The sequence below is a fragment of the Roseovarius halophilus (ex Wu et al. 2025) genome (assembly GCF_047086965.1).
Window position 1 is genome coordinate 1 of sequence record NZ_JBKOTX010000012.1, and the last position, 57,088, is coordinate 57,088.

The following is a 57,088-nucleotide window of genomic DNA, read 5'->3' on the forward strand; positions in this document are numbered from 1 at the left end:
TTGATTCAGTTCGCCTTCGGCGATCACAAACAAGATTACGAATTCTGGCTGCGTGTTCCTTATTTTGCCAAGAAGTACAGATCGCGCGACGTCACCGCGCCGACAGGCTCGCCGGATGCGGCGCGCTGGCGCTGGTCGGGATCGGCGGCGGCGCGATCGAGCTGGAGCCGATCAAGCTGGTGGAAAAGGAAATGTCGCTGGTCGGCTGCCATGCCTTCGGCAGCGAACTGGCCGAGGTCGGCCGGCTGTTGCCCGGTCTGGGCGATCGTCTGGACTGGCTGATCGATGCGGAAATCCCGCTGGACGAGGTGCCGGCGGCCTATGAGGCGCATCTGGGCGGGCAGGTCGCCGGGCTGAAGACGATCATCCAGTGCCGGGAGGCGAGTGATGCCTGAGGCGCGATCCCGCACGGCCGAGATCCGCGCGCTTGCCCGGCACGACCTGCCGCGCGCCGAGGCGGCGCTGACCGCGCTTCTGGCCGAGCTATTCGGCATACCGGTGCAGGGGCTGGCGATCCGGCGGGATGCGCACGCGCTGAATTCGCTGTTCGGTGACTTCGAGTCGGACGGCGCGCCGTTCTTCTTCAAGTTCCACCAGGAAGAGGGCGAGGAGGAGATGGCGGGCGAATACTATCGCGCGGATATCCTTGCCCGGGCCGGATTGCCGGTGGATCAGCCCGTTCACATCTCGCGCGTGCCGGGAGAGCAGATCCTTGTCTATCACAGGCGCGACGACGCGCGCTTCGCCGATGTCCTGCGGGATCTCGAACGATCGCCGGACGAGGCCGGCATCTCGCGCGCCGTCACGGCGGAGGCCGAGCTGAATGACCGGCTGCTTGGCGTCGCCCGTGACACGCTGCACCCGATCACGCCTGCGCAATCCCGCGCGCAACCGATCCACCGGCTGTTCCATGCCCGGCTCGTCGACCCGGCAAGCGGCAGCTATCCCGGGGGACGGCTGGCGCAATTCTATGAGGGCAAAACCTTTGCCCTGCCGGGATGCGAGGTCAGCTGGGCCGAGCTTGCGACTGCGCGGCCGGTGCTGAACGGGGTCGCGCATGCCCGCAGCCTTGGGGAGATGTTCGATTTCGCCCATGCGCGCCTTGCCCCCGAGCGGCTGGCCGATGCCGGCGGGATCACGGCGCATGGCGATGCGCACAACGCCAATGTCTGGTACGAAAGACACGACGCGGGGGACAGGTTGGCGCTGTTCGATCCGGCCTTCGCGGGCCAAGACGTGCCCGCGCTGCTGGCCGAGGTGAAATCCACCTTTCACAACGTTTTCGCGCATCCCCAGTGGCTCTATCACCCGGTCGAGGCGGCGGCGCGTTTCCGCGCCTCGGCCCGGCTGGAAGACGGCCGGCTGTATCTTGATACGGACTGGACGCCGGGCGCGCCGCGCCTGCGCCTGCTCGAGGCGAAGGCGGACCGGTTCTGGCGGCCGTGGCTGGTGCATCTGAAGGGGCGGGGATATCTGCCGCCCGACTGGGAGGACGTTATCCGCGCCGCGCTGTTCCTGTCGCCCACGCTGGTCATGAACCTGCGTGCGGGCGGGGGCGGCGGGCACGATCCGGTCTCGTCGGCCATCGGGCTGTTCGTCGCGCTGCGCGTCGGTAGCGCGCCGGTGGATGACAGCGGCGACATCGTGACCGATTTCTTCCGTCGGGTCCGCCCCGACTGAACAGGGGCCGTCGCCGACCGGGCGGGTAATTTCGCGCGGTCGCTTTTCCTTGGCTGCGCCCGGGTGTAAGGCTGCGCGGGAGGCGAGACGGAGGTGCGCATGCCCGATACCATGCTGTTGTTGCAGATGCTGGTGCTTCTGCTGGTGATCGGCGGAGTTGCCGGGGTTCTGGCCGGTCTTCTGGGCGTGGGGGGCGGCATCGTGCTGGTGCCGGCGTTCTTTTACGCGTTCCAGACCCTTGGCTATGACGGCCCCCAGCTCATGCAGATCTGTCTGGCGACATCCCTTGCGACGATCATCGTGACCTCGGTCCGGTCGGTGCTGAGCCACAACCGGAAGGGCGCCGTCGACTGGTCGATCCTGCGGGCATGGGCGCCGGGCATCGCCATCGGCGCCGTGCTTGGCGTGCTGGTGGCGGCAAGCCTGCGTTCGACCACGCTGCAGGGGGTGTTCGGCGGTCTCGGCCTCGTGATCGGGGCGTATCTGGGGCTGGGCCGGGCCGAATGGCGATTGGGCGCGTCGATGCCCGGCGGGATCAAGCGCGCCGTGATGTCGCCCGTTCTCGGCTTTCTGTCGGTCTTGATGGGCATAGGCGGCGGCAGTTTCGGCGTCCCGTTGATGAGCCTTTACGGCGTGGCCATCCACCGGGCCGTGGCAACGGCCGCCGGTTTCGGCGTCACGATCGCCGTGCCGTCGGTGGCGGGGTTCCTGTTTCTGGAGATCGCGCCTGAAAACCGACCGCCGCTGACCTTCGGCGCGGTCAACCTCGTTGCCTTTCTCGTGGTGATCGCCATGACGCTGATCACGGCGCCGTGGGGGGTGAAGCTGGCCCATGCGATGGATCCCAAGCCGCTGAAACGGGTTTTCGCGATTTTCCTGACGCTGGTGGCGTTGAACATGCTGAGGAGGTCACTGGGATGGTAGCGGCCTTGCTTGAAAAGGGCTGGGCGCTGTTCCCGGCCGAGCCGGCGGTGCAAGCATGGGCGGTTGACGCGCGCCGCGCCGCGCTGCCGCGGGTGAATGACCCCGAGGAACGCGCCAAGTGGCTGCAATGCGAGGGAACATGGTTCGTGGGGGTGGACACGCTGGCCAATGACGCGGCGGGCGCCGTGCCGGGCGGCGCGGCCCTGACGGGGGCGGCGATGGACGCGGCGACGCGGCTTTACGGGCAGTTGCCGCTGCATCGCGGCCAAGTGTCGGTGACCTGGCCGGGCTATCCGCGACCCCGCAAGGGGGAATCCGAGGCGGCGTTCCGCTATCGCCTGAAACGCGACGCGGCGCATGTGGACGGGCTGTTGGCCGTGGGAGAGGCGCGCCGGCGGATGCTGCGCGAGCGGCACGCCTACATTCTCGGCCTGCCGCTGACGGAATGCGACGCGGGGGCCAGCCCGCTGGTGGTATGGGAAGGAAGCCACCACGTGATGCGCGAGGCTTTCGCGCAGGCGCTCGGCGGCAGGGACGACGCCGAGTGGCGCGAGATCGACCTGACGGACGCCTACCATGCCGCGCGGCGGACGGTGTTCGAGACCTGCCCGCGCATCGAGGTCAGCGCGCGCCCCGGCGAGGCCTATCTCGTGCATCGTCACGCCCTGCACGGCGTGGCGCCGTGGGCCAGCGGCGCCCGGGCCCCGGAGGCGGGGCGCATGATTGCCTATTTCCGGCCGGAATTCCGCGCGGGCACGCGCGAGTGGTTGGAACTGCCGTGATCGCCGTGATCGTTTTTCCCTTCTCTTGACGCAATCCGGCCGCAAAATGGCGCGCGGCATGGGCGAAAAACAGGGCACCTGTCACGGGGAGCTTCATGGAGCGCGTCGCCAACAGCCTTTACCTGATCATCGCCGCGGCCGTTTTCGGCTGGACATGGGCCAGCCCCGGCGTGACGGCCGCCCATTTCGCCCGGCCGCTGCTTGATTATACCCACATGGCTGTTGGGATGTGGGCTGTAGGGGGCCTGATCCTGGTCTGCTGCGCCTTGCTGCGCCAGGCGCTGACGGGCGGGAGCGGGCCACGCCTTGCCTTTCTGCGGCACTGGGTTGCGGACCATTGGCGGGAAAGCCGGTTCGCCCACGTGCTGGGCCCGGCTCTGGCCTTCGTGGTCACCATGGCCAGTTTCACGGTTCACAAGACGGTGGCGTTACCGGCCCAAGGCTTCGGTGCGGGGTGGGATGCGGCGTTCATCGCGCTGGATCGCTGGCTTTTCCTCGGGGCTGAGCCGTGGCGTGTGTCGCATGGGGTCCTCTCGTCCGCGGAGGCGACGTGGCTGATCGACCGCATCTATCACGCGTGGTTCTACCCGATGATCCTGGCCTATGTCTTTTGCGGGCTGATGATCAGGGGGGCCTTGGCGCGGGCCTGCTACATCGCGACCTATCTTGCGAGCTGGGGCCTGATCGGGTGCGTTCTGGCTGTCGTCTTCGCATCCGCCGGACCGGTCTACGAGGGGCTGCTTTTCGAGGCGGCCGGGGAGTACGACGCGCTGTCGGCGCGCCTTGCCGCGCAATCGCAGGCAATGGGCGGGCTGGATTCCCGGCTCTATCAACAGGTCCTGCTGGAAGGCCACGAGGCGGGACGGGTGGCATTCGGGTTCGGCATTTCGGCGATGCCGTCGATGCATGTCGCGCTCGCGGCGATGTGGGCGATGCTGTTCTTCAGCCTCAACCGCTGGCTCGGCCTGCTGGGCACGGCATATACCGTCGTGATCTGGGTCGGCTCTTTTCACCTCGGGTGGCATTACGCCGCCGACGGTCTGGTGTCGGGCGGTCTTGTCGTGGTGGTTTGGGCGGCGGCCTCGGCCCTTCTCCGCCGGTTCGCGCCGGCGCCCGGGCCGTGGTATGCCCGACCGTCGCGTGCCATGCAGCCGGCCGAATGAAGCCGGGCCCTGCCTGCCACGGCGATTTGCATGGCGTGGCGCCTGCCCTCGGCCGCGCCTTGTCGGGCGGCTGAAAATGCAGGTTACAGCCTGAAACGCCCAGATTGCGCGCCAAGCCTCGGGAGGGGTGGCGACCAACGCCTGCCGGCACATATTCCTAGCGTTTTTAACCGGGGTTAATTCTGGCGTGGACTCACATCTGTAATCGTGAATGTGACGACATCGGTTCATCGAGCGTCAATTGCGCACAGTCATGAAGGACAATTGTTATGGCTACTCCAATCGACCCCACCAATGTGCAGGATTTCGACCTGCCATTGAACGACACCCCCCAGTTCACATCGACGCATGTCTTCAGCACCAATGACATCACGGGCACGTTCGGCGGCCTGACCCAGGCCGATCTGGCCGGCACCGCGCTGCCAGTGATCGATTTCTCGGCCGATCCGGTGATTGCGCAGGACGGCACCGAACTCTTCCCGATCAACAGCGAGTTCGGGTTCAACGTGAGCGATTTCTTCGGGGCGGAGCAAAAGGATTTCAACGCCGACCCCGAATACGAGGAAGGCTTCGTCGGCGATATCTTCGGCGAGGAGGGCGAGCAGATCGGTGTTGCGGTCCAGACCGCCGAGACCGATCTGTTCAAGGCGCCGTCGGGCTTCGGCACCTGGCTGGCTGGCTTGGGCGGCAACACCGTCAAGGCGTCCACCGAGCATTACACCGTGATGCAGAACGTTCTGACCGACCAGCGCTATCCCGAGGACCCGGACGCGGTGCTGAACCTGGACGACGATCTGCGGATGCACGACCTGCGCCCCGATGGCACGGGTGGGCTGTCCGAGGGCCTGCTGCATGACGCCTACCTGCTGGAGCTGACGCAGTCGCTGCAGGCGGCGATCGACAACGCGGGCAACCCCGACCAGATCGGCGTGACCGACACCGATTTCGACCGCGACGGCACCAATGATCCCTACGACATCCTGACGGTGGCCGCGCCGGACAATCCCAACGAGATGGTGGGCGCGCTGGATCTTGACCAGGACGGCACCGCCGACGTGATCGACAGCCGTCTGAACGGCTTCGGCTCGGATGCTGATATTGTTGACATCCTGGAGCCCAACGAGAGCACCGTTCTCTTCGACATCGCCTATGGCGACGACTACTCGATCACGTTGAAGGATGACGGCAAGCTGCTCTACCGCTTCGGCAACGCGGTCAAGCGGCCGACCGACGTGCGCATGGAGGCCGAACTGGAGCTTCCCGAAGAGTGGAACGCGCCCGACGACGAAAAGCCGGACCTGATCCCGCTCTACCAGATCACGTCGGCCGAGCTGGTGACGCATCACACCATCTCCAACAGCCCGAACGACCAGATCCGTCCCGAGGATTACGAGAACGAGGCCGCGATCGGCCGGCTGCCCGACTACGAGGTGCAGACCAGCCCCGATGGCGACTACTGGATCTCGACGCAGGACTTCTACGCGGGTGACGGTACCTTCTACCCCGCCGGCACCGTTCTGAAGGATCCGACCCTTCCCGGCCAGTTGCCCGGCACTGTTCTGGATGAGATCGGCGCCACCGGCGAGGATCTGGAAGAGGGCTTCACCAACGCCTATTACACCACGATGGACCGTGAGCCCTTCGAGCCGGTTCTGACCCCGGACGGGACCGATTATGACGACGCCGGGTCCGGTCCGCGCTGGCGCCTGAAGGGGCCGAAATACGGTCAGGACCTTCCCGGCGTGGAAATTCCGGTGGATCCCACCATCGAACCGCCGGCCACGCGCGACGAGGTGAAATACGAGCGCGGTGCCGAGACGCAGACCGTGCTCAACCTGCTGGACTGGGAAGGCTTCTCGCCGCTCTCGCTGTCAGCCGGTTGGCAGAACGCGGCCGGCACCGTTACCGAGAACGGCCTGAACAGGACCATGAACTTCGACGTTGCCTATTACGTCAAGGGTGAAGGCAAGCCGTCCTCGCTCTATTCGACCGAGTTGGTGATGGATTACGAGGAACTGCCGATCGCCGACGAGGGTGAAGCGATCACCGGCGGCTTCCAGGACGATATCCTGGTGGGCGAGGGCAACAACACGATGACCGGTGGCGTGGGCGAGGACGTGTTCGTCGTCTCGTATGGCAAGAACGGGGCGTCGGATGTTCTCAATTCCGACATCACCGACTTCGAACTTGGGTCTGATATCCTGGCGCTCATCGGGCTTGGCGTGACGGAAGACAACTTCGACACGCTGATCAGCCAGACGGTTGTCGGCAGCGACCTCGTCATCGATCTTGATGGCAGTACCGTCGCAACCCTCGAAGGGGTCACTACGGAACTCGAATTCGGCGAGGAAGAGTCGGATTTCCTGCTGCTGAGCCAGAGCGCGCTGATCATCGGGACCAACGATGCCGACACGCTGGTCGGTGACGCGCTCGACAACGAGATCCGCGGGCTCGACGGTGACGACACGCTGAGCGGCGGTGACGGCGACGACACGATCGAAGGCGGCGCCGGCGCCGACAGCATGGATGGTGGTGCCGGTACCGACACCCTGAGCTATACCAGCGACGATACGGGCGTGACGGTAAGGCTGTACAACGGCATAGCCTATGGCGGTGACGCGACTGGTGACACCTTTTCGGGCTTCGAGAACCTCGTGGGCGGTAGCGCGGACGACTACCTCGTCGCTGACACGACCGACAACGTCATCCGTGGCAATGATGGCGACGACTACATCAATGTCGGACGCGGCGATGACACCGCCGAAGGCGGCGCCGGAGACGACTACGTTATCGGTGGTGAAGGTGCCGACATGCTCAGTGGCGGCGATGGCATCGACACGCTCAGTTATGTCAATGACGATACCGGCGTCACCGTCAAGCTCTACAACGGTGTCGCAACCCGCGGCGATGCAGCCGGCGACAGCTTCTCGGGCTTCGAGAACCTCGAGGGAGGCAGCGCGAACGATTTCCTCACCGGCGACACGACCGACAACTTTATTTTCGGCAACGGCGGCGACGACTACATCAATGTCGGCGGTGGCGACGACACTGCCGAAGGCGGCGCCGGGAATGATACGATCCACGCCGGCGACGGCACGGATGTCATTCTCTTCAGCGGAAACCGCGCCGATTATACCATCACCGGGGATACGAGCAGCGCGACGGTCGAGGCGCTGAGCGGTGATGACGGGATCGACACCCTGTTCGGTGCCGAGTCGCTGCAGTTCGCGGATGACCTGATTTTCCTCTGAGACTGCCCGAGCCCGTGCCGGGCGCGCCCAGATTTCGGGAGCGCCCGGCACGAACAGGGCAGCTATTCGCGACATGGCAGTCCGTCCCTGTCTTCAAGACGCGATGATCGAAACGGACGTCATTTCCCGCGGCGTCACGATCCTCGCGTCGCCGCAGGAAGTGAACTGCGGCCCGGCGCAATCCCCTGCGCCGGGCCGTTTCATGTCGTATGACCGTTCCGGCGGCGCCTTGGCTGTGCCGCGGGTTCATTTGTCCCGGCGGCATGCCCGCGAATGGCCAGGCTATTGTCGGCCGGCGCGAGCGGCCCGTCCGCCGCGGCGCTTGCGCAGCAGGCCGGCGCGATCGGGCAGAGCATCCATGATTTCGCGGCGCTCATCGGGCATCATCCGCGACCAGCGGGCGATCTCGTCCATGGTCCGAAAGCAGCCCGTGCAAATCCGTGCCTCGGGATGAACGACGCAGACACGCACACAGGGGCTTTCGATCTCGTCGCGTTTCCAGGGGTCGTTGTCCGTCACGTGTTCGCCCTCATATGCCTCAGCCGGTCCAGAAGTCCCTGCAGGATATAGGACGCGGCGACACTGTCGATAACCTCGGCACGACGTCTGCGTGTCGCATCCGCTTCAAGAAGGGCCCTTTCCGCGGCGACCGTCGACAGCCTTTCGTCCCAGAAGGTGATCGGCAGCCCCGTGAGCTTCTCGAGGTTCCGGGCGAAAGCGCGGGTGGACTGGCAGCGCGGCCCCTCGCTGCCGTCCATGTTGCGTGGCAGGCCGAGAACCAGCCCCGACACCTCGCGTTCGACGGCGATCTCGAGAAGCCGCGCGGCATCAACGCCGAACTTGCGGCGCTTTATCGTCTCCAATGGGCTGGCGACCGACAACAACGCATCGGAAACCGCCACCCCGATCGTCTTGGTGCCGAGGTCGAGCCCCATGACCGCCCGCATCGGGGCCAGTTCGGCCGCGAACGCCTCCACGGTTTCATGGATCATTCGACCAACCCCGCGTCCCGCGCGGCACGTCGGAGTGTCGTCAGCGCATCCGGGTCGTCGCCGTGGGCGTCCTGCGCCGCCTGCCACGCCTCTTTCGCGCTGTCCGTATCGCCCAGCACGCCATATGCCACGATCAGCCGCGACCACTCCGCGGCGGTGCCGCCGTCACGCGCGAGCCTGTCGGACAGCCGTTGAACCATGCCCCGGATCATCGCTTGCCGATCCTCGTCCGTCATGTCCTGCGCGGCCTCGATATCGGCGGCACCGGGCCCCGGGTCGGCGGGTGCCGTTTGCCCGGGCGCGGGCGGTTGATAATCCGTCACGCCGGCACGCCATGCGACATCCTCGATCCGGCTGCGGATCGGTGCGACCCACGGCGCGTCGGGCGGGCTCTCCTCCAGCAGGCGCGACCATGTTCTGAAAGCACCGTCGGGCCTGTCGACCTGCAGAAGGTAGAGACCCAGGTAGTACCGTGCGCGCGGGTTCGACGCATCGCGCTGCAGCGCCGTGCGCAACGCCTGTTCCGCCTCGCGGCTCACGTAGCCGCCCGCGGCACTGATCATGATGTCGGCCAGCGTCGCGTAATCGTCGGCCGTCGCCGCCGCGCCCTTTGCGGCGATGACCCTCTCTTGCGCCTCGCGTGCCGCGCCCATGTTGCCGAGACGGGCCTCGTTCTGCATCAGCAAGGTCAGCCCACGGATGTCGTCCGGGCGTTGGGCGACCGTTTCGCGCAGCCGGTCCATCAGTTGCAGGAACTGGTCGTTCACCTGCGGATCGGCCGGCAGGGGCGGCGCCTGCGCCTCGGCCTCGGCCTGCGTGAGGCGGTTCGCGCGCATCGTGTCCGAGGCGGCGATGCGTGCCGCGAGCGGCAGGTCCGACGCGCCCGGTGCGCCGAGCCGGTCGTAAAGCAGCAACGATCCGCCCGCCACGATCGCCGCAAGGAGGCTCGCCAGCAGGGTACCCGACCCGCGTGTCGGCTGCCCGCCGGTTTCGCCGCCGTCGCGCAGTTGCGCGTCGGCGGCCAGTACCCGGCGCGACACCTCGGCGCGCAGGCGCTCGGCGTCCTCCTCGCCGATCACGCCGCGGGCGAGGTCGCGGTCGACCTCCTTCAGCTGGTCGCGATACACCTGCAGGTCATAGGCCGCCGGCGGCGCGGCGCCCGTGCGCCCCCGGATGAGCGTGATGCCCAGTATCGCGCCCGCCAGAAGCGCCGTTGCCGCAATGATGATCCAGAAAGTCATGACGTCTCCCGCTTTGCATCCCGTTTAGCGGCGGCGGGAGCGATTCAAAAGAGGGCAGTTTCGCACAGGCCCGCGGGCCGACCGGGCCCGCATGTCGCGAATCGATCCTTTTGCGCCGCGCGGGGTGTCTACGCGGCGCCGGTTTTGTCGCATTACGCGGGTCAGGCAGCCCGTCTGCGACCCCTCAACCGTCCGGGAGCGTCCATGAAACGTTATTCCGCCTTTGCCATCGCCCGCGAAGCCCTGAGCAACCACTTCGGGTGGGAGCGCGCCTGGGCCTCGCCCGACCCCAGGAAAAAGTACGACGCGATCATCATCGGCGCCGGCGGTCACGGGCTGGCCACCGCTTACTATCTCGGCAAGAACCACGGGATCACCAATGTCGCCATCCTTGAAAAGGGCTGGCTCGGCGGCGGCAATACCGGGCGCAACACCACCATCATCCGCTCGAACTACCTGCAGGACCCTTCGGCGGCGATATACGAGAAATCCCGCAGCCTCTACGAGACGCTGAGCCAGGACCTGAATTACAACGTCATGTATTCGCCGCGCGGCGTGATCATGCTCGCCCAGACCGAGCACGAGGTGCGCGGCTACAAGCGCACCGCGCAGGCGAATGCCCTGCAGGGCGTCGACACCGAGTTCATCTCGCCCGCCCGCGTCAAGGAGATCGTGCCGATCATCGACCTCGAAGGCCCGCGCTACCCCGTTCTGGGCGGGCTGTGGCAGGCGCGGGCGGGCACCGCGCGCCATGATGCGGTGGCATGGGGATATGCGCGGGCCTGCAGCGCCATGGGCATGGACGTGATCCAGAAATGCGAGGTTACCGGCATCCGCCAGCAGGGCGGCAAGGTGACCGGCGTGACCACCAACCGCGGCGATATCGGCTGCGACAAGCTGGGGATCGTGGTGGCCGGGCATTCGGGGCAACTGGCCGACATGGCCGGGTTCCGCCTGCCCATCGACTCGGTCGCGCTTCAGGCACTGGTCTCGGAGCCCGTCAAGCCCTGCATGGACTGCGTGGTGATGGCTAATACAGTGCACGGCTACCTCAGCCAGTCCGACAAGGGCGAGATGGTCATCGGCGGCGGCGCGGACGGGTACAACAATTTCACCCAGCGCGGCAGCTTCCACCATGCCGAGGAAACGGTGCGCGCGCTGTGCGAGACCTTCCCGATCATCTCCCGGCTCAAGATGCTGCGGCAATGGGGCGGCATCGTGGACATGACCGGGGACCGGTCGCCCATCCTCTCGCGAACCCCCCTGCAGGGCTGTTTCATCAACTGCGGCTGGGGCACCGGCGGCTTCAAGGCGATCCCGGGATCCGGCTGGGGGTTCGCCGAGCTGATGGCAAAGGGCCAGTCGCCGCTTTGCGACGCCTTCTCGCTCGACAGGTTCCGCGAAGGCCGGTTCATCGACGAGAGCGTGGCGGCCGGGGTGGCGCATTGATGGTGTTTCTTCTCGGTCGAAATACCCCGGGGGAGCCGCCCGACGGGCGGCGGGGGCAGCGCCCCCTCCAGCAGACGAAAAGGACGCGCACATGCTGAAACTCACTTGTCCGAACTGCGGCGTCACGGCCGAGGAAACCGAGTTCGCCCCGGGCGGCGAGGCGCATCTCAGGCGCCGGGGCCCCGGCGCCTCGGAGGACGACTTCCACGCCTACCTCTTCGACAAGGTCAATCCGAAGGGCGTTCATTTCGAACGCTGGCGGCATGCCAATGGCTGCGGCAAGTGGTTCCATGCCGCGCGCTGCACGGCAACGCTCGAGGTATTCGGCACCTACGGTGCGCAGACCGTCGCGCCCCCGCGGGAAATCAAGGACAAGATCTCGGCCCGGCGGCCGGGCTGGAGCTGGAGAGAGTTCGCATGAGCACACGTCTGGCCACGGGTGGCCGTCTTCTGGACACCGGGCGCGCCCTCAACTTCACCTTCAACGGCAAGCGCCTGACGGGGCATCCGGGCGACACGCTCGCCTCGGCGCTGCTGGCCAACGACCAGATGCTGGTGGGACGCTCCTTCAAGTACCACCGCCCGCGCGGCATCGTCGCCAGCGGGGCGGAGGAACCCAACGCGCTGGTCGGGCTCGGCGAAGGTCCGCAATTCGAGCCCAACCAGCGCGTCACCACGACCGAGCTGTTCGACGGGCTGACCTGCGCCAGCCAGAACCACTGGCCGAGCCTCGACTTCGACATCGGCGTGCTGAACGACCGGCTGTTCGCGCGGTTCCTGACCGCGGGCTTCTATTACAAGATGTTCATCCATCCGCGGCCCTTCTGGAAACATGTCTACGAGCCGTTCATTCGCCGCTCCGCCGGTCTGGGCAAGGCGCCGGAACATCGCGACGAGGACCGGTACGAGCATTTCCACGCCTTCTATGACGTCGTCGTGATCGGCGGCGGAGTGGCCGGCCTGCAGGCCGCGCGCGCCGCGGCAGAGGCTGGCGCGACGATCCTTGTCATGGAACAGTCGCCGCATTGGGGCGGGCGCGCGCCGGTTGATGGCGGCACGGTTGCCGGGCAGGGCGTGGACGTGTTCGTGGACGAAACCGTGGCCGCCCTGTCGGGCATGCCCAACGTCACGCTGCGCACCCGCATGATGGGCGCGGGGGTGTACGATCATGGCTACCTGCTGGGCTACGAGCGCGTGCGCGACCATGAACCGGGGGCGCCGGGCCCGCGTCACCGCCTGTGGCGGATCCGGGCCGGGCAGATCGTGACCGCGACCGGGGCGATCGAGCGACCGCTGAGCTTTGCGGGCAATGACGTGCCGGGCGTTATGCTGGCCTCGGCCATCCGCGATTACGCGGTGAATTACGCCGTCTCGGCAGGCGATCGCACGGTCGTCGTGACCAACAACGACGATGCGTACCTTACCGCGATTGCCCTGAAAAAGTCGGGGCTGGAAGTGCCCATGATCCTTGACGCGCGGGCGTCGGGCGGCGGCAGGCTGGCCGCCGAGGCGCGTGCCATGGGCATTCGCGTCGAGACCGGCAAGGGCATTGCCAAGGTCAAGGGGACCAAGCGCGTCGAAGGCATCGCGATCTGCGCGCAGGCGGGCGAGGGCGCCGTTCTGGAAGAGATCAAGTGCGATGCCGTGGCCATGTCTGGCGGCTGGTCGCCCGTGGTGCACCTGTGGTCGCATTGCGGTGGCAAGCTGCTCTGGGACGAGGCGCAGGCGCATTTTCGCCCGGACGCGGACAAGGCCCCCACCGGCGACGACGGCGAGCCTTTCGTCATCGCGGCGGGCAGCGCGAACGGGCATCTCGATCTTGCGGGCGTGCTGGCGGATGCGCATGCGGCCGGGCGGGCGGCCGCCAGCGCCACCGGCCACGACGCCGCCGCGTCGCCGGCGCCGGATGCAGAAGTGCAGGAGGCCGCCGCGATCGAGCCTGTCTGGCTGATGCCGCAGGGGGCCAACATCAAGCTGCGCATGAAAAGCTGGTTGGACTACCAGAACGACGTGAAGGTGTCCGACGTGCAACTCGCCGCGCGCGAGGGGTTCGAGAGCGTCGAGCACGCCAAGCGGTACACCACGCTGGGCATGGCCACGGACCAGGGCAAGCTGAGCAATATCAACGGCCTTGCGATCCTGTCGGACAGCCTCAACCAGCCCATTCCGCAGACAGGCACCACCACGTTCCGCCCGCCTTACACGCCGATCACGCTTGCGGCGATCGCCGGTGAGGCCAAGGGCCGGACATTCCAGCCCGTCCGCCGGACCCCGATGCACGGATGGCACGAGGAGAACGGCGCGGATTTCGAACCCGTCGGCCACTGGCGCCGGCCGTATTGCTATCCGAGGGATGGCGAGAGCCGCCATGACGCCGTCAACCGCGAGATCACGCAGACGCGGCAAAGCCTTGCGCTGCTCGATGCCTCGACGCTGGGCAAGATCATCGTGAAAGGCCCCGATGCGGGCACGTTCATGGACATGCTCTACACGAACATGATGTCCACGCTGAAACCGGGGCGCTGCCGCTACGGGCTGATGTGCAACGAGAACGGGTTTCTCATGGATGACGGTGTCGTCGCGCGGCTCGATGACGAGACGTTCCTGTGCCACACGACGACGGGCGGGGCAGAGAGCGTCCATGCCCACATGGAGGAGTGGCTGCAGACCGAATGGTGGGACTGGAAGGTCTACACCGCCAACGTGACCGAGCAATACGCGCAGGTCGGCGTTGCCGGTCCGAATGCCCGCAAGGTTTTGCAGAAGCTGACCGACGATGACATCTCGGCCGACGGGCTGGCCTTCATGGGCTGGAAGGAGATCATGGTCGCGGGCATCCCGGCGCGGGCATTCCGCATCTCGTTCGCCGGGGAGCTTTCGTTCGAACTGGCGGTCCCGGCCGGCCGCGGGCGGGTGCTGTGGGACAGGCTGATGGACGCGGGTGCCGAGTTCGGCGTCATGCCCTACGGGACCGAGGCCATGCACGTGATGCGCGCCGAGAAGGGCTTCATCATGATCGGGGATGAGACAGACGGCACCGTGATCCCGCAGGATCTCAACATGCAGTGGGCCATCTCCAAGAAGAAAGACGACTACCTCGGCAAGCGTGCGCAGGAACGTACGCACATGGCGGACCCGGACCGCTGGAAACTGGTGGGGCTGGAGACCGAGGACGGCGCGGTGCTGCCCGACGGTGCCTACGCCACGGCCCCGGGCACCAACGCGAACGGGCAGCGCAACGTTCAGGGGCGCGTGACCTCGACCTACCATTCGCCGACGCTGGGCCGGGGCATCGCCATGGGTCTGGTGCATCATGGCCCGGACCGGATGGGCGAGGTTCTGGAATTTCCGAAGGTGGACGGCACGGTGATGCGGGCGCGGATCGTCGATCCGGTCTTCTTCGACAGGGATGGGGAGAAACAGAATGTCTGACGCGATAAGCGCCCTGCCGGGCGCGGTCCATGACGGATGGGTGAAGGTAACGGAAACCGGGCTCCAGGGCATGATCACGCTGCGCGCGGATCCGGGATCGGCCGCGGTCAAGCAGGCCGTGACGGGGGCCGCGGGCACGGACGTGCCGGGGCAGCGTGGGATCGTCGCGTCGGGCGACAGGGCCGTTGCATGGATGTCGTCCGACGAGCTGTTGATCATGGTGCCGTACCCCGAGGTGGCGGGCGTGCTCGCCGCGCTCGAAGAAGCGCTTCGGGGTGAGCATTTCCTTGCCGTCAACGTCTCGGACGCCCGGGCGGTTTTCGACCTGCACGGCGCGGGGCTTCGGGAAGTCGTCGCCAAGCTCTGCCCGGTGGACATGGCGCCGGGGGCGTTCGAGCCCGGCGAGATACGGCGGACACGTATGGCGCAGATCCCGGCAGCGATCTGGATGACGGGCGCCGAGTCCTTGCGTGTCGTGTGTTTCCGGTCGGTGGCGCAATACGCGTTCGACCTGCTTCGCGACGCGGCCGCGCCGGGGGGGGAGGTCGGAGTTTTCGCCTAGACCGGATCGGGGCCGTGGCCGAGTTTTTCGCTCGGAAATTCGGTGCAACGGCCTTGACCTCGGCCCGGCAACGCACCCATGTATCCCCATAGGATTTTGCAACAGACAGGGAGCCCGACAAATGGCTTTTGAACTTCCCGATCTACCCTATTCGCACGACGCGCTCGCCGATCACGGCATGAGCCGCGAGACGCTGGAATACCACCACGACATCCACCACAAGGCGTATGTCGACAATGGTACCAAGGCCATTGCCGGTACCGAGTGGGAAGGAAAACCGGTCGAGGAGATCATCAAGGGCACCTACGATCCGAAAGCCGTGGCGCAGAGCGGGATTTTCAACAACGCGTCGCAACACTGGAACCACACCCAGTTCTGGGAAATGATGGCGCCGGGCGGCAGCGGTATGCCGGGAGAGTTGGAAAAGGCGCTGCATGAGGCGTTTGGCTCGGTTGATGAATTCAAGTCGCAATTCGCGGCGGCCGGCGCCGGTCAGTTCGGGTCGGGGTGGGCCTGGCTTGTCAAGGACACCGATGGCAGCCTCAAGGTGACCAAGACCGAGAACGGCGTGAACCCGCTGTGCTTTGGCCAGACGGCGCTGCTGGGGTGTGATGTCTGGGAACACTCCTATTACATCGATTTCCGCAACAAACGCCCCGCGTATCTGGACAATTTCCTGAACAACCTCGTCAACTGGGAAAACGTCGCCTCGCGGATGTGAACCGCCCGGATCGAGACATGCACGCCCCCCGGTCCCTTTGCGGAGCGGGGGGCTTTCCTTTTCAGGCGCATGGCCCGGGCTTGACACCGGTCAAGGCGACCGTCCCGTCGCCCGGGCATGATCGCCGGCACACGGGCCGCCCGAGCCCGGCAGGATGACAAGGAGAGCTGCAAGATGGCTACACTCACCAACGGCACATGGGTTCTGATCGCGGACGGCGAAAAGGCGCTGTTCCTGCGCAATGAACTCGATGCACAGAACCCGAACCTCGAAGTCGTGCGCAAGCAGGCGCAGGACAACCCCGCGAGCCGTGAGCAGGGCGCGCACAAGCCCGGTCGGATGGACGATATCGGCGCGGGGCAACGCTCCGCGATGGAGGATACGGACTGGCATGAACTGGCCAAGGCAAGGTTTGCCGACGATCTTGCCGACAAGCTTTACGAGATGGGGCACCGGGGTCAGTTCGAGCGCATCGTGCTTGTCGCCCCGTCACGGGTTCTGGGCGAGTTACGCGACAAGCTGCACAAGGAAGTGCGGGAAAAGGTGGTGGCGGAACTGGCCAAGGACCTGACGAACCATCCCCTCGACAAGGTTGAGAAACTGCTGAAGTCGGAACTGGACCCGAGGCTTTGATCCGCCGCTTTTGGTCTTTCGCCTTGCCAATCGCGCCCGCTTGGGTGAGGTGAAGCAGGCAGGCAGGGCGAGGGAGCGGGAATGAACGAGGCGTCAAAGGGCGTGATGGCGATGGTGGCGGCCTGCACCATCTGGGGGCTGTCGTCGATCTATTACAAGGCGTTGGCACATGTCCCGCCGATCGAGGTGCTGGCGCACCGCACGATATGGTCGCTGGTGTTCTTCGCGCTCATCTTGACAGCGCAGGGCCGGCTGGGCGTGCTGCGGGCCGCGATCTCCGACCCCAAGTCGCGGTGGCGGATCGCGCTTGCCGCGCTCTTCATCTCCTTCAACTGGTTCCTGTTCATCTGGTCGATCCAGAGCGGCAAGGCGGTCGAGGCCTCGCTGGGGTATTACATATTTCCGCTCGTGGCTGTCTTGCTCGGGACCGTGGTGTTCGGCGAACGGTTGAGCGCGGCGCAATGCGTGGCTGTCGGTCTTGCGGTGGTCGCGGTGGCCCTGCTGACTGCCGGGCTGGGCGTGGCGCCGTGGGTCTCTCTCCTGCTGGCGGCAAGTTTCGGGCTTTACGGCGTCGTCAAGAAGGGGCTCGATATCGGGCCGGTCGTGTCGGTCACGGGGGAGGTGTTGCTCCTGGGGCCGATGGCGCTGACGGTGCTTGGCGCGATCCACCTGGGCGGTAGCGGGGCCTTTGGCCGCGACATGGCGGAATCGGGGATGCTGGCCTTTTCGGGGCTGCTCACCGCGACGCCGCTGATCCTGTTCAGCTATGCCGCGCGGCGGGTCGCCTTCGCGACGGTGGGCCTTGTGCAGTATCTCAACCCGACGCTGCAATTCCTTGTCGCGACGTTGCTGTTCATGGAACCCTTCACGCCGTGGCACGGTATCGCCTTCGCCATGATCTGGACGGCGCTGGCCGTATTCTCGGTCGCGACCCTGCGTCAGGACAGGGCGGCGCGCAGGGCCGCGGGCACCTGATCGGGCTGGTCCACGACCCGGAACATTTCGCGCAAACCGGCGCCGGCAAATCCCTCGTCGATCAGGTGGTCAAGAAGCGCGACCAGCTTGTCCCAGTATCCCCGCGTGTTCAGCAGCACGATGGGCTTGTCGTGCAGCCCGAGCTGCCGCCATGTCAGCACCTCGAAGAATTCATCGAGCGATCCGGCGCCGCCGGGCATCACCACGATGGCGTCCGAATTCATGAACATGACTTTCTTGCGCTCATGCATGGTTTCGGTGACGACATGGCGCGCAAGGTCCTGTTTTGCGGCCTCGCGCGTGACAAGGTGGGCGGGGATGACGCCAAGGGTGTCACCGCCCGCCGCCTGCGCGGCCCGGGCCGCTTCGCCCATCAGCCCGATGTCACCCGCGCCGTAGACCAGCCGCCAGCCTTCGGCGGCCAGCAACCCGCCGATTTGCGCCGCCGCGGTCATGTAGGCGGGGGAATTGCCCGACCGTGCGCCGCAGAAGACACAGACAGATCGTGCCGTCATCGGATCGCTCCTGTTTTTCAGAGGCTTGCTTTGACCCTTGATAGCCATGTTGGTATGGTCGAACAACCGTGCAGCATGCCTCGACACGCGGGGAAGGAAATCAATGAGCAAGTTGTCAGGATTGGCTGGGGGGCCGAGCCTGGCTCTTACGGCCGCGGCTGGCGCCGCGGTTGTGGGTGCCGGTCTTTATTTCGCGGGCGTTTTCACGCCCCTGCAGACCCGGTCGCCCGTGGACCCGGAAACGGCTGACGCGCCTGCTGATGATGCGCGGGGCGCGCCGCAAGACATGTCCACCGACCAGGCCGTGCCGGCTGTCGAGGCGGACAGCAAGCAGGACGCCGGGGCCGAGGCGACGCCCCCTGTCGAGCCGGCATCGACGCCCGCCGTGCCGACCCCGCCCAGTATCGACACCTTCCGCCTGGAGGCGGACGGGCAAATGCTCGTGGCTGGCCGTACCGAGCCGGGATGGCAGACGTCGATCCTCGTTGATGACGAAACGCGCGGTAAGGTCAGCCCCGATACCAGCGGGCAATTCGTGCAGTTCATGGACTTGACTGCTAGCACGCGGCCGCGCGTTCTGTCGCTGCGGATGCGGTCGGCGGAAACCGGCGAGGAAATCCTGTCGCGCGATGAAATCATCATCGCCCCGACACCGACCCCTGTGCCACGATCACGCGACGTGGCCGATGCCGACATGCCCGCGGAGAACACACAGACGCTGACAGGTGCGCCGCGCGGGGAACCCGCCATGCCGGCGCCGGCCGAGGCCGAGGATGCGCCGGAGGCGGTCGCCACGGTTGCCGAGCCTGCGCCGACGGACATGACGAAGCCGGGTGCTGAACCTCGGGACGCCGAAAGGACAGGGGACACGGCGCCGCCGGATGCCGATGAAACCGGCAGTGCCGCCTTGGAGGACGCGCCGCGGGACCTGGCACAAACGGCCGAGCGATCACCCGAACCCGGTTCGGACACGCATGCGGCAGCGCCGCGGGATGGTGCGTCGCTGGCGGATGACACGGAGGCGGGTGTTCCGGCCGTCACGGACGTGACGACGACAGAGGTCGAACCCGAGAAAGCGCCGCCCCAGGCGGAAACGACCGCGCCGGACTTGTCGCCATCGGCGGCGCCGGAAACCGCCGCCGCGCCCGTCACGCCGGATGCGTCGCAACCCGCGCAGCCGCGGACACAGGCGGTGCTCCTGTCCGATGAAAGCGGGGTGCGTGTTTTGCAGGCGCCCGACGGCGCGGGCCAAGCGCCCGACGTCATGTCGAGCGTTGCACTTGATGCGATCACCTACAATGCCGCGGGCGAGGTTCAGTTGTCGGGCCGCGCGGCGGGCGGCGGCTTCGTGCGGGTCTACCTTGACAACGCGCCTGTCACCATGGCGCGCATCGACGCGGACGGGAACTGGCGATCGGACCTGCCCGAGGTCGACACCGGTGTTTACACGCTGCGGATCGACGAGGTCGATGCGGCAGGGAACGTGACGTCCCGGGTCGAGACGCCTTTCAAGCGCGAGGACGCCGATACGCTGGCCCGTGCCGGGGCCGAGCTGGGCCAGCGCAAGGTGGCCGCGGTGACCGTGCAACCGGGCAATACCCTGTGGGGTATTTCCCGGCGGAATTACGGCGAGGGCATCCTGTACGTCCGTATCTTCGAGGCCAACCGTGAACGCATCCGTGATCCGGACCTGATTTATCCCGGACAGGTCTTCACGATCCCCGAATGATGGCCGGGCTGGTCTTCGCGGCCCCGGCAATCTAGGTGGGGTGGGAATGATTGTTCCACTTGCCAAGGCTCCCTGATGCGCCGCACCAACATGACGACGACCGATATGCCCGCCGATGGATGGCGGACCATCCGGCGCGTCGCGCCGTATCTCTGGCCCGAGGGACAGCGGTGGGTCAAATGGCGCGTTGTTCTGGCCTTGGCGGCGTTGTTCGTCGCCAAGCTGGTCGCGGTGGGCACGCCGTATTTCTACAAGGCGGCCGTCGATGCGCTGGCCGGCGAGGGCGAGGCGGCCGCGTGGATGCTGGCCTTCGGGGCCGTGGGCCTGACCGTGGCCTACGGCATGGCGCGGTTGATGAACGTTGGGTTCCAGCAACTGCGCGACGTGATCTTCGCCCGGGTGGCGCAGCGTGCCTTGCGTCAACTGGCGCTGCAGACCTTCCGCCACATCCACGCGATGTCGCTGAGCTATCACCTCTCGCGCAAGACCGGCGGGCTGAGCCGGATCATCGAGAGGGGCGTGAAGGGCGTGGAATTCCTGCTGCGCTTCCTGCTGTTCTCGATCGGGCCGCTGGTTCTGGAACTTCTGCTGATCGGGATCGTCCTGTGGACGCTGTTCGATATCTGGTATCTCGTCGTCGTGGCGGGCGTGATCGGGGCTTATATCGCCTTTACCTTCAAGGTGACGGAATGGCGGGTGAAGCTGCGCAAGCGGATGAACGATCAGGACACCGACGCGAACCAGAAGGCCATCGACAGCCTGCTGAATTTCGAGACGGTCAAGTATTTCGGCGCCGAGGACCGCGAGGCGGCCCGTTACGACGCCGCCATGCGCGGCTACGAGACGGCAGCGCTGCAAACATCCTATTCGCTGGCGTTCCTGAATTTCGGCCAGTCGCTGCTGATCACCGGCGGGCTGGTGATTGTCATGGTCATGGCCGCCATCGGCGTGCAGTCGGGCACGATGACGGTGGGCGATTTCGTGATGGTCAATGCTTACATGATCCAGATCACGATGCCGCTCAATTTCCTCGGAACGGTTTATCGTGAAATCCGGCAATCGCTGGTGGACATGGGCGAAATGTTCGGCCTGCTTGAACAGGCCCCCGACGTGAGCGACAAGCCCGGCGCGCGGGACCTCGACGTGAGGGGCGGCGCCGTGGAATTCGACGGCGTGTGTTTCGGGTATGATGCGCAGCGGCCGATCCTGACGGACCTGGACCTGCGCGTCGCCGCGGGCGAGACGGTTGCCGTGGTGGGGCCGTCCGGCTCGGGCAAATCGACGATCGGCCGCCTGCTGTTCCGGTTCTACGACGTGCAGCGCGGGGCGATCCGGATCGACGGGCAGGACCTGCGCGATGTGACGACGTCAAGCCTGCATGGCGCGATCGGCGTCGTGCCGCAGGATACGGTGCTGTTCAATGACACGATCGGCTACAATATCGGGTATGGTCGCGGCGACGCCACGCAGGCCGATATCGAGGCCGCTGCGCGCGCCGCGCAACTGCACGACTTCATCACCGACTTGCCGGAGGGGTACGAGACGCAGGTCGGTGAAAGGGGGCTCAAGCTGTCGGGGGGCGAGAAGCAGCGGGTCGGAATCGCCCGCACGCTGCTCAAGGATCCGCCGATCCTGTTGCTGGACGAGGCCACGAGCGCCCTTGATACCGAAACCGAGCAGGATATCCAGGGCGCCCTGAGGAATGCCGGGGCGGGGCGGACGGTCATCACCATCGCCCACAGGCTCAGCACTGTTGCCGATGCGGACCGTATTGTCGTCCTCGAAGATGGTCGCGTCGTCGAAACCGGCAGCCATGCCGACCTTCTGGCGCGGCGAGGCCGGTATGCCGCGCTCTGGCAGCGGCAGCAACACGAGAATGCCGCCTGATTCCGCTTGCCCACGCAACTCCCGCGTGGCGCCATTTTTTGACCACGCTTTCGGTTTTATGTGCGCCCGAGTGAATTGACGGGTTTACGCGGTATGCCGAACCGGGCTTTCCTGATTTGCGGGCTTTTCGCCCTTGAAATGATCCTGATCGTGGTCGCTTTCCAGGTCCTCGCATCGGTCGAGTGCCGGCAGACCTCGATCGAGCTTGCCTGCCGCGGGCTGCGGGGCGCGGTTGTCCGCACGCTCTGTCTCGGGGCCCTGCTGGGTGTCTATCTCTGGGCGCGGGCGCCCGCGCGCGCGGCCTTCGCGCAGATGGTGGACACGCGGGCCGGCGGCCGTGGCTGGGGAATACTGCATCTGCTGGCGGTTGTCGGTGTCTTCGTGCCGCTGCTCGTTGTCGACGATGCCCGGATGAACGCGGATTTCGGGGTGGTCTTCCCGGTGCTCGTGCTCGGGGCGGCGGTTGCAGTTCTTGCCGGGCTTTTCTGGCTGGCGGCGCCAGGTGATTGGCACGGCTGGCTCCGGGCGCGGCGCGGCCCGCTTCTGGGGCTTCTGGCATTGGCGCTGCTGCTGCCGGAACTGGCGCGGCTGATCGGTCCGATCTGGTATTGGCAATGGTTGACCATGGCCACGTTCGAAAGCGTCGCCGCGCTCATGGGCCTGTTCGTGGATGAATTGCTGATCGTGCCCGAAAGGCAGGCGATCGGCACGCGAAATTTTCTCATATCGGTGGCCGACACGTGCTCGGGCGTCGAAGGGTTCGCGCTCATCACCGCCTTTCTGGGCATCTACGCGCTGCTGTTCCGGGACCGGTTGCACATGGTGCGGTTCTGGGCCGTGGTGTGGCCGCTAGCCCTGATGGCGAGCTGGTCCTTCAACGTGCTGCGGATCACGGCGCTTATGCTGATCGGCACCTTCGCGTCGCCCGAGCTTGCCCAGAACGGGTTTCACAGTTTCGCCGGCTGGCTTTTCTTCATCCTTCTGGCGTTTGGCGTGCTGGTGGTCGTCAACCGCGTGACATGGCTTCAGAAAGGGCCGGGCATGGCCGCCCCTGACGGGTTCAGCTTGGCCGAGGATGCGGCCGCGGCGCGGATTCTGCCCTTTATCGTGTTCATGCTGTCCGGCGTGCTGGCGCAGGCCTTCTGGACCGAGCCGGCCCGTGCCTACCCGCTGCAGGCGGGGCTGATGTTCCTCGCGCTATGGTGGGTGCGCCGGCCATTGCGTGACGTTGTCAGGAAACCGGGTGCGATGGCAATCGTCGCGGGGGCGGCCATCGGTGCAGGCTGGATCTGGATGGCCCCGGGATCGGACGGCATGTCGCCGGCGCTTGCCGCGCTGACGCCCGCCATGTTCGGGCTGTGGGCCGCCGCGCGCATCGTCGGGACAGTGGTGTTTGTCCCGGTGATCGAGGAATTGTTTTTCCGCGGCTACCTGCAGGACAGGATTGATGGTGATGGCTGGCCGCGCAAGTTGATCGCCATCATCCTGCCGACCGCGCTTTTCGCGCTGTTGCACGGACGGTGGCTGGAGGCCGGCGTGGCAGGCGTGGTTTTCGGCCTGCTTTACATGCGCAGTGGGCGGCTGGCCGATGCCGTTGCCGCCCACGCGGTGGCCAATGCGATCATCGCGATCGTCGCGGCAATGCGCGGTGATTGGGCGCTGATCTGACGGCGTGACGTCAGGCGCGGCGGCGCTTGATTTCCCATGCCAGCAGCAGCATGCCCAGAACCGCCCCCATGGCCATAAGGCCGCTGGACGCGTCGATCTCGGGCACCGCGGTTTCGGTGTTGTCGCGCTGACAATACCATCCGTAAAAGCGGCAGTAGAAGTCGGTGATGCTTTGGGCCGACACGGATGCGGCACTGGCGGTGTAGGCTGCGGCCGATGCGACCGACGTTGCAAACAATTTTCTCATTATTGGACCCCCGGTGTTGAGTTGCCTCATGATTGCCACGTAGTTGCCATTTTTCCTAGGAAATTCTGCTACTTGGCATTATTTCACGAACAAACACACGATCACCGCGCCATTGTTTCCGAAAGCGGGTGCATTCGGCGTGACGCCAGCGGCGACGACCCGGCGAATCAAGTTGCGGGATCATTCGGCGGCGCGTAGCGGATTGCCGTCAGTGGGTGCGGCGTCGTCATCGCCAGAGTCCGGCGCCCCGGTATCGCGGGACCTGAGTACCCGCTTGAGGTCGGCCAGTTCGGGGCCATCGCCGGTGTCGTCCACGTAGCCCGTGTCGCGGGTGCGCTCGTCTTCCCAGATGAGTTCCGGGGCCCGCGTATGACGGGCGGCGCGGTTCAAGGCCCAGTCACGCGCCGCGCGGCTGCCGCGGCCCATCGACACCATGGCCATCAAGCGTGCGGCCCACTCGACATAGGTCGTGGCCCAGACACGCAACGCCAGCATGGACGGCGTGAACACCAGTGTCAGGATCGTCGCGATGCCGAGGCCGAAGACGACTGCCGTCGCCAGTTGTTTCCACCAGAGGGCCGTCGGGCTGTTGAAGGAGTAGCCGCCGGCGATGAAATCGAGGCTGAGCCCGAACATCATGGGCGCAAGGCCGGCCATGGTGGTGATCGTTGTCAGCAACACGGGGCGTATCCGTGCCTCGGCCGTTCTGATGATCGCCTCGATCCGCGGCATGTAGCGGGAAAATTCCTGGTAGGTGTCGATCAGCACGATGTTGTTGTTCACCACGATGCCCGCGAGGGCGACAATGCCCGTCCCGGTCATGATGATCGAGAAGGGCTGGTTCATGACCAGCATGCCGATCAGGACCCCGGTGGTGGACAAGACCACGGCCAGCAGAACGAGCACCGCGTTGTAGATGCTGTTGAACTGCGCCAGAAGGATGATGAACATCAAGGCAAGCGCGCCGGCGAATGCCTTCTGCAGGAAGGCGCCGGACTCCTCCTGGTCCTCCTGGTCGCCAGTCCATTCGTATTCCAGCCCGCTCGGCGCGACGCCGCTTTCCAGCCACTCCGTCAGGTGCGCGATCCGTTCGTTGGCGGTCAGCGGCACCGCGCCATCACCGGTCCCGCCGGTTGTCAGCCCCTCGATCACGCCGGCCTTGACGTCGAAATACCGGGTCTGGTCGACACGGTCGATCTGGGCGAGTTTCCGGACCGGTTCACGGCTGATGAAGTTCGACAGCGGAACAAGGCCCTGAGCGGTCCGGATCTTGAGCGTGTCGAGCGTTGACAGCACGCGGTCACGTTCGGGCAGGCGCACGCGGATCTCGATCTCCTCGTCGCTGGACGGCACACGCATCGTGTCGAGAAGGATGCCCCGTGTCACCAACTGGACCATCGCGCCGACCGTCGCCACGTCGGCGCCGAAACGGCCGGCCTTCTGGACGTCCACGTCGATCTGCCAGTCGATGCCGGGCACGGGCAGGGTATCCTCGATCAGCTTGAGGCCGCGGGTCTCGTCGAACTTTTCCCGCACGTCACGCGTGAAGGACAGAAGTTTTTCCCAGTCATCGCCCTTGATGCGCAGATGCACCGGCTTGGCCGAGGCCGGCCCCCGTTCGAGCGCGAGGATTTCCGTCTTGATGCCGGGGATTTCCGCCAACTCGGCCGTCAGTTCGTCAATGGTACGGTCGCCATCGTTTCTTGGCGCCGTGATGTCGCGTGTCACGTCGTAGTCCACGAAGGGCAGGGTGAACCACGTTTCGGTCGTGGTCGGGCGATCCTCCCAGGGGATCATCTCGAGCTGTACCTGCCCGATCGTGTCCAGCGGCGGTTGGGCGCCGCCCGTGTTGTTGTTCAGCCCGCCATCGCCGGCAAAGGCGAAGGCGTTGCGCACGTTGGGATGCTCCAGGACGATGTCCTCGACCTGCTCGACAAGCGCGTCCTTCTGATCGATCGAGAGGTTGCCGCGCGCGCGCACGTAGACGATCGCGTTCTCGGGCTCGGATTCAACGAAGAACTCGGTGCCGTTGTTATTGTTCATGTAATAGATCAGCACCGATCCCACGAGGACGAAGATGATGCAGAACGCCAGCAGCGGCGCAACGGGATTGCCCGTGATCGCCTGTATCGCCCAACCGAACGGCGACCGGCGGTGGCCCGCCGCGACCTTGTCACGGCGGCGCGGAAGCACTGTGCGACCCAACAGGCGGAACGCGTTGCCGAAACGCCGCCCGATCGCCATGAGGCCCAGAAGTATCGCGACGACACCCGTTATCGCGCCGGCCGCCAGCGCGACAACCCCCAGCAGCAAGCCGAAAACGGTCGCCAGTGTCGGGATTACCGATCCGACGATGCGGGCGCCGTCCATGGCAGCGAACCTGTCGGCCACCGTTTCCAGCAGCGGCGGCGCACCCGCCCCCGCAAGCGCCAGCGCCCCGCCCGCGAGCGGGAAAAGCAGGATGTGCCAAAGCCAGAACCCGCTGGCGATCTGGTCGATGCGCGTGGTGAACCAGCGTTCCAGCCGCCCGGTCACGCCGCCCATCACCGGCAGATAGACAAGCGCCACCAGGAGGGAGGCGGACAGAACGAAGATCAGCGTGACCGGAAGCATGCCCATGAATTCACCCGGCACGCCGGGCCAGAAAAGCATCGGCAGGAAAGCGCAAAGTGTTGTCGCTGTGGAACTGACCACGGGCCAGAACATCCGCTTGGCCGCGGCGACGTAGGCGTGCATCGGGCCTTCGCCGTCCGCGATGCGCTTGTCGGCGTACTCCACGACGACGATCGCGCCGTCCACCAGGATCCCGACGGCGAGGATGAGCCCGAACATCACGATGTTGGAAACGGCCACGCCCATCAGGGCCAGCAGCGCGAAACACAGAAGGAAGGAGGTGGGAATCGCAAACCCCACCAGCAGCGACGGCCGCAGCCCGAGCGCGGCCAGCGTGACGAGCATGACCAGCGCGATGGCCGTGAGCACCGAACCCTCCAGCTGCTTGACCATCGACTCCACCGTGCGGGACTGATCATTCGAGGTGCCCACCTGCACCGCCGCGCGCAATTGCTCGGGCCAGCCCCGCTCGGCATTGGCGACGGTTTCGCGGACAAGGGCGGCCGTGTCGATGATGTTGAAGCCCTTGCGCTTGACCACCTGCAGCGCGACCGTTTTCTCACCGTTGAAGCGTGCGGTGCCCAGCCTGTCCTCGAAGGTCAGGTTGATGCGGGCCAGATCGCCCAGCGTCACGACGCGATCGCCGTTGGTCTTGATCGGCAGGTCATAGATGTCGCGGGTTTCGTCAAAGGACGACGGGATCTTGACCGAGAACGCGCCTTGCGATGTCTCGACCTCTCCTGCCGCGATCAACTGGTTGTTGTTCTGCACGACGTTGATCAGTTCGGGCGCCGTGACGTTGTAGGCTTCCAGCCTCAGCGGGTCGATGACGACCTCGACCATTTCGTCGCGGTTGCCGGCCAGCCCTGCCTCCAGCACGGGCTCCAGCGCTTCCAGCCGGTCCTGCAGGTCCCGCGCCAGCCGCGCCATGGTGCGTTCCGGCACGGCGCCGGACAGGTTCACGATGATGATCGGGAACTCGCTGAAATTCACCTCGTTGAGTGTGTATTTCTCCGCGCCCTCGGGGAATTCGGCCTCGGCCGCGTCCATTGCGTCGCGCACGTCGGCAAGTATCTTGGTCTTGTCCCAGCCGAATTCGAATTCCATGGCGACGCCGGCATAATTCTCGGCGGCGGTGCCGGTCATTTCCTTCAACCCGTCCAGATCGGACAGTTCCGTCTCCATGGGCTTGACCAGCAATTTCTCGCTGTCCTCGGCCGAGATGCCGGGAAACTGTACCGACACGAACAACGCGGGGATCTCGATGTCGGGTTCCCCCTCCTTGGGCAATCCGACATAAGAGAAAGTCCCGGCCAGGATGGACACGACGATGAAGGCGATGACCATGCGTGCCCGGGCGGCGGCCCAGTCGACAAGACCCGTCATGTGTCAGGCTCCTCGTAGGACGCGAGGACACGAACGCCGTCGGTGACGAATTCCTGCCCGATGATGATCACGTCGGCGCGGTCGGGCAGGCCCGACAGCCATGCGCCATCCGGTGTGTCGCGCAGCACTGTCACGGGGCGAAAGGCCGCCTCGCCCGCCCCGGTGACGACACGCACGCCCAAGATACCTTCGTCGTTCAGCGTCAGCGCCGACTGGGGCAGCCGGTGCGCCTTTGTGCCGTCGGCACGGATCGTGATCTCGGCCGTTTCGCCGTCCCTCAGCGTCAGGTGCGGGTTGGGCACCTCGATTTCCACGCGGAATGTCCGCGTCGTCTCGTCCGCGGCGCGCGAGATGAAGGTGACCTCGCCTTCCACGTTTTCGCCGGAGGCCAGCCGGGCCGTGGCCCGCGCACCCATCTCGACCCTGCCGACAGCGGTCTCGGGGACGAACCCGACGAGGATGATCGGGTCAAGCTGGATGACCGTGGCACAGAGATTGCCGGGTTGAAGCAGGCTTCCCACCTCGGCGGAGTCGCTTTCCAGCAGACCGGCAAAGGGGGCGGTGATCTTCAGCCTGTCGATTTCCTCCTGAGCGGCGGCAACGGCGGTGCGGGCGCTCTCGACACCCGCCTTGGCGGCTTCGATCGCGGCGGCAACGCGTTCGCGGCCGGACTCGGCGGCGCGCAGCTGTGCGCGGGCGCTTTCGATGGCGGCTTCGGCGCTGCGCACGGCGGCCTTGGTATTGGCGACACGAGTCTGCGAGGCGAACCCTTCTTTCACGAGGGTCCGCGCGGCATTCGCGTTTATCTCCGCCTCTTCCAGACGTGCCTCCGCCTCGGTCACCCGTGCGCGGGCTTCGTCGACGCGGGCTTCGGACTCGGGGACCTGCGCGCGCGCCTCGGGCACCCGTGACCGGGCTTCGGCCAGTCGCGCGCGGGCTTCGGCGAGCGTCAGTTCCCGGCTGTCGGGTTCCAGACGGCAAAGCACCTGCCCCTCCTCGACGAAGGCCCCCTTGCGCAGCGGATCGGAGATGACCTGGCCGGAGGTCTCGGCGCGCAGCTCGACCTGCCGGTCGGCCTCGGTCGCGCCGCGCAGGGTGACGGCGCTCTCGATGGTGCGGGCGCGCGACCGGACGGCCACCACGCGCATCACGTCGTCCTGCTGGCCCGTATCGGCGGTTTCCGCGGGCGTGGCCTCGGTGGCGGTGTCGACGCCGGACGTGTCGGGCAGGAGGGCGATGATGCGATCGCGTTCGAAAACGAGGGCATAGACGAGCGCCGCCACCACGAAGGTGGCGAAAATCGAGAATACGCGCATGTCCTACCCTTTCCGCTACCGTTTAACCCGTCTGCAGATACGCGGTGGCGGGCATACGACAGCCCGCCGAAAACTGTGCTGAACCACGTGGTTCAGATTATACCTTTCGCTGCCGCGGCGCAACCTGCGTCGGACGCCGCTCAACGGCGGTCAGGTGCGGCAAAAGTTCTTCAGGGCCGTGCCACATGCGGGCTGAGCGATGCCTGTACTCGGCAAATGGAGATCGACAGAGCGACACGTATCATGTGCCTTGTCTCGCCGTTACGGCGCCGTCTCACGCGGCCTCGGCCGCCACGTTCCGCACCCGCTCGATCATCGCGCGCAGCCCGTTGGAGCGCTGTGCCGAGAGGTGATCATTGAGGCCGATGCGGGCAAGCTCGGCCTGCGCGTCCACCTTGGGCACATCGGAAACCGGCGTGCCGTTGTAGAGCGCGCGCAGAACGGCGATCAGACCGCGCACGATCATGGCGTCGCTGTCGCCCTCGAATGTGAACACCCCGTCCTTGATCGTGGGGTGCAGCCAGACCTGGCTGGCGCAGCCGTCGACCTTCGTTGCCGGCACCTTCAGCGCGTCATCGAGCGGCGTCATCGACTTGCCCTGCTCGATCACGTATCTGTAGCGGTCTTCCCAATCGTCGAGAAACTCGAAATCGCTGACAATGTCCTCGAAGTCTTCCGCGGCCATGGTGGTCTCCATCCTTTTGTTCCGTGATCTAGGCGCCCCGTGCAGGAGCGTCCACCCCTGCTTGCATCTTTTCAAGGGCGGCCGGATGGGTTAAGCGGGGTCAAACGGACGAGGGCGGTGCGCATGAGGACGCTTCTGACACTCACGGTTATTTCGTCGCTGCTGCTGAGCGGATGCAGCGGCTGGCGGGATTCCCGGGCGAACCCGGCGAACTGGTTCGGCAACAGCCGGTCCACGCCCATCGAGGAAACGGCACCGGGAAACACGAATCCGCTGATCCCGGAGCGGACAAGCATCCTGCGGCGCAACCGCGAAGAGGTCTATGACGGCACGCCGGTGGATCAGGTGACAGGCCTAACCATCGAGCGCAAGCCCGGTGGCGCGATCGTCCGGGCCAGCGGTCTTTCCGCGCGGCAGGGCGCGCATGATGTCCGGCTCACCTCAGAGACCGACGGCGACCCTGTCGATGGCGTGCTGACCTTCACGCTCAAGGCGATCCAGCCGGCGGACACGCCGCGCGGGTCGCGGGTATCGCGCAGTTTCAACGCCGCACGTTTCGTCAGTCGCGCCGTGCTGGAACGGGTCGACACCATCCGGGTGGTCGGGGGCCGCAACGTGCAGACGACCCGCCGGTGACGCTGACGGCGCGCGCATAGCGGCGCGCCTATCGCTCGACCACGCGTACCGCGTTCCCGTCGACGGTCAGCGCAACGTCGCCATCGCACAGCCGCAGGGCATCCGCGCCGAAGATTTCCTTGCGCCAGCCCTTGAGCGCGGGCACGTCGCGTTCACCGCCCGATATCGCGTCGAGATCGGCGGCCGACGCGATCAGTTTGGAGGCGACGCCGGTATTCTCGGCCTTCGCCTTGAGCAGAACGCGGAGCAGGTCCGCCAGCGCGGGGTTGACCTGCAACTTCTCGCGGCTGCGGTCGGGGCGCGGGACATCGTCGGCGGTACAGTCCAGCCCGTCCTGAACCGCCTTGAGGATTCCGTCGGCGATTTCGCCGCGTCGGGCTTCGCGCAGCAACAGGCGCGACCGGCCCAGATCCTTGTGCGTGGCGGGTTTCGTTGCGGCCAGTTCCACAAGCGCGTCATCCTTGAATACTCGGCTCCGTGGGATGTCGCGGGATTGGGCGTAACTTTCTCGGAAGCGCGCCAACTCGCGCACGATCGCAAGGAAACGCCCCGAGGTGTTGCGGGTCTTGATGCGTTTCCAGGCGTCTTCGGGGCGGACCTTGTACGTTTCCGGGGCGGTAAGCGCCTGCATTTCCTCGTGAACCCATTGGGCCCGACCGGATTTGTCGATCTCGGCTGCCAGGTGCTCGTAGATGCCGCGCAGGTGCGTGACATCGGCCAGCGCGTATTTCTTTTGCGCCTCGCTCAGGGGGCGGCGCGACCAGTCGGTAAAGCGCGAGGTCTTGTCGAGCTGTTGTTTCGCGACACGCTTGACCAGCGTTTCATACCCGACCTGTTCGCCGAACCCGCAGACCATCGCGGCGATCTGCGTATCAAAAAGCGGTGCCGGAATGATCCCGGCGTCACAGAAGAAGATTTCGAGATCCTGCCGGGCGGCGTGGAAGACCTTGGTCACCGACGCATCGTTGAAGAGCTCGTAAAGCGGATCGAGCGACAGGTCCCCCGTCAGCGGATCCACGAGCACCGCGTCGTCGTCGCCCGGCCCGGGCACGGCCAACTGCACGAGGCACAGTTTCGAATAATACGTGCGTTCGCGCAGGAACTCGGTATCGACGGTCACATAATCGAATTCTTTCGCCCGGTTGCAGAACTCGGCAAGGGCGTCGGTGGTCGTGATGGTTTTCATACGGGAGTTTACTTCTGATTCATGGTGCGTGGTCGGACCCGCCTGTGCCCGTTATAGGGAAGCCGGCCGGCAAAGGGAATGCCCCCCGCGCCTCAGGGCAGATGGTACAGCTCGCGCCGGCCCTCGGCGACCCGGCGCAGCACGGCCGGGTACAGCAAGTGTTCGCGTTCCAGCACGCGCTCCGCCAGCGTCTCGGGCGTGTCGCCGGGCAGGATCGGCACGCGGGCCTGTCCCAGCACGGGACCCGCATCAAGGTCCGCCGTGACTTCGTGCACCGTGCAGCCCGCCTCGCTGTCGCCGGCCGCGATGGCGCGGGCATGGGTGTCGAGCCCCGGATATTTCGGCAGCAGTGAGGGATGGATGTTGAGGATCCGCCCGCGCCAGTGGCGGACGAACTCCCATGTCAGGATGCGCATGAACCCGGCAAGGCAGATGATATCGGGTGAGCTTGCCGCCAGCACCTCGTGCAGCGCGGCCTCGAATGCCCGGCGATCGCCCCGGTAGGCGCGGTGATCGACCACCTCGGTCGGGATGTCGCGTGCGCGCGCCTTGGCCAGCCCGCCCGCGTCCGGGGCGTTCGACAGGACCAGAACCGGCCGGGCAGGGTGGTCGCCCGTCATGCTGTCGGCGAGGGCAACCATGTTCGAGCCGCCCCCGGAAATCAGGATCGCCACCCGTTTCGTCAAAGCAGCGATCCGTGATAGCGCACGCCCTCACCCTCGGTCACGACACCGATGCGCGTGACATGCTCGCCTTCGTGGGTTAGCAGGTCGGCGACAGCATCCGCGCGGTCGGGGGCCACGGCAAGGATCATGCCGGCACCGCAGTTGAACGTCTTGAGCATCTCGTCCTGCGCCATGCCGCCTTGTTCAGTCAACCATTTGAAAACGGGCGGTAAATCCCACGATGACAGGTCGATGCTGGCGCCCGTGCCCGCGGGCAGGACGCGCGGCAGGTTCTCGGTCAGGCCGCCGCCGGTGACATGGGCCAGCGCGTGGACGCCCCCGGCGCGGAGCGCGGCAAGCGCCGGCCGCACGTACAGCCGGGTTGGCGTCAGCAGCGCGGCACCCAGCGTCGTTTCAGGCTCCCACGGGCAGGGGGCCTGCCAGTCAAGGCCCGAGAGGTCCACCAGTTTGCGCACGAGGCTGTAACCGTTGGAGTGCACACCGTCGCTGGCCAGCGCGAGCAGCACGTCACCGCTGGCCACGTCCGCGGGCAGGTGCGCGCCGCGTTCCATCGCGCCCACGGCAAAGCCGGCAAGATCGAAATCACCATCGGCATACATGCCCGGCATCTCGGCCGTTTCCCCGCCGATCAGCGCGCAACGGGCTGTTTCACAGCCCTTGGCGATGCCTTCGACGACGCGCGCGGCACTGTCGGTGTCGAGCTTGCCTGTCGCGAAATAGTCGAGGAAAAACAGAGGCTCAGCCCCTTGGCAGACAAGGTCGTTGACGCACATCGCCACAAGGTCGATCCCCACGCCCGCCACCTCGCCCGTGTCGATGGCAATGCGCAGCTTGGTTCCGACGCCATCGGTCGCGGCCACCAGCACCGGGTCGGTGTACCCGGCCGCCTTGAGGTCGAAAAGGGCACCGAACCCGCCGAGCCCGGCCATCACGCCGGGGCGCGCGGTGCGCTTGGCCGCCGGCTTGATCCGGTCCACGAGCGCGTTGCCCGCGTCGATGTCGACGCCCGCGTCGGCATAGGTGATCCCGTTCTTGCCCTTGGTCATGCGATGGCCCCTTTCCCGCGACTTTCGCCACGCGGATTACCGCATGCGGCGGGTGAAGGAAAGCGCCTTGCACGGGAAAGCGGGCCGCGCAGCGGGGGCCGGGATGGTCTGCGATATCGTGTCGGTATCGCGTCCGTATCGCGTCGGCCCGCCGGAACGTGCGCGACATTGGCGGCACCGGGCCCTGCAGCATGTAAAAAGCCTGCCGAACAGCATTCGGCAGGCTTCGGGTGTGGTAGACGGGACGCGGTGCGCGTTATTCGCGGGCGCCCAGCAGGTTCAGCAGCATGATGAACATGTTGATGAAGTCGAGGTACAGCCGCAGCGCGCCCATGATGGCGGACTTGCCCAACCACTCGCTGTCGCCGTGCTGGGCATGAGCGAGATACTCGTTCTTGATGTCCTGCGTATCATACGCGGTCAACCCGGCAAAGATGAGAACCCCGATTACCGAGATCGCGAACATGATCGCAGAGCTGGCGATGAAGATGTTGATGATCGAGGCCACGATCAGCCCGATCAGCCCCATCACGAGGAAGCTGCCCCAGCCCGAGATGTCCTTTTTCGTCGTGTAGCCCCACAGCGACAGGCCGGCAAAGGAGATCGCCGTGATCAGGAACACCTGCGCGATCGAGAAGTCGGTGAACACCACGAAGATGTAGCTGATGGAAACGCCCATAAGGGCCGCGAAGGCATAGAAGAACAGTTGCGCCCCGGCGGCCGACAGCTTGTTGATGACAGCGCCGAAGGCGAAGACCATGATGAGCGGCGCGAACATCACGAGGTATTTCGTGAAGCCGCTGAAAAGCACGTTCATCATCGCCGCATTGTTGCCCACGGCCCACGCTGCCGCGAAGGTGAGCAGCATGCCCACCGACATCGTGCCGTAGACCTTGTTCATGTGGGCGCGCAGACCCTCGTCAATCTGGGCGGTACGGGCACCCGCCGCCGTCCGGATTGTGTCAAATTCAGCCATTCATGCCTCCGATCATGTGAATTGCCCCACCCCTGTCTTGGGGTTTGGTGGCAATATCGGGTCAAACAGGCCGCATTTCAAGGTTTTCCGGCGGGGCGGCCGGCGTTTTCGACCGGTTGCTCAGAAGCTGCGCGCAACCGGCACGTCCCAGAAGTCGCGGCGGGCTTCGGCGCGGGCCTCGGCGCGGGTCAGCCCGAGATCACGCAGGGCCGAGTCCGGCAGACGGGCGAGCGCGCGCCGTTCGCGGCGGACCTGCAGCGCGGCGCGCAACGGAAAGTCGAAAAGGGCGCCCGACCGGGGCACGGCCTGTGTTTGCGATAGAAAGGTCATGACGTTTTCCTTTCGCGATGGTGATGTGGTGGCATTTTCGCATTTCTATTGTTGATGTATCTGGCAGGTTATGCTCCATTTGTGAAATGAATGTTTTTTAGGTTTACCATCAGGGAGTGTGATGCATGAGGAACCTGGACATGACGACGCTGCGCTCGTTCCTGGCCGTGGCCGAACAGGGCGGGGTGACACGGGCGGCGGCAGCGCTGAACCTGACGCAATCGGCCGTGTCGATGCAGCTCAAGCGGCTGGAGGACATGCTGGACATCGAGCTGCTGGACCGGAGCAATCGCCGCGTCACCCTGACGGCGCCCGGCGAGCAATTGCTGAGCTATGCGCGCCGGATGGTGCAGCTGAACGACGAGGCGGTGGGGCGGCTGACCGACAAGGTCTACGAGGGCGAGATCGTGCTGGGCGTGCCGCACGACATCGTCTATCCGGTCATCCCGCGCGTGCTCAAGACGTTCAACTCGGTCTATCCGCGGGTCAAGGTGCATCTGCGGTCGCGCGGCACGGTGAAACTGCACGAGGCGCTGGCCCGCAACGAACTGGACCTGATCCTGACGACCGAGGAGGACGTGAAGCCCGGCGGCGAGACCCTGACCCAGATGCCGCTGCGCTGGACGGGGGCGGTCGCGGGGCAGGCATGGCGCAAGCGGCCGTTGCGGCTGGGGTTCTGCCGCTTCTGCATTTTCCGCCCCATCGTGCTGCGCAAGGTGCAGGAAGCCGGTATCGACTGGGAGCTGGCGGTGGATTCCGAGGATGACCGCGCCGTCGAGGCGCTGGTCAGCAGTGATCTGGCCGTGGGCGCCATGCTGGAGGACAGCATTCCGCCGCATCTCGAGGCGATCGCGCCCGGCGACGACCTGCCGGAGCTGGGGTTCCAGAACGTGAACATGTACGGATCGGACCGGGCCACCGGCGAGGTGGCCGAGCAGCTGGCCGCGATGCTGCGCAACGGCTATGCCGCCACGCGCCGCCCGGTGCTGAGCAGCTGCGCCGGCTGAGCATGGCGGGCGTCAGCGCGGCGTGACAACGACCTTGCCGGTTGATTTCCGCCGGCGCAGCAGGTCGAGCGCCGAATCGGCCTCGGACAGGGGCAGGACGGTGCTGACATGCGGGTGCAACCGGCCTTGCGCGTACCAGTCCAGCAGGCGCGCCATGCTGTCGGTGATGACCTCGGGGCGGAACTTCAGGTAGCCGCCCCAATAAAGGCCCAGCACGCTGAGATTCTTGACCAGAAGGTAATTGGCCGGGATCTGCGGCACGTCGCCGCTGGCAAAGCCGATCGGGATCAGCCGCGCCTCGGGGTTGCAGGTGCGCATGGCGGCCCTGAACTGGTCACCGCCCACCGGGTCGTAGACCACGTCGACCCCGCCGAGCGCCTTGCACACGGCGCGGATGTCGTCGGATTCGGCGTCGAGCAGGTGATCGGCGCCGGCCGCTTCGGCGGCGGCGAGCTTCCCGCGGCCGCGCGCGCAGGCGATGACCCGGGCGCCCATCAGCTTGCCGATCTCGACCGCCGTCAGCCCGACGCCGCCGGCCGCCCCCAGCACGAGCAGCGTCTCGCCCGGTTGCAGGCGCGCCCGATGATCGAGCGCAACGTGGCTTGTGCCATAGGCGATCTGGAAGGCCGCGGCGTCGGTGAAGCTCATGGTTTCGGGCAGGGGGACGGCGCGGTCGGCCGGAAAACACCCCGCCTCGGCCAGCCCGCCCTGACCGGCAAAGACGGCGACGCGGCTGCCGGGGGCGGGGCCGTCGGTGCCGGGGCCGAGCGCCTCGACCACGCCGGCCACCTCCATCCCGAGGGTGAAGGGCGGTTCGGGCGTATCCTGGTAGCGGCCCTCCACCATCAGCAGGTCGGCGAAGTTCAGGCCGCAGGCATGTATCGCCAGCTTGAGTTCCCCGGCCGCGGGGGCGGGGCAGGCGATATCGGCCAGGTGCGGGACATGCCCGGCGGCAGGTAGCTGGTAAGCGCGCATGGAAGACCTCGCCACGTCGGAAGGGACGCCGCCGAGGTAGGCAAAACGCGCGCGGCCTGTCAATCGGCGCGGCCCGGCCTCGCGCGAGGATTGAACCGGGTTTCACCATGGCACGTTTTTGACGAGCGAAATTGCTTGTATTTTACCGCCAGACTGCTAAGATTTAAATGCGTCGCCGGCAGCCGTGACGTTTGTGTATCGCAGTCGATTTCAACTGCACGGTTGTGTGTGTTATCTGCCGAAGCAGGCGAAAAGTAGAAAGGGTTGGAGTATGGTGCACCCCGTGGATGTGCATGTTGGCAAGCGGATTCGCCACCGCCGCTGGTTGGTAGGAATGACGCAACAGCAGCTTGCAGAAAACGTTGGTATTAAATTTCAGCAAATTCAGAAATACGAGACAGGGGCCAACAGGGTCAGCGCGTCGCGGCTCTGGGACATCGCCGACGCGCTCGATGTGGACGTGAGCTTCTTCTTCGCGGGCATCGACGATGGTGGGAAGGAACCGCAGGAAGATGTTGCGGACATGCCGGCGGACCTGCTGGGCAACAAGGAAGCGCTGGAACTGGTGCGATCCTATTATGCCATCCCTGAAAACCAGCGTCGGCGTCTCTTCGATCTGGCCCGGGTGCTCAGCGACGTGGCTTGAGCCCCGGTCCGAACCGGTCTAATCACGCGGCCAAAGTGATTTCACGGGGCCGCGAAATGGACAGGGCAGAGATTGTCGAAACGGCGCACGCGCTGGCGGAGTCCGCGCGCAACGCGATTTTGCCGCATTTCCGCACGGACGGGATGCGCGCGGACAACAAGGAAGCGGGAAGCCATTTCGACCCCGTTACTGAAGCTGATCGCGCCGCCGAACGTGCCATGCGTGACATGCTTGCAACCCGGCGCCCGGATGACGCGATCCTTGGCGAGGAATTCGGCCACCGCGCGGGCACGAGCGGCCTGACTTGGGTACTGGACCCGATTGACGGCACCCGGTCGTTCATGTCCGGCGCGCCGACTTGGGGGGTCCTCATCGCGCTGTCGGATGCCGACGGCCCGGTATACGGCCTCATCGACCAGCCCTATATCGGCGAGCGTTTCGAAGGCGGGTTCGGTCGCGCCGCGCTGGCCGGGCCGCACGGCGACCGCGCCCTTGAAACCCTCGGCGATCGTCCACTGGACGAGGCCGTTGTTTTCACCACCTATCCGAACCTCGGTAGCCCGGCAGAGACCGCCGCCTTCGACAGCGTCGCGGCGGCCGCGCGGCTGACGCGGTACGGCATGGATTGCTATGCCTACGCGTTACTGGCGGCGGGGCAGATCGACCTCGTGATCGAGGCGGGGCTGAAACCGTACGACATCCACGCGCCCATCGCGGTGATCGAGGCCGCGGGCGGGATCGTGACCGACTGGCGCGGCGGTCCCGCACATGGCGGCGGCCGCGTGATCGCCGCGGCCGGGGCGCAGCAGCACGCCGCGGCGCTGGAAATTCTCGCCGCCTGTCCTGGTTGAGGAGATACTTCAATATGGGGATGCAAGGCGTTGAAATATAACCGTATTGATTGCGGTGAGCCTTCACCGGAAATATCCGTCATGCGGGGCGCCGTGTCGGGTTTAGCCGTCCGGCTCACGGCGGCGCGCGCGGGCAGTCAGCACCGGGATGATTGACATGAAAAACATCGTCATGGCCGCCATCGCGGTTTTCAGCCTGTCGGGATGTCTTTTTGTCGTGCCCGTCCCGCCCGGCGTCCTGTCCGGGCAGGATGCGTCGGCGGTGCCCATGCGCGCCGCCCCGGCCGGCTCGGCGGCGGCGCGGATCGGGACCCTCGTTAACCGGGAGCGTCGCGCGCGCGGAATCGACCCGCTGTCGCACAACCGCCTGCTGGACGGTGTGGCCGCGCGCCACGCCGCTGACATGGCGCGCAACGGGCTGACGGGGCATGTCGGATCGGACGGGCGCAGCGCGCATGACCGTCTGAAACGCGCGGGCTATGGGCCGTGCAGGTCGGGCGAAAACGTGGCGAGCGGTTTCGAGGCGCCCGAGCGTGTCGTTCGCGAATGGATGGCATCGCCGGGGCACCGGCGCATCAACCTGAAACGCGACGCGCTGGAATACGGGGTTGGCCATGCACCCGCCGGCGACCGTTGGGTCCTGCTGGTGGCGGCACCCGGGTGCTGACGGGCAGCGAAAAAGGCCTTCATTCAATATCTTACGCGGGAAAAGTCACCTCGGACCCGCCGATCCAGACCGCGCGGACGGCGCGGTCATCGCCCATCATGATCGTCGGGAAAAGCGCCTGCCAGATATCGTCGGCCCGGGCCGCGCGCTGCGCGATGGCCGGGGTCGCGGCGAGGTCCAGCGCGATCAGGTCGGCTTCCATTCCCGGGGCGACATTGCCGATCAGATGGTCCATGTGCAGCGCCTGCGCCCCGCCCGTCGTGGCCAGCCAGTAGAGCTGCGCCGGGTGCAGCGGGGTCCCGCTGAGCTGGCCGATTTCATAGGCCGCGGCCATTGTCCTGAGCATCGAGAAGGAGGATCCGCCGCCGGTATCGGTGGCCAGCGCGACGCGCTGCCCCTCGGCCTGCCGTGCGCCCATGTCGAACAGCCCCGAGCCGATGAAGGTATTGGATGTCGGGCAGTGGACCAGCGCCGCGCCGGTTTCGCGCAGCCTGTCGCGTTCGCGTGGCTCAAGATGGATGGCGTGGCCATACAGCCCGCGCGCGCCCAGAAGCCCGTGCGATTCGTAGACGTCGAGATAGTCACGCGCGGCCGGGAACAATGATTTCACCCAGTCGATTTCCTCGACCTGTTCGCTCAGGTGGGTCTGCATCAGGCAATCGGGATGCTCGGCCCAGAGCTGGCCGAGCGCGTCGAGCTGGGCCGGCGTCGAGGTCGGCGCGAACCGGGGCGTGATGACATAGGCCAGCCTGTCCACCCCGTGCCAGCCCGCGATGAGGCGCTTGCCGTCGTCATAGGCCGACTGCGCGGTGTCCAGCAGGCCGGCGGGCGCGTTGCGATCCATGCTGTTCTTGCCCGCCAGCGCGCGGAGGCCGCGGTGGCGGGCCTCGGTAAAGAACGCCCCGACGCTTTCGGGATGGATGGTGCAGAAACTGGCGACGGTGGTGGTGCCCGCGGCCAGCGTCAGGTCGAAATAACGCGCGGCGATCCGCGCCGCGTGGGCCGGATCGGCGAATCGCGTCTCCTCGGGGAAGGTATAGGTTTCCAGCCAGTCGATGAGGCGCTTGCCCCAGCTGGCGATGATGGCTGTCTGCGGGTAATGTGCGTGCGCATCGATGAACCCGGCCGTTACCAGCGCATCCCCCATGTCACGGATCGGGGCATGCGGGGCCAGTCGCCGCATTTCGGCGCGCTCACCCGTCGCCGCGACCCGGCCGTCGCGCAGCAGGACGGCCCCGTCAAGCCGCGCGGCGCTGTCCGGCGGGCCGTCGAACGGCGAGCGGGTGAAACGCAGAACGCGCCCGGTGATGATCGTTTCGTCTGTCATCTGCTTTTCCGATGGTCGCGGCACAGGGTAGAGGGTCGCGACGACGGGGTAAATCGCGTCATGTGCATTGTCTTTGGCCGGGGGGTTGATTACTGCTGAGATCCGTAGCGATCCGGCGGCGAGAAGGGGGTTGAGATGTCCGACACCGATGACGACACCACGTCCCCGGATCCCGAACGCGAGGATGATGCCTACGCGCTGGATCGCCAAGCGGTGGCGCGTATCATCTACGCGGTCGATACCGACGATCATGCGCTGCTCATGGACGAGATGGCGCCGTTGCACGCCGCCGATATCGCGGACCTGCTGGAACAGGTCAACGCCTTCGACCGCCGCCGCCTGATCGAGCTTTACGGCAAGGATTTCGACGGGGACATCCTGTCGGAGCTTGACGAGGGCCTGCGCGAGGAGGTGATCGGCCTGCTGCACCCCGAGGTTCTGGCCGACGCCGTGCGCGACCTGGAATCGGATGATGTCGTCGATCTGGTCGAGGATCTGGACGACCCGCAACAGGAGGCCATCCTCGGCATCCTGGAAGACAGTGACAGGGTCGCCGTCCAGCAATCGCTGACCTACCCGGAATATTCGGCCGGGCGCCTGATGCAGCGCGAGGTGGTGATGGCGCCGGAGCACTGGAACGTGGGCGAGGCGATCGACTACCTGCGCAATCAGGACGACCTGCCGGGGCAGTTCTATCATGTCGTGCTGGTCGATCCCCGGCTGCGGCCCGTGGGGAACGTCACGCTGGGCAAGCTGATGGGATCGCGCCGCGAGGTGCTCCTGGAATCGCTGGTCGAGGATACGTTTCACGTCATTCCCGTTACGCAGGACGAGGGCGACGTGGCCTATGCCTTCAACCAGTATCACCTGATCTCGGCGCCCGTGGTGGACGAGAACGAGCGGCTGGTCGGGATCATCACCATTGACGACGCCATGGGCGTGCTGGACGAGGAGCACGAGGAGGACATCCTGAGGCTGGCCGGTGTGAGCGAGGAAGGCAGCCTTGCCGACCGGGTGATCGACACGGCCAAGCGCCGGTTCCCGTGGCTGGCGGTCAACCTTGTCACGGCGATCCTCGCGTCGCTGGTCATCGCGCAGTTCGAGGACGCGATCGCGCAGCTTGTCGCGCTGGCCGTGCTGATGCCGATCGTGGCCTCGATGGGTGGCAACGCGGGCACGCAATCGCTGACCGTGGCGGTGCGCGCGCTGGCCACGCGGGACCTGACGGGATCGAACATGTGGCGGTTCATCCGTCGCGAGGTTGCTGTCGGCTTGCTCAACGGCCTCGTTTTCGCGGTGACGATGGGGGTGGTCGGCGTGCTGTGGTTCGGTGGGCCGGAACTGGGATACGTGATCGCTGCCGCAATGGTGATCAATCTTGTCGTGGCCGGCTTGGCGGGCACGGTGATTCCCGTGCTACTGGATCGTATCGGGATTGACCCGGCGCTCGCGTCGGGCGCTTTCGTGACGACGGTGACGGACGTGGTGGGCTTCTTCGCCTTCCTCGGCCTTGCAGTGGTGGTGTTGCTATGACGGATCTCGCGGATGTGAAGGCGGCGGCGCGCAAGGCGGCATTCGCACGCCGCAAGCAGGCGCACGAGGCGCAGCGCGGGCCGGCGGCGGGCCACCTGTCGGCTGTGCTTGCGGGCTACAAGGGGGTCCCGTTGTCGGGCTTCCTGCCAATCCGGACCGAGATCGACCCGCGCCCCGCGATGGCCGAGGCGGCCGCGCATGGCCCTGTGGGCGTGCCGGTCATCCAGGGCAAGGGGCAGCCGCTGAAGTTCGCGCGCTGGACGCCGGACTGCGCCCTGCAGGACGGTCCGTTCGGTGCGCAGGTCCCCGAAACGCTTGATTATTTCGACCCCGAGATCCTGATCGTTCCGCTTGTCGCGTTTGACAGGCGCGGGGGCCGGCTGGGATATGGCGGCGGTTTCTATGACCGGACGCTGGAAATGCTCAGGGGCCGGCGGCCGACACTGGCCATCGGTTTCGCCTATGCCGCGCAGGAGGACCGGAACCTGCCGCTGGAGCCCACGGACCAGCCGCTGGACATGGTCGTGACCGAGGCGGGCGTGATCGAGCCGGGCTGACCGGGGCCCCGCGTGGCGGTGTGCCGCGGGGGATGCCGGGGGTTACCTGAAGTTGCGGCTTTCCTTGATCTGGTCCCAGGCCCAGACGACTTCCTGCAATTGCTCTTCCTGCGAGCGGTCGCCGCCGTTCATGTCAGGATGCAGGACCTTGATGAGTTTCTTGTAGGCCTTGCGCACCTCGGCCTTCGACCAGTGGTCCTTGGCCTCCAATATCTCGACGGCCCGACGCTCGGTCGGGGGCAGGCGGCGCGTATGGCCGTTATTCGACGATTTGCCCGGGTTCTGGGTGGCGTTCTCGCCCAGAACCTGGTGCGGATCCTCGATCCCCAGCCGTGCCCATGCACGCGTTTCGGGGTCCACGAAGCTCTTGGTTTCGCGCTGCCACACCTTGTCCTTCGACATCTGGGCGTTCATTTCCGCCTCGGTCGTGCCGTCGAAGAAGTTCCATTTCAGGTTGTACTCGCGCACGTGGTCCCTGCAGAACCAGTAGTAATCATCGAGCACGTCGGGTGCCTTGGGCGCGCGGTACTTGCCCGGCTGGTTGCAGCCGTCCTTCTCGCAGACGCGGGTCGAGGTTTCGGACGCCCCCGACATCCCGCGTCGGCCGCGGGGTTTTTTCTTTTTCGCCGATGAAACGGACATATCGAAACCGAACGGATCTGATTTGGACATGGGACACCCTCTGCGACTCGGAGACGTAAGTTTAGGCTAAAAAGCCATGAATTGAAGGGGGCGCTTCATAAAAATTGGCGCGGGGCCGCCGCGGCAACGCGCATTGCAGGTGCACCCTTTTTGCGCACGACCTGCCGCAGTTAGCGGTCAAATCAGCCCTTTCAACCGCGCGCGGTCAGCCGCGCGGACCGGGCGGATCGTTGGTAGTGTCCTCGTCCGAAGATGGCGCCGCCCTCGTTTCGGTGGCGTTGGCCGCATCGGCCGGCGCCGGGGGCTCGTCGGTTCCCTCCGCGGGCGTCCCGGGGGCCGCCGTGGCGGTTGGTGCCGCATCCGCTGGCCCCGGCCCGCCGGCCGGACGCCGGAACACGAGCACGCTGCGGTACACGGTATGCGTCGATGCCAGCCCCTGCCGTTCCTCGCTGGGCAGGATGTCGGCGCGCAGGTATTCCCAGCCATCGCGGGCCATCTCGTTCATGACCTCCTGCAGGCCGTGCGCGAACCGCGCTTCCGCGCCCTTGACACCGGGGGCCTTTCGCCCCTTGGCGGGCGCGGGGATGACCTTGTATTCGAATGCCGCCATGATTGCCCCTGTGCCTGACATGCTGACCGCCGGGCACCCTAACGCGTCGGCCCGGCAGTGCAAGGCGCATTCGGCGGCTTCGACGCTACTCCGCCGGCGTCAGCCGTGGCTGCGCCGCGCCCGCCCGAAGCAGCCGGTCAGTCATGAGCGCGCCGGCGCCCATCGCCACAAGGGCAAGGATCGCGGCCAGCGACAGGGTCGGTACACCGGACAACCCCGCGCCCACGGTGCAGCCGCCCGCCAGCACGCCGCCCGTGCCCATCAGCACCGCGCCGGCAAGGTAACGGCCCGTCTGGCCGGGGGTTTCGAAACTCTGCCAGCGGAAGCGCCGCGTCAGGGCCGCGGCCACGAAGGAGCCGCCGATAACACCGCCGACAAGCCCGACGCCGAAGCCGGGGGTCAACGCCGTGGCGGCCAGCGTGTAGAAGATCGCATCGGTTGCCGGCCGGGTGAAGGATAGCGATTCCATCGCGATCGGGTCGAAATCGTCGTAGAGCACGAAACCGGTACCCGCCCAGCCAAGCGGCACCAGCAGGCCGATCAGGCCCGCCATGACCAGCGTTCCGGCCCGGTTGCCCGAGCGCAGCGCGAAAACAAGCGCGGGGCCACCGATCAGAGCGGCCCAGAGCAGCGGGGCGCCGGGCAGGGCCGGGTCGAGCGGTACGGTAACGGCGCCGACCGCGCTGCGCAGCGGTGCCAGCACGCCCTTCATCATGGCATGGGCGGTGATGGCAAAGACGATCAGGACAAGCACGGCGCGCAGATTGCCCGCGCCGCTCAGCACCGTCAGCCGCGAGATGCAGCCCCGCGTCAGCACCATCCCGGCCCCGAACATCAGCCCGCCCAGCACGATGGCGAGCAGCGGCATGGCGCCTGTCATGAACCGGTGATCGGCAAAGGTGATCCAGCCCTGCGCGACGGCGGCCTGCGTGCCGGCCACGGCCACGGCCAGCGCCATCAGCCAGACACCGGCGGCCTGTCGCCGGTCCTCGCCGACCAAGGCGCGGCGCAGGCAGAAGCGGGTGATCTGCGCGAGCGCGCCGAAAACCAGCCCGAGGCCAAGCGCGAACCAGAGCGCCGCCTGCGGCGCGGTGAGCGTGTCGAATCCGAATGTCGCGAACATCTTTCGCATCCCCCGATATTGGAACGCGGTTCATCTGGCGGGGAATTTTCTGTCAATCAAGTATCTGACTTTGTGAATATCAGGTCCGTCGAGGAACAAAATTCCGGCCGGTGCCGGTTTGCGTATTCGGTGTTCCGCGCAGGCGGCCGCGTGCGCGGCCAGTGGACCATCGCGGCCGGGCGCGACGGTCCGGGGTTCTTTTTGGCGCGGCTCACGTCGTCAGCGGCCCCGGATGCGCGGATCGAGCGCATCGCGCAACCCGTCGCCGAGGTAATTCACGCTCAGGACCGTGAGCGAGATCGCGAGCCCCGGCCAGAACACCCGTTCGGGGTAATCCTGCAGGTATTGCGTGGCATCGTTGAGCAGCCGGCCCCATGTGGGGAAATCCGGCGGGAAGCCGAGCCCGAGAAAGCTCAGCGCGGATTCCGTGATGATCGCGTTGGCAATGCCGAGCGTGGCCGACACGAGGATCGGCGAAAGCACGTTGGGCAGGATGTGGCGCGAGATCAGGTTGAAATTGGTCGTCCCGATGGACCGCGCCGCGAGGATGAATTCCCGCTCCTTGAGCGCCAGAACGTCCCCGCGCACGATCCGCGCGGTGGGCATCCAGCTTGTCACGCCGATGGCCACGACGATCAGGATGAAGATCCCGGTTTCCGGCCCGAAGGCCGCGTTCAGCGGTTCGCGGAACAGCAGCACCATGACCAGCAGCAATGGCAGAAGGGGCAGGGACAGGAACAGGTCGGTGAGCCGCATCAGCGGCCCGTCGAACCATCTGAAAAATCCGGCGACGACCCCGATGAACGACCCCAGCACCAGCGCCAGCAGCATCGCCGTCAGCCCGACCGCGATCGAGGTCTGCCCGCCGGCCATCATGCGGGCCAGCGTGTCACGGCCCAGCTGGTCGGTGCCGAAGGGATGCACCAGCGTCGGCCCCTGGTTGCGGGCGCGGATGTCGATATAGGTCGGGTCGATCTGCCACAGGACCGGCCCGATGAACACGGTCGCGACGATCAGCACGAAGATCAGGCCGCCGATCAGCGCGCCGCGGTGCTGCCGGAACTGCAGCCAGACCTCGCGCAGCTGGCTGCGCGGCGGGGCTGTCGGGGTCGGCTCGGTCAAGGGCTCGGTCAGCGGGTCAGTCATAGCGGATCCTCGGGTCGAGAAGGCCGTAGAGCAGATCGGCCACGATGTTGAACAGCACGATGAGAACGGCCAGCATGAAGGTCACGGTCTGCACCATCGGCAGGTCTTTGGCCTGGATGGCGGTGATCAGCAGCTGGCCCAGCCCGTTCACCTTGAAGATCTGCTCGGTGATGATGGCGCCGCCGAAGATGTGCGGCACGCCGAGCGCGATGACCGTGACGACCGGGATCATGGAATTGCGCAGCACGTGCACCATCACGACCACGCTTTCCGACAGCCCCTTGGCACGGGCGGTGCGAACGTAATCCTGGTTGAGGTTGTCGAGCATCGAGGCCCGCATGAACCGGCTGATCTGCGCCGTCGTCTGCAAGGCCAGCACCATCACCGGCATGACCATCTGTCGAAGCTGGGTGACGAAGGTGTCCCAGTCCACGACCTCCAGCGTGGTGTCGTAGATGGAGGGCAGCCAGCCCAGCTGCACCGAGAAGATGACGATCACCAGCACGCCCGAGAAAAAGGGCGGGACGGAATAGCCGACCATCGTCACGAAGGTGCCGACCTGGTCGAATACGGAATATTGCCGGTAGGCGGAATAGATGCCGATCGGCAGCGCGATGAAGATGCCCACGACATAGGACATCGCCACCACCCACGGCGTCTGCGGCATGCGTTGCGCGACGATATCCATCACGGGCGACCGTGTCTGCCAGCTGATGACCCGGCTTTCGCCCGCGGCCAGCGTGGTGCCCAGCATGCCGTCGATGAAATGCATCGGCTCGACCACCATGAACTGCCAGATCCACTTGCCGAACCGCACATGCGTCGGTTCGCCGAGGCCGAGCGCCTCGCGCATCTGTTGCTTGACGTCGGGTGGCACGGTCAGCGGGACCTGCGCCATCGGATCGCCCGGCGCCAGTTCGAGCAGCAGGAAGATGACGAGGCTGATGAACAGCAGCGTGGGGATGGCCGTGATCAGCCGGCGGATCGTGAAGGTCAGCATGCGCGGGATCCGATATTTGGCAGGGGCGCCGGGGGCGGGCAAACCGCCCGCCCGGCGGTCAGGCCGGGCGGGCGCCGTATCGGTGCGGGGTCAGGCCCGGGTCAGCCGTCCTTGCGGTACCAGTCGGCGACGTTCCACAGTTCGGTATCCCAGACGTTGAGAGTGACACCGCCGAGCGAATTGGACTTCGCCGACAGGCGGCCACGGTGGACCAGCGGGATGATCGCGACTTCCTCGATCAGGATATCGTTGAGCTGCCTGGCGGTCCGCGCGCGTTCCTCGATGCCGGCGGTCTTGCGCAGCTCGGCATGCAGGGCGTCGTATTCCTCGTTGCAGAAGCGCGTGACGTTCTCGCCCTGCCACTGCGTTTCCGGCCGCGGGGCCTTGTCGCACAGGTAGTTGCCCAGATAGGCCTGCGGGTCCGTACCGGGGAAGAGGTTGGCGTACATCTCGACATCGGCATAGAACTTCTGGAAGGTGTCCGGGCTGCCCGGATCGCCGCCGAAGAAGACCGAGGCGTCAATGTTGCGCAGTTCCGTCTCGACGCCGATCTCGCTCCACCATTGCTTGATGAGCGCCTGGAAATCCTGCCGGACCGCGTTGGTCGAGGTCTGGTAGAGCAGGCTCAGCTCCACCCCGTCCTTGTCGCGGATACCGTTGCCGTTGCTGTGCACCCAGCCGGCCTCGTCAAGCAGGGCGCGCGCGCCGTCGAGGTCCTGCGTCGAGCAGTCGAACGTGTCGGAATCGAACGCTTCGGGCGCGGGCACGAGGTTGCAGGTGACCTGCCCGGCCTGCCCGTAGCCGATCTCGACCAGCAGGGGCCGGTCGATGGCGAGGCTCAGCGCCTTGCGCACCGCCTTGTCCTTGAGGACGGGATGCGGCTTGACCACCGCGCGTTCCTCGGGCGGCAGGCCGGAATCCGGGTTGGTGAAGTTGACCATGATGCGCTCCACCAGCGTGCCGAAGCCCGAGATCGGCTCACCCGTGCCGCCCTTGGCCATCTCCTCGATCACCTCGGGGGCCAGTTGCAGGTTCCAGGCGTAGTCGTATTCGCCCGTTTCCATCACCGCGCGCGCCGCCGACGTGGCATCGCCGCCGCCCTTGAAGGTGACGGTGGCGAAGGCCGGCTTGTCAGGGTCGCGATAGTTCTCGTTCGCGGCGAAGCGGATCACGTCGTTCGGCCGGAAATCGGTTACGACGAAGGGCCCGGTGCCCACCGGGTTGAAGTTCTGCTCGGTGCATTCAGGGGCGCGCGCGCCGGTTCAATCGGCGAACTGCGCCTTCTGGATGATCGGGCTCTCGGCGCCGACGAAGGGCAGGTAGGGGACGGGCGTGGGGCTGTCGAAATTCACCACGACGGTTTGCGCGTCCGGGGTCTCGACGCTTTCGACGCCCTCGAACTTGGTGACCTGCGCGCAGCCCATGTCGGGGTTCATGCAATACTCGGCGGTGAACTGCACGTCGGCCGACGTGAAGGGCGTGCCGTCGGACCACGTGATGTCGTCACGCAGCGTCCACGTGATCGAGGTGAGGTCCTCGGCCACGCCGCCATTCTCGACCGTCGGGATTTCCTCGACCAGCCACGGGACCATCTGGCCCGTTTTGTCATACCGCGCCAGCGGTTCGATCACGAGGCTGGACGCTTGCACATCCTTGGTGCCGCCCGACAGGAACGGGTTGAGGATCGACGGCGCCTGCCAGTAGATGATCTTGACGTCGCCGTCACTCGCGCGCTCGGCAAGTGCGGCGGCTGATGAACAGGCAAGCGCCGCGGCTGCCCCCAGCATCAGTGCTTTGGTTTTCATGAAAATTCGGGTTCCTCAGTTGTTGGACACCACCCGTTTGAGAAGATGGCCTTCGGGCTCTGACGGCCCGTTGCCCGGACACGTCCGGTTGACCGGTTTCCCGGCCCGGCGTTGTCCTTGCACGGATCATGACAGACCGGATCATTGCAAAATGCAACCCCTGACTTGGCGGCGGGGCGCGCGGCGGGCCCTCGGCGGGCGGCGGGGTTTGACAGGTGCCGCGCGCTCTGTCTAGCTACCCTTTCAGGATGGCCGCCGGCCGCCCCCGGAAACGAGCGTCCAGCCCATGCTCGACCAGTCACCGATTGCCCGCATCGAGAACCTGCGGGTCTAGTTCGAAACCCGCGACGGCCCGGCCACGGGGGTCGCGGACGTTTCGCTGCAGGTGTTCCCGGGCGAGACCGTGTGCATCGTCGGGGAATCCGGCTCGGGCAAGTCCGTGTCGTCGCTGTCGCTGATGCGGCTCGTGGAATACGGCGGGGGGCACATTTCGGGCGGCCGGCTGCTGTTCGATCGCCGCGAGGGCGGCGAGATCGACCTTGCCACCGCTGACCAGGGCCTGATGCGCACCATCCGGGGCAACGAGATCGGCATGGTCTTCCAGGAGCCGATGACGGCGCTCAATCCCGTTTTCACCATCGGCCGGCAACTGACCGAGGGGCTGCGCCTGCACAAGGGCATGAGCAAGGCACAGGCGCGGGCGCGGGTGCTCGACCTGCTGCAGGAGGTGCGCATCCCCGAGCCCGAGCGCCGGCTGACGCAATACCCGCACGAGTTGTCGGGCGGGATGCGGCAGCGGGTGGTGATCGCGATGGCGCTGGCCTGTTCGCCCCGCCTGCTGATCGCGGACGAACCGACGACGGCGCTTGACGTGACGATCCAGGCCGAGATCCTGGCCCTGATCGACCGGCTGAAGCGCGAAACGGGCACCGCGGTCGTGTTCATCACGCACGACATGGCCGTCGTGGCCCAGATGGCGGATCGCGTGGTGGTGATGTATCGCGGCCACAAGATGGAGGAAGGCCCCGTCGCGCAGATCTTCGAGGCGCCGCAGCACGACTATACCAAGGCGCTGCTGGCCGCCGTGCCCCGGCTGGGCGAGATGCGCGGCAAACGCTACCCCGAACCCATGCGGCTGGTCGGCGCCGACGCGGCCACGCCCGAGCCCATTCCCGGCAGCGAGGACCGCCTGCTGGAGGTCGAGGGCCTCACCACCCGGTTCCCGGTGCGCGGCGGGCTGCTGCGCCGGAAGATCGCCAATGTCTATGCCGTCGAGGATGTTTCCTTCACGCTGAACAAGGGGCGCACGCTGTCGCTGGTGGGCGAATCGGGTTGCGGCAAGTCCACAGCGGGCCGGTCGATCCTGCGGCTGGTGGAGTCGCTGGCGGGGCGCGTGAACCTCGACGGCACGGATATCATCGCGCTTTCCGGGCCGAACCTGCGCCGTGCGCGGCTCGACATGCAGATGGTGTTCCAGGATCCGTTCGCCAGCCTCAACCCGCAACGCCGCCTGCGGGATCAGGTGGCCGAGCCGCTGATCAACTACAACCTGACGCGGGGCCGCGAAACGGAGGACCGCGTGGCGCGGCTTTTCGACCGGGTCGAGCTGCCGCGCAGCTTCCTTGGCCGCTACCCGCACGAGTTGTCGGGCGGCCAGCGCCAGCGCGTGGCCATCGCCCGGGCGCTGGCGCTTAACCCCAAGCTGATCGTGGCCGACGAGGCGGTGAGCGCGCTTGACGTGAGCGTGCAGGCGCAGGTTCTGAACCTGATGCTGGAATTGCAGGCGGAGCTGGGCCTGAGCTATCTTTTCATCAGCCATGACATGGCCGTTGTCGAGCGTGTCAGCCACGACGTCGGCGTGATGTATCTGGGCCGCATCGTCGAGAAGGGGCCGCGCCCGGCGGTGTTCGAGAACCCGCAGCATCCCTACACCCAAGCGCTGATGAAAGCGGTGCCGATCGCCGATCCGGCGCGCCGCAAGACCGAAAAGGACTTGAACTTCCGCCCGATCCCGTCCCCTATCCACCCGATCGGCCATGAACCGGAGCCGCCGGTTTACGCGGAGGTCGAGCCCGGGCATTTCGTGCTGACCTCCGAGAGCGGCTACTGAGGAAAGGAGAAGCCCATGCCCGTCAAGAACCGTTTCGCGGAATTGCATGATGATATCACCGCGTGGCGCCGGGATATCCACGAGAACCCGGAAATCCTGTATGAAACGCACCGGACAAGCGCGCTTGTCGCCGACAAGCTGAGGGATTTCGGCTGCGACGAGGTGGTCACCGGCATCGGCCGCACCGGCGTCGTCGGCGTGATCAAGGGCCGGCAGACCGGCTCGGGCAGGGTGATCGGGCTGCGCGCGGACATGGACGCGCTGCCCATCCACGAGGAAACCGGGCTCGACTACGCGTCCAAGACACCGGGCGCCATGCATGCCTGCGGCCATGACGGGCATACGGCCATGCTTCTCGGGGCGGCCCGCTACCTTGCCGAGACGCGCAATTTCGATGGCACCGTCGTCGTGATCTTCCAGCCCGCCGAGGAAGGCGGCGGCGGCGGCAAGGAAATGTGCGATGACGGCCTGATGGCGCGTTTCGGGATCCAGGAAGTCTACGGGATGCATAACTGGCCGGGCCGGCCGGTGGGCAGCTTCGCCATCCGGCCGGGGCCGTTCTTTGCCGCCACCGACCAGTTCGACATCACCGTGAAAGGCCGGGGCGGCCATGCCGCCAAGCCGCACGAGACGGTGGATACCACCGTGATGGCCAGCCATGTTGTCACAGCGCTGCAGACCATCGCCAGCCGCAATGCCGACCCCGTCGATCAGATCGTCGTTTCCGTGACCGCCTTCGAGACCTCGTCGAAGGCCTTCAATGTCATCCCCGCGCGGGTGACGCTGCGCGGCACCGTACGCACCATGAGCCCCGAGATGCGCGACCTTGCCGAAACGCGTCTGCGCGCGCTGACCGAGAATATCTGCGCCGGTTTCGGCGGCGAGGCCGAGATCACCTATTACCGCGGCTACCCGGTGATGAAGAACCATGCCGAGCAGACGGATTTCGCGGCCGAGGTCGCGCGCTCGGTCAGTGGGCAGTGCGACGAGGCACCGCTCGTCATGGGCGGGGAGGATTTCGCCTTCATGCTGGAGGAGCGGCCGGGCGCCTACATCCTCGTGGGCAACGGCGATACCGCGATGGTCCACAACCCCGATTACAACTTCAACGACGGAGCGATCCCGGCCGGGTGCAGCTGGTGGGCGGGCATCGTGGAGCAGCGCATGCCGGTCGCGGGGTGACGGCGCGGCCCGGTCAGCCCTCGCGCCAGAGCGCCTCGTAGACCGCGCCGATCCCGTCGGCCTCGGCCGTGATGCTGAAACGGGTCTCCGCCGTCTGGCGGGCGTCGCGGGCCATCTCGCCATGCCGCCCGGGTGACCCCAGCAAGGTATCGAGCGCCGCGGCACAGGCCGGCGCGTCATCGCCGGGCAGGATGATGCCCGCACGCCCGCCATCGGCGAACCGGCGGTAATAGCCCGTGTCGGTGGCAAGGAACGGCACGCCCGACGCCATCGCCTCGAGCGGGGCCATGCCGTAGCCCTCGTAGCGCGGCAATTGCACGACGGCCGAAAGCGCCCGCATCAGCCCGGGAAGGTCCCGTGCCGCCACCTCGCCCGGGAAAAGGATCCGGTCCGACAGGCCGGCCTTTGCGACACGCGCCTTGAGGCCGTCCAGAAAGCCGCGGTCGCCGCGCGCCGCACGCCCGATGACAAGGGCGGTCACATCCGGGTGGCCGGGCAGCAGGCGCAGCATCGCCTCGACGAAACGGTCGGTGCCCTTCTCGGGCCGGATGCGCCCGATGGTGGCGATCCCGCGCGCGCCCGCAAACCCCGTCGCGCGCCACGCGGCCGCCCGGTCAGGCGCGGGCGAAAACCGCGCCGTGTCAACGCCATGCGGGACGACGCCGCGCACATGCGGCACGAAATCGGCGGCCTTTTCGGTGGTGGCGATCACCGCGTCCATGCGCGAGATCAGCCAGCGCGGCAGGGCGGAATGGCGGCGCTGCGCGGCCGAGGTGAACACGATCCTGACAGGCAGGCGCAGCATGTCGCGCGCGAACAGGGCGCAGCGCATTTCCGGATTCCGCCGGACGTGCCAGATGGTGAAGGGCCGCCCGGGCGGGGGCCGGCGCGACAGGGCGAGGGCGTCCCGCTTGCGCACCGGGGCAGGGCAGCCGGGCAGCGGCTGGCCGACAAGCACGAGGTCATGGCGCCCGGCCTGCACGCCCACCACGCCGGCCGCCGTTGCCGAGACACCGGTGAAATTCCGGTTGAAATTGGTGACGATCAGGTCGGGCACGTCCGGCCTCTGCTTGCGGGGCACGGCGTCCCTACCGCAGCCCGAGCGCGTTGGAAAGGGCGCCCGTCATCTCGTCAAGCACATCCTGCTGGCCGCGGGCGAACGCTGTCGCGGCCTCCTGCATCGCCGCGCGCGCCGCCCCGTCGGCCAGAAGCGCCGTTACCGCCCCGGCCAATGCCTGCGCATCCGCGACCTGACGTCCAGCGCCGGCCCGGTCGAGCGCCGGGTAGGCCTGCGCGAAATTGGCGTAGAGCGGCCCGTGCAGGATGGCCGAGCCGGCATGGGCCGGCTCGTACGGGTTGTGGCCGCCGACGGGGGTGAACGACCCGCAAAGACAGGTTACCGGGCAAAGCGCGTACCACAGCCCGGTTTCGCCAAGCGTGTCGGCAAGGTAGACCGCCGTGTCGCCCCCGATCTCCTCGCCCGTGCTGCGGCGCGCGGCGGCAAGGCCAGCGGCGGTGATCTGGGCCGCGATCTGGGACGCGCGGTCCGGGTGGCGGGGCACCAGGATGAGCAGCGCATCCGGGGCATGCCGCCGTACCTCGCGATGCGCCGCCAGCATGATCTCGTCCTCGCCCGGGTGGGTGGAGCTGGCAAGCCAGACGGGGCGCGGGCCGAGTTCCCGGCGCAGCGCGTCCAGGTCGGAGGGATCATGGGGCAGGGGGCCGGCGAGGCTCTTGAGGTTCTGCCCGGCGGCGGCCTGCGCAAGGCCGAGCGCTTGAAGGTGGTCGGCCGTGCGCTGATCCTGGCAATGGATCATCTCGAACGGCGCCAGGAGGTACCGCGCCGTTCGTGCGAACCTTTGCCAGCCCCGCGCCGATCGGTCGGACAGCCGCGCGTTGACCAGTGCCAGCGGCACGCCGCGTGCGCGTGTTTCCTGCAACATGCGCGGCCAGAGTTCGCTTTCGACGAAAATGGCGGCGTCCGGGCGCCAGTGATCAAGAAACCGCGCGACGGCGCGTCGGGTGTCCAGCGGTGCGAACTGGTGTTGCGTCCGCCGCGGCAGGCGCCCGGTCAGGATCTTGGCCGAACTCGCCGTGCCCGACGTGATCAGGAAGGCAAGGTCGGGCGCGCGCCGGCCCCAGTGGTCGATCAGCCGCAGGATCGAAAGGCTTTCACCGACGGAGGCCGCGTGGAACCAGACAAGGCGACCATCGGGGCGCTGCGCGGTCGCGCGGCCCAGACGCTCGTGCAGACGTGCGTCCGCGACACCCTGCGCGCGCAGCTTGGCGCTGACCCGGCGCCACGCAAGCGGCGCGATCAGTTCGACCGCCGCGTTGTAAACCCGTATCGGCAGAGGCGCCGCGGCCCCGGACATCACCCGCCGGTATGGCTCATATGGCGCGCAACCCGGCCGTCCACGGATTGACGTGAATAATCGAAATCATGGCCCTTGGGCTTGCGCGTGATGGCATCCCGGATCGCGGTTTCGAGGGGCGCGTTGTCGTTGGGGTGATTGCGCAGCGGTGCCCGCAAATCGGCCATGTCGTCCTGCCCGAGGCACATGTAAAGCTCGCCGGTGCAGGTCAGGCGCACGCGGTTGCAGCTTTCGCAGAAATTATGCGTCAGGGGCGTGATGAACCCGATCTTCTGACCCGTCTCCTCCAGCCGCACGTAACGCGCCGGCCCGCCGGTGCGTTCGGCCAGTTCGGTCAGCGTGTAGCGTTCCGACAGCTCCGCCCGCAGGTCGCTGAGCTTCCAGTACTGGTCCAGACGGTCCTCGTTTCCGATATCGCCCATCGGCATGACCTCGATGAAGGTCAGGTCCATGTCGCGGTCCCGGCACCATTCGACCAGCGTGAACAGCTCGTCCTCGTTGAAGCCTTTCAACGCCACCGTGTTGATCTTGACCCGCAACCCCGCGCGCTGCGCCGCGTCGATCCCCTTGAGAACCTGCGGCAGGCGGCCCCAGCGGGTGATATCGGCGAATTTCTGCTCGTCCAGCGTATCGAGCGAGATGTTCACACGCCGCACGCCCGCGGCGTAAAGCGCCTCGGAGAACCGTTCCAGCTGGCTGCCGTTGGTGGTCAGCGTCAACTCCTTCAGGGCGCCGGAGTCGAGGTGCCGGGTCATGGCGTTGAAGAACGTCATGATGTCCTTGCGCACCAGCGGCTCCCCGCCGGTGATGCGCAGTTTCTCGACGCCCATGCCGACGAAGGTGGAACACATGCGGTCGAGTTCCTCCAGCGTCAGAAGTTCCTTCTTGGGCAGGAACGTCATGTTCTCGGACATGCAGTAGACGCAGCGGAAATCGCAGCGATCGGTGACCGACACGCGCAAGTAGGAAATGGCGCGCTGGAAGGGATCTATGAGCGGTTCTGTCATAGGGCAAACCTATGGCGGTCACAGATCGGTCGCAAGCCCGTTCTTCGTGATTGCCGGACCTTGGCGCGCCGCGATAGTCTCGACTCATGAGACTCATCCCGATCCTGATCCTTGCCGTCGCGACCGCTGCGGGCTGCGCCGAATTGCAACCGCCCGAACCGGAAGCGCCCGAGGCGCCGGTAAATCCGGAGCAACGGCCCGCCCCGCCCGATGAGCCGGAAAGCGCCGAGCGCGATGCCGTCGGCGGGGTCGGCGTCACGATCGCCTCGCTCGGGGCGCCCGCCGAACCGGGATTGTGGCTCAAGACCCCGCTCGTCGCGACGCCCGGGCGCGGGCGGCTGACGGACACGGCAACCGGCCGGTCGGTGAGCGTCGATCTCATCCCGCTCGACGCGGTGCGCGGGTCGGGCAGCCGCCTGTCACTTGCCGCATTCCAAGCGATCGGTGCGCCGTTGACGTCCTTGCCCCAGCTGCGCGTGCGGCGGCTGGCGGAATAACCCGGGAAAGCCCCTCGGCCCCGGCCGCCCGCCATCGCCGATGGCGGGCAGCGTCGCGCGCGGGGACCGCCGTGATACTGCTGTCAGGCCGTCACGCCGCCGACGGCGCGTTTCGCGTCATTCGACGGTGACCGACTTGGCGAGGTTGCGCGGCTGGTCCACGTCGGTGCCCTTGGCGACGGCGGTGTGGTAGGCCAGCATCTGCGCCGGCAGGGCATAGAGGATGGGGGTCAGCATCGGGTGGATGTCCGGCAGGGTGAGGGTCTGCCAGACGCCCTCCGCGGCTTCGGCAGCGCCCTTGGCATCGGTGACCAGCATGACCTTGCCGCCGCGCGCCATGACCTCCTGCATGTTCGAGACGGTCTTGTCAAAAAGCCGGTCATGCGGAGCCATGACGATGACGGGCATTTTCTTGTCGATCAGGGCGATGGGGCCGTGCTTCAGCTCGCCCGACGCATAAGCCTCGGCGTGGATGTAACTGATTTCCTTGAGTTTCAGCGCGCCTTCGAGCGCGAGCGGGTACATCAGGCCGCGGCCGAGGAACAATGCGCTCGGCGCGTCGGCCAGCCGGCGCGCGGCCGTGTCGAAGCTCGTGTCCAGCTCCAGCGTCCGGGTCAGCGTGGCCGGCAGCCCGCGCAGCGCCGAGAGCCTGTCTGCCAGATCGTCCTCGGTGATCGCGCCGCGCGCGGCGGCGGCCCGCAGCGCCAGCAGCAACAGCACGGTGAGCTGGCAGGTGAAGGCCTTGGTCGAGGCGACGCCGATCTCGACGCCGGCATGGATGGGCAGCGCCACGTCGCTTTCGCGGGCGATGGAACTTTCGGGCACATTGACCACCGACAGGATGCTGCGCGCCCGGCCACGGCAATAGCGCAAGGCGGCCAGCGTGTCGGCCGTCTCGCCCGACTGGCTGACGAAGAGCGCGGCGGTGCCGTCGCTCAGCGGGGGCTCGCGGTAACGGAATTCCGAGGCGATATCGATCTCGACGGGCAGGCCGGCGATTCGTTCGAACCAGTACTTGGCGGTATGGCAGGCATAATAGGCGGTGCCGCAGGCGACCATGACCAGGCGGTCGATGCCCGTGAAATCGAGCTCTGTGCCGGGCAGGGCGATGCCGCGGCCGTCCGCCGTGAGATAATGCGACAGCGCCTCGCCGATCACCGTGGGTTGCTCGGCGATTTCCTTGGCCATGAAATGGCTGTGCCCCCCCTTGTCGACGCGGGCCACGTCGATCCGGACCTCGCGGATCTCGCGCTCGGCCGGCATGCCGTCGGCGTCGCGGACGGTCATGCCGTCGCGGGTGAGGATGGCCATGTCGCC

At 66.5% G+C, this 57,088-nt stretch carries 48 protein-coding genes and 3 pseudogenes (1 of these 51 cut by a window edge); 26 read left to right on the plus strand and 25 right to left on the minus strand.

Going from position 1 to position 57,088, the window contains the following annotated elements; all coding sequences use genetic code 11:
• From ACH107_RS04005 to ACH107_RS04030, 6 genes and pseudogenes are all read left to right on the plus strand, one after another.
• Nucleotides 1–395: pseudogene (locus ACH107_RS04005) on the plus strand (hypothetical protein); the annotation flags it as partial.
• Complete coding sequence (locus ACH107_RS04010) at nt 388–1,680, plus strand: hypothetical protein (RefSeq protein ID WP_412504728.1); 1,293 nt, start codon at nt 388–390, stop codon at nt 1,678–1,680. The pseudogene ACH107_RS04005 and the gene ACH107_RS04010, both read left to right, overlap by 8 nt.
• Before the next feature lie 99 nt (nt 1,681–1,779).
• On the plus strand, nt 1,780–2,604 hold the full coding sequence (locus ACH107_RS04015; RefSeq protein WP_412504729.1) for a sulfite exporter TauE/SafE family protein: 825 nt from the start codon (nt 1,780–1,782) through the stop codon (nt 2,602–2,604).
• Nucleotides 2,598–3,386 carry a hypothetical protein gene (locus ACH107_RS04020; RefSeq protein WP_412504730.1) on the plus strand — a complete coding sequence of 263 codons (789 nt, stop codon included), beginning with the start codon at nt 2,598–2,600 and terminating at the stop codon, nt 3,384–3,386. Before ACH107_RS04015 ends, ACH107_RS04020 begins: the two co-directional genes overlap by 7 nt.
• Before the next feature lie 95 nt (nt 3,387–3,481).
• Nucleotides 3,482–4,549 carry a phosphatase PAP2 family protein gene (locus ACH107_RS04025; protein ID WP_412504731.1) on the plus strand — a complete coding sequence of 356 codons (1,068 nt, stop codon included), beginning with the start codon at nt 3,482–3,484 and terminating at the stop codon, nt 4,547–4,549.
• Nucleotides 4,550–4,818: 269 nt separating this feature from the next.
• A complete protein-coding gene (locus tag ACH107_RS04030; RefSeq protein ID WP_412504732.1) occupies nt 4,819–7,800 on the plus strand; it encodes a calcium-binding protein in 2,982 nt (993 codons plus the stop codon).
• 282 nt (nt 7,801–8,082) lie between these two features.
• On the opposite strand, the gene ACH107_RS04035 is transcribed toward ACH107_RS04030, so the two are convergent.
• Genes ACH107_RS04035 through ccmI form a run of 3 tightly spaced genes read right to left on the minus strand, consistent with a single transcriptional unit; the run spans nt 8,083 to nt 10,033 of the window.
• Nucleotides 8,083–8,319, minus strand: a complete 237-nt coding sequence (locus tag ACH107_RS04035) for a DUF1289 domain-containing protein (protein WP_412504733.1) — start codon at nt 8,317–8,319, stop codon at nt 8,083–8,085.
• Nucleotides 8,316–8,792 (minus strand): Holliday junction resolvase RuvX, encoded by a 477-nt coding sequence (gene ruvX / locus ACH107_RS04040; protein ID WP_412504734.1) that lies wholly within the window; start codon nt 8,790–8,792, stop codon nt 8,316–8,318. Before ruvX ends, ACH107_RS04035 begins: the two co-directional genes overlap by 4 nt.
• Nucleotides 8,789–10,033, minus strand: coding sequence for a c-type cytochrome biogenesis protein CcmI (ccmI, locus tag ACH107_RS04045; RefSeq protein ID WP_412504735.1), 1,245 nt, complete (start codon nt 10,031–10,033; stop codon nt 8,789–8,791). The genes ruvX and ccmI overlap by 4 nt, the downstream gene beginning before the upstream one ends.
• A 204-nt stretch (nt 10,034–10,237) precedes the next feature.
• Here ccmI and ACH107_RS04050 point away from each other — a divergent pair, with 204 nt between their 5' ends.
• The 7 genes from ACH107_RS04050 to rarD all read left to right on the plus strand — a co-directional run bounded on the left by ACH107_RS04050 (nt 10,238) and on the right by rarD (nt 17,805).
• Entirely contained in the window at nt 10,238–11,482 is a 1,245-nt protein-coding gene (locus tag ACH107_RS04050; RefSeq protein ID WP_412504736.1) for a sarcosine oxidase subunit beta family protein, read from the plus strand.
• 91 nt (nt 11,483–11,573) lie between these two features.
• On the plus strand, nt 11,574–11,903 hold the full coding sequence (locus ACH107_RS04055; RefSeq protein WP_412504737.1) for a sarcosine oxidase subunit delta: 330 nt from the start codon (nt 11,574–11,576) through the stop codon (nt 11,901–11,903).
• The gene (locus ACH107_RS04060) at nt 11,900–14,914 is read left to right on the plus strand and encodes a sarcosine oxidase subunit alpha family protein (RefSeq protein WP_412504738.1); all 3,015 of its coding nucleotides are present in this window, start codon (nt 11,900–11,902) and stop codon (nt 14,912–14,914) included. The genes ACH107_RS04055 and ACH107_RS04060 overlap by 4 nt, the downstream gene beginning before the upstream one ends.
• Entirely contained in the window at nt 14,907–15,476 is a 570-nt protein-coding gene (locus tag ACH107_RS04065; protein WP_412504739.1) for a sarcosine oxidase subunit gamma, read from the plus strand. Before ACH107_RS04060 ends, ACH107_RS04065 begins: the two co-directional genes overlap by 8 nt.
• A 121-nt stretch (nt 15,477–15,597) precedes the next feature.
• A complete protein-coding gene (locus ACH107_RS04070) occupies nt 15,598–16,197 on the plus strand; it encodes a superoxide dismutase (RefSeq protein ID WP_412504740.1) in 600 nt (199 codons plus the stop codon).
• Between the two features lie 174 nt (nt 16,198–16,371).
• Nucleotides 16,372–16,830: a host attachment family protein gene (locus ACH107_RS04075; protein ID WP_412504741.1), complete on the plus strand. Its 459-nt coding sequence runs from the start codon at nt 16,372–16,374 to the stop codon at nt 16,828–16,830.
• 81 nt (nt 16,831–16,911) lie between these two features.
• Nucleotides 16,912–17,805 (plus strand): EamA family transporter RarD, encoded by an 894-nt coding sequence (rarD, locus tag ACH107_RS04080; RefSeq protein WP_412504742.1) that lies wholly within the window; start codon nt 16,912–16,914, stop codon nt 17,803–17,805.
• Here rarD and ACH107_RS04085 read toward each other — a convergent pair.
• A complete protein-coding gene (locus ACH107_RS04085) occupies nt 17,769–18,320 on the minus strand; it encodes a TIGR00730 family Rossman fold protein (protein ID WP_412504743.1) in 552 nt (183 codons plus the stop codon). The two genes, rarD and ACH107_RS04085, sit on opposite strands and share 37 nt — an antisense overlap.
• A gap of 103 nt (nt 18,321–18,423) precedes the next feature.
• On the opposite strand from ACH107_RS04085, the gene ACH107_RS04090 reads away from it, so the two are divergent.
• The 3 genes from ACH107_RS04090 to xrtE all read left to right on the plus strand — a co-directional run bounded on the left by ACH107_RS04090 (nt 18,424) and on the right by xrtE (nt 23,604).
• Nucleotides 18,424–20,049: a LysM peptidoglycan-binding domain-containing protein gene (locus ACH107_RS04090; protein WP_412504744.1), complete on the plus strand. Its 1,626-nt coding sequence runs from the start codon at nt 18,424–18,426 to the stop codon at nt 20,047–20,049.
• A gap of 75 nt (nt 20,050–20,124) precedes the next feature.
• The gene (locus ACH107_RS04095; protein ID WP_412504745.1) at nt 20,125–21,936 is read left to right on the plus strand and encodes an ABCB family ABC transporter ATP-binding protein/permease; all 1,812 of its coding nucleotides are present in this window, start codon (nt 20,125–20,127) and stop codon (nt 21,934–21,936) included.
• Nucleotides 21,937–22,029: 93 nt separating this feature from the next.
• Entirely contained in the window at nt 22,030–23,604 is a 1,575-nt protein-coding gene (xrtE, locus tag ACH107_RS04100) for an exosortase E/protease, VPEID-CTERM system (protein ID WP_412504746.1), read from the plus strand.
• A gap of 10 nt (nt 23,605–23,614) precedes the next feature.
• Here the strand turns inward: xrtE and ACH107_RS04105 are convergent, their stop codons facing one another.
• The 4 genes from ACH107_RS04105 to ACH107_RS04120 all read right to left on the minus strand — a co-directional run bounded on the left by ACH107_RS04105 (nt 23,615) and on the right by ACH107_RS04120 (nt 29,851).
• The gene (locus ACH107_RS04105) at nt 23,615–23,851 is read right to left on the minus strand and encodes a VPEID-CTERM sorting domain-containing protein (protein WP_412504747.1); all 237 of its coding nucleotides are present in this window, start codon (nt 23,849–23,851) and stop codon (nt 23,615–23,617) included.
• Between the two features lie 180 nt (nt 23,852–24,031).
• A complete protein-coding gene (locus tag ACH107_RS04110; protein ID WP_412504748.1) occupies nt 24,032–27,850 on the minus strand; it encodes an efflux RND transporter permease subunit in 3,819 nt (1,272 codons plus the stop codon).
• Nucleotides 27,847–29,166 carry an efflux RND transporter periplasmic adaptor subunit gene (locus ACH107_RS04115; protein WP_412504749.1) on the minus strand — a complete coding sequence of 440 codons (1,320 nt, stop codon included), beginning with the start codon at nt 29,164–29,166 and terminating at the stop codon, nt 27,847–27,849. The genes ACH107_RS04110 and ACH107_RS04115 overlap by 4 nt, the downstream gene beginning before the upstream one ends.
• A 274-nt stretch (nt 29,167–29,440) precedes the next feature.
• Nucleotides 29,441–29,851 (minus strand): SufE family protein, encoded by a 411-nt coding sequence (locus tag ACH107_RS04120; protein ID WP_412504750.1) that lies wholly within the window; start codon nt 29,849–29,851, stop codon nt 29,441–29,443.
• 123 nt (nt 29,852–29,974) lie between these two features.
• Here ACH107_RS04120 and ACH107_RS04125 point away from each other — a divergent pair, with 123 nt between their 5' ends.
• Entirely contained in the window at nt 29,975–30,487 is a 513-nt protein-coding gene (locus tag ACH107_RS04125) for a hypothetical protein (RefSeq protein WP_412504751.1), read from the plus strand.
• Between the two features lie 28 nt (nt 30,488–30,515).
• On the opposite strand, the gene rnd is transcribed toward ACH107_RS04125, so the two are convergent.
• The 5 genes from rnd to ACH107_RS04150 form a co-directional block, all read right to left on the minus strand.
• Complete coding sequence (gene rnd / locus ACH107_RS04130) at nt 30,516–31,673, minus strand: ribonuclease D (protein WP_412504752.1); 1,158 nt, start codon at nt 31,671–31,673, stop codon at nt 30,516–30,518.
• A gap of 92 nt (nt 31,674–31,765) precedes the next feature.
• Nucleotides 31,766–32,359: a phosphoribosylglycinamide formyltransferase gene (purN, locus tag ACH107_RS04135; protein WP_412504753.1), complete on the minus strand. Its 594-nt coding sequence runs from the start codon at nt 32,357–32,359 to the stop codon at nt 31,766–31,768.
• Nucleotides 32,356–33,405, minus strand: coding sequence for a phosphoribosylformylglycinamidine cyclo-ligase (gene purM / locus ACH107_RS04140; protein ID WP_412504754.1), 1,050 nt, complete (start codon nt 33,403–33,405; stop codon nt 32,356–32,358). Before purM ends, purN begins: the two co-directional genes overlap by 4 nt.
• Nucleotides 33,406–33,661: 256 nt before the next feature.
• Nucleotides 33,662–34,381, minus strand: coding sequence for a Bax inhibitor-1 family protein (locus tag ACH107_RS04145; protein WP_412504755.1), 720 nt, complete (start codon nt 34,379–34,381; stop codon nt 33,662–33,664).
• Between the two features lie 120 nt (nt 34,382–34,501).
• The gene (locus ACH107_RS04150; protein WP_412504756.1) at nt 34,502–34,711 is read right to left on the minus strand and encodes a DUF1127 domain-containing protein; all 210 of its coding nucleotides are present in this window, start codon (nt 34,709–34,711) and stop codon (nt 34,502–34,504) included.
• 125 nt (nt 34,712–34,836) lie between these two features.
• Here ACH107_RS04150 and ACH107_RS04155 point away from each other — a divergent pair, with 125 nt between their 5' ends.
• Nucleotides 34,837–35,718, plus strand: coding sequence for a LysR family transcriptional regulator (locus ACH107_RS04155; protein ID WP_412504757.1), 882 nt, complete (start codon nt 34,837–34,839; stop codon nt 35,716–35,718).
• Between the two features lie 12 nt (nt 35,719–35,730).
• Here the strand turns inward: ACH107_RS04155 and ACH107_RS04160 are convergent, their stop codons facing one another.
• A complete protein-coding gene (locus tag ACH107_RS04160; RefSeq protein ID WP_412504758.1) occupies nt 35,731–36,693 on the minus strand; it encodes an NADPH:quinone oxidoreductase family protein in 963 nt (320 codons plus the stop codon).
• Nucleotides 36,694–36,964: 271 nt separating this feature from the next.
• Between ACH107_RS04160 and ACH107_RS04165 the strand changes: the two genes are divergently transcribed.
• The 3 genes from ACH107_RS04165 (at nt 36,965) to ACH107_RS04175 (ending at nt 38,857) form a co-directional block, all read left to right on the plus strand.
• Nucleotides 36,965–37,339, plus strand: a complete 375-nt coding sequence (locus tag ACH107_RS04165) for a helix-turn-helix domain-containing protein (protein ID WP_412504759.1) — start codon at nt 36,965–36,967, stop codon at nt 37,337–37,339.
• Between the two features lie 56 nt (nt 37,340–37,395).
• The gene (gene hisN / locus ACH107_RS04170; RefSeq protein WP_412504760.1) at nt 37,396–38,190 is read left to right on the plus strand and encodes a histidinol-phosphatase; all 795 of its coding nucleotides are present in this window, start codon (nt 37,396–37,398) and stop codon (nt 38,188–38,190) included.
• A 157-nt stretch (nt 38,191–38,347) separates the two neighbouring features.
• On the plus strand, nt 38,348–38,857 hold the full coding sequence (locus tag ACH107_RS04175; protein ID WP_412504761.1) for a CAP domain-containing protein: 510 nt from the start codon (nt 38,348–38,350) through the stop codon (nt 38,855–38,857).
• Between the two features lie 31 nt (nt 38,858–38,888).
• Here the strand turns inward: ACH107_RS04175 and guaD are convergent, their stop codons facing one another.
• On the minus strand, nt 38,889–40,184 hold the full coding sequence (gene guaD / locus ACH107_RS04180; RefSeq protein WP_412504762.1) for a guanine deaminase: 1,296 nt from the start codon (nt 40,182–40,184) through the stop codon (nt 38,889–38,891).
• A 135-nt stretch (nt 40,185–40,319) separates the two neighbouring features.
• On the opposite strand from guaD, the gene mgtE reads away from it, so the two are divergent.
• On the plus strand, nt 40,320–41,717 hold the full coding sequence (mgtE, locus tag ACH107_RS04185) for a magnesium transporter (protein ID WP_412504763.1): 1,398 nt from the start codon (nt 40,320–40,322) through the stop codon (nt 41,715–41,717).
• Nucleotides 41,714–42,274 (plus strand): 5-formyltetrahydrofolate cyclo-ligase, encoded by a 561-nt coding sequence (locus ACH107_RS04190; protein WP_412504764.1) that lies wholly within the window; start codon nt 41,714–41,716, stop codon nt 42,272–42,274. Before mgtE ends, ACH107_RS04190 begins: the two co-directional genes overlap by 4 nt.
• 42 nt (nt 42,275–42,316) lie before the next feature.
• Here ACH107_RS04190 and ACH107_RS04195 read toward each other — a convergent pair whose 3' ends face one another.
• The 6 genes and pseudogenes from ACH107_RS04195 to ACH107_RS04220 all read right to left on the minus strand — a co-directional run bounded on the left by ACH107_RS04195 (nt 42,317) and on the right by ACH107_RS04220 (nt 48,600).
• The gene (locus ACH107_RS04195; RefSeq protein ID WP_412504765.1) at nt 42,317–42,946 is read right to left on the minus strand and encodes a DnaJ domain-containing protein; all 630 of its coding nucleotides are present in this window, start codon (nt 42,944–42,946) and stop codon (nt 42,317–42,319) included.
• A gap of 175 nt (nt 42,947–43,121) precedes the next feature.
• Nucleotides 43,122–43,526: a DUF4177 domain-containing protein gene (locus tag ACH107_RS04200; RefSeq protein WP_412504766.1), complete on the minus strand. Its 405-nt coding sequence runs from the start codon at nt 43,524–43,526 to the stop codon at nt 43,122–43,124.
• Between the two features lie 85 nt (nt 43,527–43,611).
• Nucleotides 43,612–44,649: a YeeE/YedE family protein gene (locus ACH107_RS04205; protein WP_412504767.1), complete on the minus strand. Its 1,038-nt coding sequence runs from the start codon at nt 44,647–44,649 to the stop codon at nt 43,612–43,614.
• A 219-nt stretch (nt 44,650–44,868) separates the two neighbouring features.
• On the minus strand, nt 44,869–45,795 hold the full coding sequence (locus ACH107_RS04210) for an ABC transporter permease (protein WP_412504768.1): 927 nt from the start codon (nt 45,793–45,795) through the stop codon (nt 44,869–44,871).
• Nucleotides 45,788–46,795, minus strand: a complete 1,008-nt coding sequence (locus ACH107_RS04215; protein WP_412504769.1) for an ABC transporter permease — start codon at nt 46,793–46,795, stop codon at nt 45,788–45,790. Before ACH107_RS04215 ends, ACH107_RS04210 begins: the two co-directional genes overlap by 8 nt.
• A 101-nt stretch (nt 46,796–46,896) precedes the next feature.
• Nucleotides 46,897–48,600, minus strand: a pseudogene (locus tag ACH107_RS04220) (peptide ABC transporter substrate-binding protein).
• Nucleotides 48,601–48,886: 286 nt separating this feature from the next.
• On the opposite strand from ACH107_RS04220, the pseudogene ACH107_RS04225 reads away from it, so the two are divergent.
• Nucleotides 48,887–50,710 (plus strand): annotated as a pseudogene (locus ACH107_RS04225) (dipeptide ABC transporter ATP-binding protein).
• A gap of 15 nt (nt 50,711–50,725) precedes the next feature.
• Nucleotides 50,726–51,892 (plus strand): M20 aminoacylase family protein, encoded by a 1,167-nt coding sequence (locus ACH107_RS04230; RefSeq protein WP_412504770.1) that lies wholly within the window; start codon nt 50,726–50,728, stop codon nt 51,890–51,892.
• 13 nt (nt 51,893–51,905) lie between these two features.
• Here the strand turns inward: ACH107_RS04230 and ACH107_RS04235 are convergent, their stop codons facing one another.
• From ACH107_RS04235 to moaA, 3 genes are read right to left on the minus strand one after another with little or no spacing between them, the layout of a single operon-like run.
• A complete protein-coding gene (locus ACH107_RS04235) occupies nt 51,906–52,949 on the minus strand; it encodes a glycosyltransferase family 4 protein (RefSeq protein WP_412504783.1) in 1,044 nt (347 codons plus the stop codon).
• A gap of 31 nt (nt 52,950–52,980) precedes the next feature.
• Complete coding sequence (locus tag ACH107_RS04240; RefSeq protein WP_412504771.1) at nt 52,981–54,267, minus strand: 3-deoxy-D-manno-octulosonic acid transferase; 1,287 nt, start codon at nt 54,265–54,267, stop codon at nt 52,981–52,983.
• Entirely contained in the window at nt 54,267–55,274 is a 1,008-nt protein-coding gene (moaA, locus tag ACH107_RS04245) for a GTP 3',8-cyclase MoaA (protein WP_412504772.1), read from the minus strand. Before moaA ends, ACH107_RS04240 begins: the two co-directional genes overlap by 1 nt.
• 86 nt (nt 55,275–55,360) lie before the next feature.
• Here moaA and ACH107_RS04250 point away from each other — a divergent pair, with 86 nt between their 5' ends.
• Nucleotides 55,361–55,771, plus strand: coding sequence for a hypothetical protein (locus ACH107_RS04250; protein ID WP_412504773.1), 411 nt, complete (start codon nt 55,361–55,363; stop codon nt 55,769–55,771).
• Nucleotides 55,772–55,888: 117 nt separating this feature from the next.
• Here the strand turns inward: ACH107_RS04250 and glmS are convergent, their stop codons facing one another.
• A protein-coding gene (gene glmS / locus ACH107_RS04255; protein WP_412504774.1) for a glutamine--fructose-6-phosphate transaminase (isomerizing) crosses the window boundary here: on the minus strand, nt 55,889–57,088 show its 3' portion. It continues 624 nt past the right edge of the window; only the last 1,200 of its 1,824 coding nucleotides appear in the window; the start codon falls outside the window, past its right edge; its stop codon occupies nt 55,889–55,891.

Excerpts from the sequence above, each read along its gene's own strand:
- ACH107_RS04010 (WP_412504728.1), top strand. The coding sequence starts at position 388 with ATGCCTGAGGCGCGATCCCGCACGGCCGAGATCCGCGCGCTTGCCCGG.
- ACH107_RS04015 (WP_412504729.1), top strand. The coding sequence starts at position 1,780 with ATGCCCGATACCATGCTGTTGTTGCAGATGCTGGTGCTTCTGCTGGTG.
- ACH107_RS04020 (WP_412504730.1), top strand. The coding sequence starts at position 2,598 with ATGGTAGCGGCCTTGCTTGAAAAGGGCTGGGCGCTGTTCCCGGCCGAG.
- ACH107_RS04025 (WP_412504731.1), top strand. The coding sequence starts at position 3,482 with ATGGAGCGCGTCGCCAACAGCCTTTACCTGATCATCGCCGCGGCCGTT.
- ACH107_RS04030 (WP_412504732.1), top strand. The coding sequence starts at position 4,819 with ATGGCTACTCCAATCGACCCCACCAATGTGCAGGATTTCGACCTGCCA.
- ruvX (WP_412504734.1), bottom strand. The coding sequence starts at position 8,792 with ATGATCCATGAAACCGTGGAGGCGTTCGCGGCCGAACTGGCCCCGATG.
- ccmI (WP_412504735.1), bottom strand. The coding sequence starts at position 10,033 with ATGACTTTCTGGATCATCATTGCGGCAACGGCGCTTCTGGCGGGCGCG.
- ACH107_RS04050 (WP_412504736.1), top strand. The coding sequence starts at position 10,238 with ATGAAACGTTATTCCGCCTTTGCCATCGCCCGCGAAGCCCTGAGCAAC.
- ACH107_RS04055 (WP_412504737.1), top strand. The coding sequence starts at position 11,574 with ATGCTGAAACTCACTTGTCCGAACTGCGGCGTCACGGCCGAGGAAACC.
- ACH107_RS04060 (WP_412504738.1), top strand. The coding sequence starts at position 11,900 with ATGAGCACACGTCTGGCCACGGGTGGCCGTCTTCTGGACACCGGGCGC.
- ACH107_RS04065 (WP_412504739.1), top strand. The coding sequence starts at position 14,907 with ATGTCTGACGCGATAAGCGCCCTGCCGGGCGCGGTCCATGACGGATGG.
- ACH107_RS04070 (WP_412504740.1), top strand. The coding sequence starts at position 15,598 with ATGGCTTTTGAACTTCCCGATCTACCCTATTCGCACGACGCGCTCGCC.
- ACH107_RS04075 (WP_412504741.1), top strand. The coding sequence starts at position 16,372 with ATGGCTACACTCACCAACGGCACATGGGTTCTGATCGCGGACGGCGAA.
- rarD (WP_412504742.1), top strand. The coding sequence starts at position 16,912 with ATGAACGAGGCGTCAAAGGGCGTGATGGCGATGGTGGCGGCCTGCACC.
- ACH107_RS04085 (WP_412504743.1), bottom strand. The coding sequence starts at position 18,320 with ATGACGGCACGATCTGTCTGTGTCTTCTGCGGCGCACGGTCGGGCAAT.
- ACH107_RS04090 (WP_412504744.1), top strand. The coding sequence starts at position 18,424 with ATGAGCAAGTTGTCAGGATTGGCTGGGGGGCCGAGCCTGGCTCTTACG.
- ACH107_RS04095 (WP_412504745.1), top strand. The coding sequence starts at position 20,125 with ATGCGCCGCACCAACATGACGACGACCGATATGCCCGCCGATGGATGG.
- xrtE (WP_412504746.1), top strand. The coding sequence starts at position 22,030 with ATGCCGAACCGGGCTTTCCTGATTTGCGGGCTTTTCGCCCTTGAAATG.
- ACH107_RS04105 (WP_412504747.1), bottom strand. The coding sequence starts at position 23,851 with ATGAGAAAATTGTTTGCAACGTCGGTCGCATCGGCCGCAGCCTACACC.
- ACH107_RS04110 (WP_412504748.1), bottom strand. The coding sequence starts at position 27,850 with ATGACGGGTCTTGTCGACTGGGCCGCCGCCCGGGCACGCATGGTCATC.
- ACH107_RS04115 (WP_412504749.1), bottom strand. The coding sequence starts at position 29,166 with ATGCGCGTATTCTCGATTTTCGCCACCTTCGTGGTGGCGGCGCTCGTC.
- ACH107_RS04120 (WP_412504750.1), bottom strand. The coding sequence starts at position 29,851 with ATGGCCGCGGAAGACTTCGAGGACATTGTCAGCGATTTCGAGTTTCTC.
- ACH107_RS04125 (WP_412504751.1), top strand. The coding sequence starts at position 29,975 with ATGAGGACGCTTCTGACACTCACGGTTATTTCGTCGCTGCTGCTGAGC.
- rnd (WP_412504752.1), bottom strand. The coding sequence starts at position 31,673 with ATGAAAACCATCACGACCACCGACGCCCTTGCCGAGTTCTGCAACCGG.
- purM (WP_412504754.1), bottom strand. The coding sequence starts at position 33,405 with ATGACCAAGGGCAAGAACGGGATCACCTATGCCGACGCGGGCGTCGAC.
- ACH107_RS04145 (WP_412504755.1), bottom strand. The coding sequence starts at position 34,381 with ATGGCTGAATTTGACACAATCCGGACGGCGGCGGGTGCCCGTACCGCC.
- ACH107_RS04150 (WP_412504756.1), bottom strand. The coding sequence starts at position 34,711 with ATGACCTTTCTATCGCAAACACAGGCCGTGCCCCGGTCGGGCGCCCTT.
- ACH107_RS04155 (WP_412504757.1), top strand. The coding sequence starts at position 34,837 with ATGAGGAACCTGGACATGACGACGCTGCGCTCGTTCCTGGCCGTGGCC.
- ACH107_RS04160 (WP_412504758.1), bottom strand. The coding sequence starts at position 36,693 with ATGCGCGCTTACCAGCTACCTGCCGCCGGGCATGTCCCGCACCTGGCC.
- ACH107_RS04165 (WP_412504759.1), top strand. The coding sequence starts at position 36,965 with ATGGTGCACCCCGTGGATGTGCATGTTGGCAAGCGGATTCGCCACCGC.
- hisN (WP_412504760.1), top strand. The coding sequence starts at position 37,396 with ATGGACAGGGCAGAGATTGTCGAAACGGCGCACGCGCTGGCGGAGTCC.
- ACH107_RS04175 (WP_412504761.1), top strand. The coding sequence starts at position 38,348 with ATGAAAAACATCGTCATGGCCGCCATCGCGGTTTTCAGCCTGTCGGGA.
- guaD (WP_412504762.1), bottom strand. The coding sequence starts at position 40,184 with ATGACAGACGAAACGATCATCACCGGGCGCGTTCTGCGTTTCACCCGC.
- mgtE (WP_412504763.1), top strand. The coding sequence starts at position 40,320 with ATGTCCGACACCGATGACGACACCACGTCCCCGGATCCCGAACGCGAG.
- ACH107_RS04190 (WP_412504764.1), top strand. The coding sequence starts at position 41,714 with ATGACGGATCTCGCGGATGTGAAGGCGGCGGCGCGCAAGGCGGCATTC.
- ACH107_RS04195 (WP_412504765.1), bottom strand. The coding sequence starts at position 42,946 with ATGTCCAAATCAGATCCGTTCGGTTTCGATATGTCCGTTTCATCGGCG.
- ACH107_RS04200 (WP_412504766.1), bottom strand. The coding sequence starts at position 43,526 with ATGGCGGCATTCGAATACAAGGTCATCCCCGCGCCCGCCAAGGGGCGA.
- ACH107_RS04205 (WP_412504767.1), bottom strand. The coding sequence starts at position 44,649 with ATGTTCGCGACATTCGGATTCGACACGCTCACCGCGCCGCAGGCGGCG.
- ACH107_RS04210 (WP_412504768.1), bottom strand. The coding sequence starts at position 45,795 with ATGACTGACCCGCTGACCGAGCCCTTGACCGAGCCGACCCCGACAGCC.
- ACH107_RS04215 (WP_412504769.1), bottom strand. The coding sequence starts at position 46,795 with ATGCTGACCTTCACGATCCGCCGGCTGATCACGGCCATCCCCACGCTG.
- ACH107_RS04230 (WP_412504770.1), top strand. The coding sequence starts at position 50,726 with ATGCCCGTCAAGAACCGTTTCGCGGAATTGCATGATGATATCACCGCG.
- ACH107_RS04240 (WP_412504771.1), bottom strand. The coding sequence starts at position 54,267 with ATGTCCGGGGCCGCGGCGCCTCTGCCGATACGGGTTTACAACGCGGCG.
- moaA (WP_412504772.1), bottom strand. The coding sequence starts at position 55,274 with ATGACAGAACCGCTCATAGATCCCTTCCAGCGCGCCATTTCCTACTTG.
- ACH107_RS04250 (WP_412504773.1), top strand. The coding sequence starts at position 55,361 with ATGAGACTCATCCCGATCCTGATCCTTGCCGTCGCGACCGCTGCGGGC.